The following is a 57,671-nucleotide window of genomic DNA, read 5'->3' on the forward strand; positions in this document are numbered from 1 at the left end:
CAGCATACGAACACCGTCCGTTCTATACAATAGTTACCTATATTATACAACATTAACGCGGTGTCGTCTTAAACAAAATCAACATAAAAAAGCTGTCGAGACTTTCTCGACAGCCTGACCGCAAAATAGATGCGGTCTTTTTAAATTTCTTGAATCGAACAATCTTACTTTTCTACAATTTTTTTGAATTCGATCATAAAGTCTTTAGGATCTGATTCTACAGTATAAGGGAATACACCTTGTTTCGTATGCAAATAAAGAACACCATGGCCCTGCCCGATACTTTTAAACGATATATCATATACCTCATTGAGAGAAAACTCCCGGTATGCTGATACAATTTTAGTTGTATACAAGTGTAAAACACGACGATGAATGACTGTTTCCTGTTTTAACGGAGTTACGATCCTTTCTGCTTTGTAATACGGCTGGACTGAAACAATATTGTGCACATGATCCCTCCACATTTATTATCAATCCAGACGGACAAAGACTCAAATCCTGCACTATGGGCTACTTTCATTTTGGTTGTTTTGAAGACATTTTTTGTTCCAATACCGGCGCCAGATCATCCTGAACACTGTTCTCCCATAAAGGGACTCCCGAACGGTAGGCAGCTCTTCCATTTAGATGTCCGGCTACGGGAGAAGTGATAAAGACAAACACAATGGCAAGCAGTAATTTGATGCTGACCACGTCTACATAAAACAAAAAATAAAGAAAGGCTCCTGTTAATACGCAAAGCACGCCAAGCGTTGCACTTTTGGTTGCAGCGTGAGAACGTAAATAAACATCTGGCAGCCGAATCAATCCAAACGCGCTCAATCCACAGAACAGAGCGCCGAATAAAACAAGGATCGCAATAAGCAACTCACCGATCAAGTTCATCACCCCCAGTATCTATGACGGCTTCTCTTTCTATATATCTCGCCAACGCCGTTGTTCCTATAAACGTCAGGATTCCTATAACCAGAACAATCTCAATAAAATCCTGTGTCCTCAGCTGCATGCAGATCACAGCAATCATAGCTAGCAGATTTATACCTATCGTGTCCAGCGCGGCTACCCTATCCGGACGGGTCGGTCCTTTAATCAAACGGTACAAGCAACCTAATATGGCCAAGGAGAGAATAGCCAGTGATGCAGTCAAAAGTGTCGAAACTATCACTGTGTCACCTCCATGATCGCTTTTTCAAATGTCCCTCTAATTTGCTCAGAAAGCAGTGTCGCGTCCTGTATGTCCATGGCATGAATATACAGCATTTGACCTTCTCCGGATACTTCCAGAGTGAGCGTTCCTGGTGTCAGACAAATGAGGCACGATAAAATAGTGATCTCCCAATCTGACTTTAGGGCGGTCTCATAGACAAAAATGCCTGGGCGGATCGTCAGCTTCGGGCGGAGAATATGATGGATCACCGCAAAGCTGGAAACGATCAGCTCCCGCATAAACAGAAGTAACAGCTTCAGGATGGCCCATATGCGCTTCAGGTAGAAAGGTTCTGGACGGAATTTATGCAAAACAAGCAATATGGCTATCCCTAGCAGAATGCCCATGGTGAACCGCGACCCTGACCAGTCGTTGTTAAGTAGCATCCACAGCAACGCAATCATCAGATTTAATAATATTTGAAAGACCATCTTCATCTACTCCTTTATTACAGCTTCGATGTATAGCGCGGGATGAGCCAGCACATCACCGGCTTGTGCAACATAGGAATAGACCCAATCCGCCCCGATGCCCATCAATATAACCAGGACGAGTAAACTGGCCGCCACAGTACTCACACTTTTTAGCCTTATCTTCGGCAGGTCGCCTTCGGGTTCATCCCCCCAAAATGCAAGCCTGAATACTTTGATCAGCGAATACAGCACAAGGAAACTCGAGCCTAGCCCAATCAAGGATAATGTCAGCATTCCGGCATCCAGTCCGCCCCGAGTGATCAACACTTTACCGGCAAACCCGCTAAGCGGTGGAATACCTACAAGTGCAAGGGCCAGTGTAAAGAACATCCAGCCGATTAAGGGATAGCGTTTGATGAGGCCCCCCATATCTTTTAATTGGTCCGTTCCCGCTGCAGTGATAATGATGCCCCCAAGAATAAACATTAATCCTTTCGCCAACATATCGTGCAGCAAATAGAATACCGCCCCATTCAATGCATCTGGTGTCGCTGCAGCCAGACCGAAGGCCACAAAACCTACACTGATAATGACGTTGTAATTAAAAATACGGGGAATATCATTATAAGCTACCGCTCCCAGTCCTCCCAGAATCATCGTAGCCGCCGCCATCCAGGCGATCCACGTATGCGTGAGTCCGGGATCATTCACAAAAATAAGAGTAAAGGTCCGAATGATTGCATACAGTCCCACTTTTGTCAGTAATGCACCGAACAAGGCCCTTATAGCAGACGGCGGCGCACTGTAAGAACCCGGCAGCCAGAAAAAGAGGAATAACCCCGCCTTCAATGCGAACACAATCAGGAACAGAACAGCGATCACATTGAGTACGCCGCCCTGCCCCGCTTCAGCAACCCGCTGAGACAAATGAGCCATATTCAGGGTGCCGACAGCCGCATACAGATAAGCAACTGCCGCCACAAAGAGTGTGGAAGACACAATGTTAATAAGCAAATATTTGGACGTTTCCCGAAGCTGGTGCTTCGTTCCCCCCAGTGAGATCAAGGCATAGGAGGAAATCAGCATAACCTCGAAGAAAACGAACAAATTGAACATATCTCCTGTAAGAAATGATCCATAGACACCTACAAGCAGGAAGTGAAAAAAAGTATAGTAATAAAAACGCTCCCGTTCTGCCCCAATACTGCGGAAGGAGTAGAGAAGAATACCCAAGCTTACCACTGAAGCAGTCAGCACAAGCAGAGCCGCAAACATGTCCCCCACGAACACAATGCCATACGGCGGCACCCATCCCCCCATTTGCAAAGTTTGTATACCCCCGCTATGAATGCGGTAAATCAGCACGAGAGCAATCATAATATTCAAAATGGCGCTAACTGTACTAATGAACCGCTGAAGCAGAATCTTCTCCTTCATAAAAATCAATATAACGGCGGTACACAAGGGAATTAAAATCGGTAGTGCCAAGAGATTGCTCATTGTTCTTCCCCCTTAACACTGTCGATTTCATCAGTGCCCAACGTCTGGTATGAGCGGTAAGCAAGCACGAAGAAAAAGGCAGTGACTCCAAAACTGATAACGATAGAGGTCAGAATTAACGCCTGCGGTAAAGGGTCCACATAAGTTTCCGCTTTACCTCCTAATACTGGAGCAGCTCCCGTCTTTAGTCCGGCCATCGTCAGTAGCAGCAGATGGACGCCATGTGTTAGCAAGGAAGTACCCAAAACAATACGCAGAAGGCCCTTAGATAGAATCAGGTACACTCCAATTGTAAATAAAATACCGACTGCTACAGCCATAATCAGTTCCATTTCACTCATCCCCCCCTATGGTAAAAATAATACTCATGGTCACACCTACTACAGCCAGGTATACCCCCAGATCAAAGAGGACTGCTGTAGCCAGCTCGGTATCACCCATAATAGGCAGATCAAAGTGACCAAAGGCATGGCTGAGAAAAGGGGCTCCAAAAACAAACGAGCCAGCCGCAGTCAGAATTGCAATGAGCAGCCCCACCGCCGTGATCATGTGGTAATTCACCGGAAGGACTTTACGAACCGTGTCCATTCCGAAGGAAATCGCCATCAAAATAAGCGCAGCTGAAGTCATCAGCGCTCCGATGAAGCCACCTCCCGGATTATTGTGTCCGGCAAAGAACAAATACATTGAGAAGGTGAGAATCACGATTATGATAACCTTGGACAGGGTTCGCAGGATCACATCATTACTCCGGAGCGGAAAGGCAATTCTTCCCCCCTTCTTATTTTTGTTGGCGGGTGAAATGCCAGGCTCCATTTTCAAGTTAATCAAGGCATAAATGCCGAGGGATGCAATAGCGAGAACCATAATTTCGAATAAAGTATCGAATCCCCGGAAGTCAACGAGAATGACATTGACTACGTTTTTCCCTCCGGCCAAGGAGTAGCTTTCTTTAAGGAAAAACTCCGAAATGGGAGCGAATGGACTGCTGCCCATGGCTGCCAGCGCAATGAGTGTCATCGTAATTCCTACACCTACAGCGATAATCAAATTCGGCAATCTAAAGCTCAGACGCTCCTTCTCCTTCTTTAACTTTGGAAGATACTTAAAGCACAGAAGGAACAGAATGACGGATACTGTCTCCACGATCATTTGCGTTAACGCAAGATCCGGTGCGCGGAAGATAACAAACAGCAGGGTCACCATGTACCCGACTGCACCAGTGAACAAAATCGCGTTGACCCGCGACTTAGCAAAGGGGACGGCAAACGCTGCTAGAAGCATTACAACAACAATCACAGCCTCATAAAAGGCCAACGGAGCATAATGGCTCATACCCAGCGATATCCCTTGCGTCCCAAGCATCACACTTCCCAAGGCAATGACGAAAAAGCCAAATATATAAAGCAAATAGTGTCTGTTGGATCCCGTCATATAGAAATTTGTGAAGCGGTTCGATCCACGCTCCAACACTTGAAGAGATCCATCATACATGAGATTAAGAAAATTGCTACCGTTCCATTCCCGATCCAGAATCCGCAGTCGGCTGTATCTTCTATAGAGAAGTGTCCCGGCAGCGATAACACCCAGTGTCATGAATATCTCAGGTGTCCAACCATGCCAGAAATGAATGGAGACACCAAAGGTTTCCACTGGCGACAATAGCTCGTTATAGATCGAGCCCATAGCCGGCTCAATCAGAGAATAAGACAAGAGATCAGGAAATAAGCCGAATACCACAGCGAGTGAAACCAGCAGGACTGGGGAAATCAACAGACCCAGCGGTGCTTCATGCGGTATTTTATCGAGCTTCTCCGACTGGAGCTTACCAGTAAAAGTATTAAAGACCAGAATCATACTGTAAACAAAGGTGAATACACTGGCAATCCATGCAATCACCGGAATTAGAATCATCCACGACTGTGTATTCAGAACATCCAACTCCCGAATATTCAACACAGCGGTAAAGAACATTTCTTTACTCAGAAAACCGCTGAATGGTGGTAACCCTGCCATGGAGAAAGCCCCCATCAACGCCACAGAAAAGGTGACTGGCATTAAGGACATTAAGCCGCCGAGCTTGCGCAGATCCCGAGTGTTCACCTCGTGGTCGACAATACCAACCACCATAAATAGAGAGCCTTTAAAGACGGCATGGTTGATCAGATGAAAGATGGCCGCCGCAGTAGCCGTCGTATAGAATAACGACTCCTCTGTACCGGAAAAAAAGGCAGCAGCCGATCCCAGCCCGAGCAAACACATAATCAGACCGAGCTGACTAATGGTGGAATAGGCAAGCAGAGCTTTAAGATCTGTTTGTTTAATCGCTTTAAACGATCCATAAAAAAGCGTGACCAGACCGGAAAGTGAGACCAACCAGAACCATTCGGACTGTCCAGCGAATACGGGGCTAAGACGCGCCACAAGGTATAACCCCGCCTTAACCATTGTAGCTGAATGCAGATAAGCACTGACAGGTGTCGGTGCCTCCATGGCATCGGGCAGCCAGATGTGAAAAGGAAATTGTGCGGACTTAGTAAATGCCCCCAGTAGAATCAGCAGCATCGCCGGAATAAACAACGGGGACTCGGTCAATAAGCCGACTTGGGCTATAATCTCTCGAATGCTGTACGTTCCACTCATTACGTAGAGCAGATTGAACCCCGCGAACATCGCCAGCCCGCCAAAGACAGTGATTAGCATCGACTTCAGCGCTCCATAACGAGATCTTTCCCGTCGGTGCCAAAAGGCGATCAGCAGGAATGACGTAATACTGGTTAACTCCCAGAATCCATATAGAACCATCAAATTGTCGGACAATACGACACCGAGCATTGCTCCCATAAACATGAGCAAATAGATGTAGAAATGGCGAATCGCTTCCGTCCGCTTATTAAGATAATAAATGGAATACAAGATCACCAGCGCACCCATTCCCGTAATCAGCAGAGCAAACAGCAGGCTGAGTCCATCCAGATGCAACGTAATATTAATCCCAAGCGAAGGCATCCAAGATATAGTTGACATCGTATCATTTCCAGCCTGAATGTCCGATATCCTTGTCAGGAAGTATAGGAAAAGAGCTGTGGGTACGGGCAAGACTGTCCAACCTGTATGAAAGCGCGAAATGCCCTTGGTCAACGGGATTAGGACAGCCAGCAGAAATGGAATCAAAATTGCAGCATGCAACACAGTCGAGCACTCCCCCTATATAAATTTATTTTTTTGTATATGAACTTCTAGGAATGCGGCTTTACCCATTCACTTTGCAGAATTCTCAAATACTGGGCTTCGCCATTTCTAACGATTTTGAATAGACCGCTGTTGAAATCAGTATCCAGCTCACGAAAAAATATCCCTTTTATCGTATCTTCTCCACCAGGCTCTTCGCTCAGTACATAACTTCCATCCTGCTTCACCAAATAAGCGGAAAATCCCTTCTCATGTGAGTGCTCTAAAAGCTCGGGGTAACGCTGTACAGCCACAATATGAAGATCAATAGGACCCAGCTGTTCAATCAAATCGTTGACAAAATTACCACGGGTAATCTCTTGCCATAGCGTTTGACTGGACTGGCCGATGATGATTTGGGTAACCTTTTTTTCCCGGGCTGTCTCCACAATCACCTCAGCTGTCTTTTTTCCATTGCATTTACGAATCAGAAACGCTCCTCCAGCATCTTTGGTCTACTTTTCCCATCCCGAGAGGTATTGTTCCTTGTTTTGGTTGTATTCATGATCTGTGGTTGCATCCACAGTAAGCACATATAAAGGAGCCCCGAGTAACCGGGACAACTCGCTGCCTCTTTGAATTAACCGCTGTCCGTGCGGACCATAATGGACACACACCATAATGCTCTCATTGTTCATCTCCGCCATCATTTTCTCTGCCTCCTGTTTCCAATTTACGAAAAAAACACAAAAAGAGCCTGCTGTTGGCAGGCTCCTCCGGGTAAACCAATATACAATTAGTCTTAATTATATAGTTTACCGGGGAGATTGTAAAGGTAAATCCTTTTAGGCGTATAGCACCTAGTATCAATGGAGAATATTCATACAAAGGAGTGGTTCACATGTTGATGCGCAAAGTGATGATCTGCACCAGTCTCTTTATCCTGTTGCTTGTCGTGGGCTGGAGACTTGAATATAATATTCATGCAAAAGCAGTGAAGAGCAACCAAAAGTTATCAGCAAATGAAAGTTACAAATTCCGATCCGCCAATTTTGCTGAACCTGTTCTAATAAGCATTCCCTTTCTCCCCCGGGAGTATGTACGGATAGTACGAAAGATTAGCGAATAGTTGTTAGCTTTTCCGATTAGCTTTAATATAAGCCCTTGACTATAGCCGTTTTACCAACCACGATTTAGGATGGGACACTAGTACAAAAAGCAGCAGATCAAGGAGACTATTCCCCGATCTGCTGCTTTTTTGGCGATTATTTCTGACAAGAATGGTGCTTGATCATGAGTACGAGGTTTGCTTACCAAGCATAGGCTTCTGGCGCAGGTTTGCCGGGTCCGGGGAAAATCTCATTCAGCTTGGCAAGCACATCTTCGCTCAATTTGACCTCAGGTACCCGTAGAGCATCCTCTAACTGTTCTAAGGTCCGTGGTCCAATAATTGGAGCCGTCACGGCCGGATGGGACAGTACCCAAGCCAGTGCAATCACGTCTTCCTTTTCACCCAGCTCGCGGGATAATGCTGCAAATTGCTCCAGCTTTGCACGATTCTGCTCCACCTTTTCCTTGGCGCGTGCGCTGCGAGAACCAGTACCTGCTAACGCATTCCTTCCCAACAGTCCGCCAGCCAGCGGGCTCCATGGAATCACACCCAGCCCCAGCTCCTGAGCTGCTGGTAATACTTCAAGCTCGGCGGAACGTTCGTTCAGGTTGTACAAATGCTGCTCGGATACAAGCCCCAGAAAACGCCGTGCCTTCGCTTCGGCCTGCGCCACCGCAATATGCCAGCCCGCAAAATTACTGGAACCGATATAATCGACTTGTCCCCGATCCACAACGGACTCAAATACGCCCCACAGTTCATCCCATGACACGTTTCGGTCAATGTGATGCATTTGATATAGCTCTACATGGTCGGTCTGCAGACGTTTCAGAGACGCATCCAAATGACGGCGAATTTTATAAGCAGACAAGCCTGATCCAGCGTTGGGTCCGTCATTTTCATTTTTCATGTCCCCATATACCTTCGTCGCCAACACGACCTTCTCGCGTCTTCCGCCGCCCTGCTGGAACCATCGTCCGATAATTTCCTCTGTCCAGCCTTTACGGTCATGGCCATATACATTAGCCGTATCAAAAAAGTTAATGCCCGCATCCAGCGCGGCATCCATAATTTTAAACGCGTCCTTTTCTTCGGTTTCCGGTCCGAAATTCATCGTGCCTAGACATAACCGACTAACCTTCAAGCCTGACTTTCCTAAGTATGAATACTCCATACTGCCTCCCGCCTTTGCTTAAGGATTTTAAAATTCCGCAAATTTACATGCCAAAAAAGACCATTCTCGCTTTATTCACCAGAAAAAACCGCATTGAAACACCCCCAAATGCAATTTAAAGGTTGGATAGCGCATGCAAAAAAGCCCCACGCACCGCCGAAGCATTAAGCGCGAGGCCATCTCCCCTTATACTACCCGCCGAATATTAAAAGAAGTGACTTTACGGTGGTTGCCAGCGGAGCGGAGGATTTGAATCTGGAGAAGCGGAGCGCTCGCCTTTGCCACGGGATTCTTACCTTGTCATGTCCTAATCCAATCCAAAGAATCCCGTGGCAACAGCGATCGTAAGATCAAATCCTTCGCGGAGCGGCTTACTTCAACCACCGTAACTCATTCTTTTTTAACCATCAAGGAATCAATTTCGTTTCTTTCGCTCGCTCGGCCATTTTTTTCGTATATTTGCTGAGTGGCTTCTTAAACACCAATCCAAACAGGAAGCAAACACCGATAAATACAAACAGCATCACCACATCTCGTGTTACCGTTGAAGGCAACATCCCTCCTACTGTCTCTCGTAACAGACTAACCGCATAGGTGAATGGTACGAACGGATTGAGCGCCTGAAAGAACGGTGTACTCGTCGCAATCGGGAATGTCCCTCCTGAACTGGAGAATTGAAGTACCAGCAGGATGACCGCCAGTCCCTTGCCGATATTGCCGAACACAGAAACTAGTGTATAGGTCATCGCCGTAAACACCAGACTGATCAGCATAGAGGACAGTACAAATGCTACTTTGGCATCCACATACGCCCCGAGCAGGAACAAGTCACCGAGAGACACGCTCAGCGCCTGAAAAATACCAATCGTGGAGAACGTCATAAGCCGTCCGAAATACACTTGGTAGCTTTTATATTGACCTTCCGGGTCATCCACATCTACCCTGAACATCGAGACCAGTAGCATCGCACCTACCCAAATCGACAATGTAGTGTAAAAAGGTGACATCGCAGAACCATAGTTGGGGATCGGGTATATCCGCTCCTGCTTCAACAATACCGGGCTGCCGAGAAAATCACTTTCCTTTTTCACATCCCCCTTGAGCAACGCAATAGCTCGTCCGAGTGCATTTTCGCCCTTAAGCTTGCGGATTGTGTCTGCGGCCTGACGTATGGAATCCTCGGCAGCTGGGAGATCCGTTCTCACAAAATTGGCTACCTGGTGCAATGCTTTTTCAGCCTCGGGAAATTTGTTTTCAATCAAGTCAGCCATTTTGACAAACTGTTGTTCCGCCTTGGGCAAATCATTACGCACAAAGTCTGCCGCCTGATGAATTTTACTTTTCACCGCAGGCAAATCGTTATTTACGAAGTCTGCCGCTTTGTTCACAGCATTTGTAAACTCGCCCATGCGTCCTTGAATCGTCGTAGCCGCTTCATGCAGCTTCTGACGGTATTGTGGCAAATCCTGCTGGAGACGTGTTAGCTCTTGCTGACCGAATTCTGCTGCAGCCTGTGCGTCATTTAATAGCTTTTCGATATTTGGTAGCTGCTCTTGAGCTGTAGTCAGCACATTGGCAGAATTACGGGCAACGGATTTGATTTGATTCAGCGCCTTTTGAATGGCGGGCGCATACTCCGTATCATAATTACTCAAAATGCTGTCAATTCCGCTACTGATTTCTCCTGCAAGGCGATCAGCGTCATCCAGCAGATTTTGCGCAGGCTTCTCTCCGCGCTGAATGGCATCCCCGATGCTAGTCACCGTGCTGTTCAAGCGACGGAAACGATCCTCCACCCCGCTCACACGGGAAATAAGTGAATCCAGAGGTTGACTTGGCAAATATCCGTTAACACGGGTCAACAACTGAGAAATATGATCCAGCACCCCCACGGCAGTCGTCAGCCTTCCGCTGACACGATTCACCGCAGCTTGTGCTGCTTTAGGATCAAAATCCACACCTCGAATGATGCCTGTAATTTGAGAAACTTCATTCGCAATTTGTTGTACCAGCTGTAAGTCCTCTTTAACTACTGTACCAATCGAATCAAGCGCACCCTCGTTTTTGTCCAGAAATTCAAGTAAACCGGTTGTAAAATCCTTACCTGTATCCGCTATTTGCTGTACTTCCGGCAGTGCTTTCTGGGCAGCATTAATGACCTTAAGGGCCGTTTGCGTGTCCTCCAAGGCAGTCGTTAGTGCGCTCTCTACCTTACTGAAATTTCGATCCAGTTCAACAATTCGATCTCCGGCCTTTTGAATATCGGGTAGTCTTTTTTGTATATCCAGAATAACTGCGGCTACCTTGTCCAGCTCCGGCAAGTTTTTGTCAATCTTGAGCACAAGGTCGCCAGCGCGGTTGATTTCAGGAATTTTTTCCTTCAATGCAATGATCTTTTGTCCCTGTGCCTTAATTTTCGGCAAATTCTGCTCCAGCTCAATCGCCTGTTTGCCTAACCTATCGATATCCGGCAGACGGTTGTTCAGCTCCAGCACCCGGTTCTCGATGTTGCGGATAGTCGGGAGCTCCTCCTCGAGCTTTACTCCGGCTTCCTTCAACTTCGTCAATACCGCCTTGCTGGCAGTTTCAATAAAGTTTTGGCTAATCTGGTTCGTCAGAGAGGTTGCCCCCGAAGATGTAATTTTCGGAGCTACTGCATTAATTTTTTCATTTACGGCGTAATCAATTTCCGGCTTTTGCGGATTTTCAGTCAGCACACTCGTAATTTTCTCTGAAAAATCTTTCGGAATGAGCAGACTGGCATAATAATCACCGCCCAGTACACCTTTTCGTGCCTCCGCTTCATTGACAAAAGTCCAGCCCAGCTTCTTGTTATTTTGAAGGTTATGCAAAACCTCGTCGCCGATATTAATCTTTTTACCGTTCACTTCAGCACCCTGATCTTGGCTGGTTACTGCAATTTTAATACCAGATGTATTGGCATACGGATCCCACATCGCTTTCAAATTCACCCATGCATAGACGGAAGGCAAAAGAATGATGCCAATGACTAATAAAGTCCCGGTCGATACTTTGAATACATTTCTCCAGTCTGTTAAGTAGATTTGCCATATCTTCCGCAACTTCATCACTCCTCGTATGTACATTAACCTGTCGTCCCGTGTTGTATGCACACGTATTGTAAACGATTCGAGCGAATGAAGCCAATGATGTGAAAAATTAAAGATTTATGACCTCTCCAGCGTTCTTTGGTAGCTATTTGAATCGCTTGAAAATTTGTTTGTTTGCCCATACAAAATGTAATGTCAAAAGCAGTTAGTAAATATGAAAAAACGTATGGTCTGATAGAGATCATACGCTTTTTATTAAAATCAACTTGCTTAATTTCGAACTCCATTTGCAGGCATAGCTTCCAGTGAATAAAATGCTCCTTTTTTATTGATTTTTCCCACAACGGTAACCGCGCCTTTTCGGGAGAACGTATACTCGTTATCCTTAATTTTTACGGTGTATCCTTTCAGGTTAATTCCAAAAAAGGATTGTACTTTCGACTTGGCGACTGCAAGCGCCTGGTTTTTGCTGAGCTTCGGCTTGGCAAATGCTTTGGCAAAGTCCTTATCTCCATCCCAGTCCATACCATACTCACTTTTTACGGACCACACTTTACCGGTTTTTACGCCAATCAGTACGTTGTTTAATTCATTATCGTCGCGGAAGTTCCAGACAGTATCCTTGCCTTCCTGCTGACGAAGCACATATTCAAACGGCTTGATTGTAGTCATACCAAGTGTTTTAAGCGAACGGTTCGCTTTGTTGGTCAGGGCAGCTTTAAAGTCTTTTAGCGAATACATAAAGCTGGCCGTTATTTGATTTCCATGATCAAGATCAATATAAATGCTTTGGTCATTTCCCCACAGCACCCAATAATTTCGGAGTTCTACTTCGTCAACCGGGGAATATACGCGCCAGATGGCATCCGTTTTAAAAACTTTATCGGTATCGAATGATTTCAGGAAAGATGCAACCTTGCTGCGCAGGTTATGATCCATAACTTTGTTAATGTCAGCAGCATGATAGATGATGCTGGTGGACTGCACGATTCCTTTTTTGGAATCATAATTTTGGATAAAATCAGCATTTGCTGTCCCGCGCAAAGTTCCGTTTATAGTCCATGAGCCAAAAGCATTGTCGACACTTGTAAACTCTATCGTTTGTTTCCCGGCTAATGTATTCAGTACATCCGTTAAACGTTTGGTGACAGTCTGATCCAGTTTAACAGAGGTTTGTACGTTTTGAACTGTGGCAGCAGCGGGCTGCTGTGCCAATGCCAATGGCGCCGATCCTAAAAGTATTGATATTGCCGCCGCAGTTACTGTGACAGAACTCCATTTTTTCATTCAGTCCATTCCTCCTGTTGTCTACAAAAAATTCTTTAATGATTAAAGCACACATATCCCTTAGACGTGTCACAAAAGTAAAAAGTTGCTACCTACTCTAATCGCTCTTCAAGCCTCATCCAGAAATCCCAAACCAAAAGAAGCCCCTCAAGCCTAAATTTAGGCTCAAGGAGCTTCTTATTCCTACGTTATCCATTTTTCAGCAGTCTAGCCGCCGAAAATGCTGCGCCATGACGCAATTTCCGCTTTTCCAACCGTTTGTGTAGCGAACGGTTATACAGAACCTGAATGACAAAATACGAGATAATGCCTAGCACTACACCGAAAATTGACATGCCGATCAGGATGTGCAAGCCTCCGTGCAGCAAGTCTCTGAATACAGACCAGTTGCCGTGAAACAGCTCCATAAAAGAATGCTCGTGAAGTCGACCGCCCCTGACATGTACTGGATAATGAGATGGATAAATCCAAGCCCCCAGTTGCTTGGCGAATGGCATCAGTACAATCGGCAAAAAGGTCAGCTTGCCTACAACATTACCCACTATGGCCGCAGGCAGCGAGCCGCCAGACAGACGAACAATCGGATAAAAGACAAGGTATACCAGAGAAGCTGTGGAAATCACAATCATCTCCAGCCCAAAGCCAATGGCGAAGCCCAAAGAGATCTTTTTTACGCCACCAGGTGCACGCAACAGCTTGATGAAATTCAGCCGAATCGCACGCCATATATTTTGAAACATATTATATTTCTTCTTCGATTTATGAGGTTTGAGCCTGTTCGGACTGAGCTTTATCAATAGGAGGACTCCTTCAACAGTACAATTCAAGTTCAGGAATGAGTATATACAACTCCCCATCCTTACTTATGTCTATACTGTCATTATAACCCTCGGCGTTCGAAAAGCAATGCTATTCCGCCTGTTTCGCCGTTTTAGGACAGAATTCGCTTGTTGACATCGTTTTGAAGAGGTACAATGTCCCAAATTTCAGCTGCGTATTGCTGAATCGTACAATCACTGGAAAACTTTCCGGAATGGGCCATATTCACAATAGCACGTCGCGTCCACTCCGACGGATTCCGGTACACCTGTTCAATATGAACCTGCGTATCCACATAAGCCGCGAAGTCCTTGAGCACAAAGTATTCATCATTATGATCAATCAGGGATTGATAAATGGCCTCAAATTCCCGTTCATGCCGCGTAAAAGGAGCATCGTTCACCAGTTGATCCAGCACTTCACGAAGTCTCTCATCACTGTTGGCTGTTTTGCGCGCCGAATACTGGCCATCCCGGTAATATGCCTCAATCTGATCCACCTTCAATCCAAAAATGAACATGTTGGCATCGCCTACCATTTCATGCATTTCAACATTGGCTCCATCCAATGTACCTACTGTGAGCGCGCCGTTCATCATAAATTTCATGTTCCCTGTGCCTGAGGCTTCCTTGCCTGCCGTGGAAATCTGCTCACTGACATCCGCCGCCGGAATAATCAGCTCCGCCAGCGAGACCGAATAATTTTCAAGGAAAACAACTTTCAGCTTGTCCTTGACATCCACATCTCGATTGATCGTGTCCGCCACGTTGTTAATGAGCTTAATCGTCTGTTTGGCCAAAAAATAGCCTGGGGCAGCTTTGGCCCCAAAAATAAACGTGCGCGGCATCATATCCAGAGCAGGATTACTTTTGAGCTGACGGTATAGATGCATCACATGCAAAATGTTGAGCAGCTGTCGCTTATAGCCATGCAACCGTTTGACCTGTACATCAAAGATGGAGGACGTATCCAGTCGCACGCCCTGTTTCGCAAAAACATGCTCAGCGAGCCTGACTTTATTATTTCGCTTAATCGCCTGTATCCGTTCTTTGAATGACTCGTCCCCACTGTAACGAAGCAGATCGATGAGCTCGCGTGGACGGGTCCTCCAGCGTGTGCCGATGGTCTCATCATACAAGCTTGCCAGCTCCGGGTTGGCGTGCATCAGCCAACGGCGGTGGGCAATCCCGTTTGTTTTATTGTTAAAACGGCCAGGGTACAGTTCATGAAACGACTTCATCTCTCGTTCCTTCAATATTTGCGTATGCAGCGCAGCCACCCCATTAACGCTGTAGCTGCCGACGATTGCCAGATGCGCCATACGGATTTGTTCACCGTGAATAATCGCCATTTCACCAATTTTGATGTCCTGCCCCGGGTAACGCTCCAGCAGCATAGCGCAATAACGTTTGTTAATTTCTTCAATGATTAAGGAAATACGAGGAAGCAGCTCCCGCACCATGTTGACGGGCCATTGTTCCAGCGCCTCACTTAATATCGTATGATTCGTATATGAAACGGTCCGCGTCGTAATATCCCATGCTTCGTCCCAGCCCAAGCCCTTCACGTCCATCAGGATACGCATCAGTTCCGGTATAACCAGCGTCGGATGTGTATCGTTAATGTGCAGTGCTATTTTATCGGGCAATTGGCTATAGGGTAAACGAAGCTTTTCGAACGTACGCAAAATACTTTGCAATCCGGCCGAGCACAGGAAATACTGCTGCTTCAAGCGAAGCAGCTTGCCCTCATAATTGGAGTCATCCGGATAGAGAAATGCCGAGATGGATTCCACCGAGCGATTGTAGTCGAGAAAGCGGTAATAACCGCCCTCGCCTCGAATCGGTCCTCGAACGGGATCAAGCGCCGATTCCGCACTCCAAATCCGCAGCGTATTCACCTGCGCATGACCATAGCCCACCAGCGGAATATCGTAAGGAACAGCCCAGACCGTTTCGGCATCCTGTGTCTCGAATACAAGACGTCCCTCCTGTTCACGGGTTTCCACACGTCCCCAAAAATGAACCTCGACCTTTTTGTCAGGACGGCGTTCCTCCCAGACATTCCCTTTCTGTAGCCAGTAATCCGGCAGTTCCACCTGATTTCCGTCTACAATACGCTGCTCAAACAGACCATATTTATAGCGGATGCCGCAGCCATGTCCTGCATAGCCAAGGGATGCCAGCGAGTCCATGAAGCAAGCCGCCAGACGGCCAAGACCGCCATTGCCCAGCCCCGCGTCCGCCTCCTGTTCTTCAATTTCCTCCAGATCCCAGCCCAGTTCTCCCAATGCCTGCCGAACCATATCCAATACGCCTAAATTCAGCAGATTACTGCCCAGTAGACGACCTATCAAAAATTCCAGTGAAAAATAATAAATCTGCTTCTCTTGTCCTTCTTTATAGGTTTGGTTCGTTTCTGCCCAATTCTTACCGACTTGTGCGCGAATCATGCCGCCCAAAACCTTATATACGTCTTCCGACTGAGCTTCCTGCATCGGTTTGCCCAGCCTTCCGACCAGTTGCTCTCGAAAAGCCTGCTTAAATGCTTCTTTATTGCTGAACAAAGTTGTACCTCCTGTTATTTCCGTTTTGATTGCTAAGTATATCTTTTAAATCACACTATTCTTGGCAATGACATAGGGCACTCTGATGTCTCCAATCAGAGTCCGATCTGGTGAAAGCTGCACATCCTTATCTAAAACCACATTCTCCACAACTGCCCCTTTACGGATGACACATTTTTGCATAATAATCGAGTTGCTTACCCGCGCGCCCTCCTCCACCCGTACTCCACGAAAAAGAATGCTGTTCTCGACCTTTCCTCCAATGGTGCAGCCATTGGCAACAAGTGAATGATCTATCTCAGCGCTGTGCGTATAACGCGTTGGGGCTTCATACTTGATTTTGGTATGCACCGGCTGATTCTGGAACAGTGCTTGATACTGCTGCTGATCCAGCAGCTTCATGCTATTTTTATAGTAACTCTCGATGGAATTAATGACCGCATGATAACCTTCATAGCGATACGCATAAATGCGCAGTCCGCTTGGATTTTTTTGGATTGCATCGCGAAAGAAGTGATTATCCTGATGGGCAATGCAATGCTTCACCTGATCCAGATACAAGCTTTTGTCCATTACGAACATTTCCAGATAAATATTATGATGATCCTGCTCCTGATGAATACCGGTCACTCGTCCGTCCTCGGCAATCTCCAACCGTACACAAGGAGCATGCTCAGATTCGAGCTGGTCAATGGGTTTATATACGAGGGTGACATCCGCATTCTTTTCCCGATGATAACGGTATACATCCTCAATATCAACCTTGTTGACATGCTGAGTTCCTGCGTGAACAATGGTTTGCCCCGATGAGCGATGGAAAAAGTCCAGATTGTTGTGTACATGCTGCAAATCCCCACGTGATGCATCCGTCGGATCATTCCAGTCCGGTGGCAAAATAAACAACCCACCCCGTCTGCGGTCTAAATCCCAAGGCCGACCTTCACCCAGATGATCCAGCAGCGAACGGTATTTGCGGCGGATAAACAGTGCAATATCATGCACCCCTGCATGCATCATATTGGATAAGGTAAAATCAATGAGCCGATATCGACTGGCAAAGGGAACTGCGGCCCCGCACCGAAAATAGGTCAATTCCTTCAACTGATCCAGTTCGTGATCCAGGTTGATAACTCCAATGAGTCGGCTCATAGCGGACACCGTCCTTATCCGGGTTAAATTCGTGCATGAAGCTGGCATTCCTGATCGAACAAAATAATCTCATTCGAGCTATCCTCACATCCAATGATCGTGTTGTCATCAATAATCATGTTTTCGTTCACGATAGCCCGATGAATACGAACATTGCGTCCAATTTTTACGTTCGGCATGATGACAGAATCGGTAATAACGCTCCCTTCACCTACTTCGACCCCATAAAATAGTACGGAATGCCTTACTTCTCCATCCACCATACAGCCTTCATTTACGATGCTGTTTTTCAGGATCGCCCGTTGGGTTATATACTGGGCCGGTTGATTGGGACTGCGGGTATAGATGCGCCAGAAAGGATCGTTCAGATCCAAAGGCGGGTCCTGAACCAGAAGATCCATGTTGGACTCCCACAAGCTCTGAATCGTACCTACATCCTTCCAGTACCCAGCAAACGGGTAAGCATACAGCGACCGGCCATGCTGAAGCAATAACGGAATAATGTCCTTGCCAAAATCATGTGAAGATTCAGAATCGCTTGCGCTTTCCAGTAAATAGCGACGCAACACCTCCCATTTGAACAAATAAATGCCCATGGAAGCCAATGTGCTTTTCGGCTGTTCCGGCTTCTCCTCAAAATCGTATATTCTCAGATCATCATCGGCGTTCAGTATCCCGAATCGTTTGGCTTCCTGAATCGTGACATCGATGGCAGAAATCGTGCAGTCTGCTCCCTTTTCCTTGTGGTAATCGAGCATGAGACTATAGTCCATTTTATAGATGTGATCCCCTGACAAAATAAGTACGTGCTCCGGGTCATACTGATCCAAAAAATGCAGGTTCCGGTAAATTGCATCCGCCGTGCCTCGGTACCAGTTGTTTCCATTTTCTTTCTCATGCGGAGGTAAAACGAAAACTCCTCCATTCAGGCGATCCAAATCCCAGTCGCTGCCTACGCCGATATAGGAATGAAGCACCAACGGCTCATATTGGGTTAATACGCCTACGGTGTCGATACCAGAATGAGTGCAATTGCTGAGGGGGAAATCAATAATGCGGTAAGTTCCTCCAAAAAATACAGCCGGTTTGGCCAGTGTACGGGTCAGTCCTTTGAGTCTTTTGCCTTGTCCGCCGGCGAGCAGCATGGCAACCACTTCCTTCTTTCTCATAACAAAGACCTCCCTGTCATGTGCGTCTGAAGCAATTGTGGCAGGATATTTAATAATATCCATTAAACGTGAAAAGACAGTCGTAATCGTTTCATTGCCGAAGGAACGGGTAAGATGTGATGGAAAGGGTAAAATCATAGTTATGCGGAACGAGTGCAAGCAATCACTAAATCGTAAAATCCCGTTCATCATTTCACATTTTGGATGCTTTTAAATCATTAGTGTATGACAACATGATCATAAGGAGGCGTTATTCATGAAGAATAAAAAATGGGTGGTAGCAGCATTGGGAATGGGTGTTACGTATCTGATGAAAAATAAAGGGGCACGCGATAAGGTATTGAATAAGGTACAGACTATTGTCAACCGTGCAAAAACATCTGCAAAATCGTAAAATTTTAAAGCAAGAAAAAAGCGAGCCTCTCTGAATAATTGTTCAGGGAGGCTTTGCTCTGACTCTTGTCTGCATCCACGAACAACATATCTGTTCGAAGCTGTAGCAGTAGACGGTCAGGCATTCTCCTTGTGTTCTTCTACTTCCATGATATGTTCAACGGTAAAGGTTCGATGCGTCCATTCGGAAGAACGGTAGGCTTCTAGAAGACCAGAGGTACGAATTTTCTCTTTGTCCACCTTCTTAAAGGTATGAGTAATCCCTACCTTGCCCTTGAAAGGAAAAAAGGAAAGACCTACAGTCTGATCCGATAACCACTCGGCCCGAACTCGCCCGCTTTCATGACGAACAGCCGGGAAGCTCAAACCGTCAGCAAACCATTCATAATCTGCTGTAGGCGTACCCGGCTCTCGGCTGCACAGAAACAGACTTAATTCGTCGCAAAACAACATTCTCCGTACATCCGTCCGCACTTGATGTTCGAAGGTTACGCCACATGCCAGCTCCTGTTTGAGCCTCTGCCGACGCTGTTCCTCTGCCTCCTGATAAGCATGCGCAATCTGCTTGTCCTGAGCGTTTTCATGCTCGGTCCGTCCGACTAGCTCCTTGTACATCAAGCTGCACAGCAACGCCGCATACGTATTTCCTTGCTCGACTTCATCAATCCCGAGACGATAGAATACAAAACGTGGACTGAGCGGAAAATCAATAAACGTATAAGGTGCAGACACATGATCATTCCAGAAAGGTGCAGCGTCTAACTTAATCCAACCCCGGTCATGCTCCCTTGCTGCATATACAAAATCCTGCTTATGCCGTCTATTCTTGAAGGCACTCTCTTCCCATTGTGAAGCCAGTTCACCTGAAATATGGGCATGGTCATGCTGCGTTGTCATTACATAAGCTTGGTCCGTTTCATAAATAACCATATGCTCTCCCCTTCCGTTCGGCGATTCGTGTGATTGTGTACAAACTCTCTGATCGAAGGCCATGGTTATGCTTACGTTTATTATATCAGGATAAGGATAAAAAGGCAGTGAAGTTTTCCATCCTTACTTCTCATTACCCCTTTGATTCTTTAATCGAAACTGCTGCGGGGTCATCCCCTCCAGCTCACGAAACACCTTGTTAAAATGCTTTGCATTGTCAAAGCCCACGGTAGCCGCAATTTCATAAATCTTGCCCCCTTGACATTCTAGCAGCCTTTTGGCTTCTGCAATGCGCAGCCTTTTTACATATTGAACAAAGCTAAGGCCTGTATAGGATTTGAACGCCTGACTAAAATACGTATAATTCAAGGATACTGAATTGGATACTACTGCCATATTCAAATCCTCGCTGTAATGAGCATGGATGTATTGGATAGCACGCGTCATGCTACCGCTTCTATCGGCGATGGCACTAGCACCATCTATTCTCCCAGCCAGTCTATCTTTCTCCACGCTGACAACACTATCATTTATGAGGTAGTTCCTCTGCTTCAATTCCTCATTCAAAACTGCCAGCACACCGAACAGCTCCTCCCTCACAATCGGCTTGAGCAAATACTCCCGTGCCCCGCAGCGAATCGCTTCGCGCGCATATTGGAACTCGTCATATCCACTGAGAATGATCACCAAAGGTCTGCGTCCCGGCTCCAGCTCGCGAATATGCTGCATCAGCATAGTCCCATCCATAACAGGCATACGGATATCCGTAATCACCAACTCGGGCAAAAACTGCTTCACATGTTGCCAGGCTTCCCTTCCGTCCTTGACCAGTACATATTCATAGAGACCGGAAAATTCCCGTTCGATCATGGCTTGAAGTCCCATTCGAATGTTCTTCTCGTCATCCGCAATCAACAGCTTGGTCATCATTGTCCGCCCCCCTCATCATGTGACGTCTAGGCAAAATCAGAGTCACTGTTGTCGATTGTCCGGGGGTGCTGTCCAGTCTTATGCCGTATCCGACGCCATACTGCATACTCAAACGGCGATGCACATTATACAAACCGATTCCCCCATTCATCCCGGTCTCGTGGGAATCCATATCCTTTTGCGCTAGACCTGCCATGATAGCGTGTCTTCTTTCTTCAGATATCCCCACTCCGTTATCCTGTATACACAGTTCAACGATATCCTGCTTGGGGCAGGCTTCAATCGTGATGCTGAATGGGCTTTGTAATGCACTCCAACCGTGCTTTATAGCATTTTCGACTACAGGCTGCAGCGACATTTTCAGCATTTCCAGTTCCATAAACGTCGACGATAGATGAATTTCCAGCCCAATTTGGTTGTCATGGCGAATGTTCATAATGGCCACATAATGCTGAATATGGCGGATTTCATCCCGCAACGCAACACATGGCCCGGACCATTGGAGATTATAGCGCATCATCGAGCCAAGGGAGGTAAGGGCATCCGACAGCGGATACTGTCGTTCCATCTCCGCCATCATTTTTAAATTTTCCAATGTATTATAGAGAAAATGGGAATCAATCTGATGCTTGAGCGCTTGTAGTTCAGCCTCCTGAGCAGCGGCCTGCTTGTGTACTGCCTCGGCAATGAGCCCGTTAATCCGACTCAGCAGACTATGAAAATATAGGGCAAGCTCCGCTACTTCTCCCCGCCCATATACCGGAATTCTAAGCTGAAAGTCTCCCTCCTGCTGTACTTTTTTCATGGATTCACGCAGTGTATGTAGCTGCTTGAGAATGATGGTGTGCAAGGTATAAGAAATGACGGACATAAACAAAATCAGCATACAAATAATGAGCAGCATCGCATTGCGTTTCTGACGGAGATCACCCAGCGGACCGTCCAGCGCCACCACATTTAGCAGATAGGCGTTTACCCCTTCTATATAACGATACAAACCGAGATAAGGCTTATTTCCATAGGTAAAATCAAAAGCACCACCCTGTCCCTGAACGCGGGACTGAAACAGATGGTGCACCTTGGACAGAGGGATCGGAATTGTATCAGGTTGAGAGGAAGCTGTAGCTATATCGGTAGAAGACATTGGCTTGTCACCGTTCCTTGAGTTGGAATCGCCGCCGTCCAGAATGAACATTTGCCATGCTCGATCACGTTGTGGGACACCAAATACTCTAGGTGAAAATAGCTCCAGCTTCATGTTTGTTTCTACCAAACCTGCGTGTCTTCCTCCGGTAGCCTGAATTTCACGCAGCAAAGCCATATACTCCACCGTTTCGCTTTCCTGTCGGGCTTGCCCTTGAAGTAAGCTTTTCGGCCCCTTGTACATTTCCCACCATATTTTCCCTTGTCGGAGTTGGGCCGTTTTCAGCCAGGAAGCCTTGGGCAATCGTGATTCATTGAAAATCATCGGCCATATTTCATGTGCATGGGGATTACTCGTATACAGCCGAATGTTCTCTACGTTGGGATTACTGTACAGCAAGTGCTGTAAATTTGGAAACACATTCAAGTTGAATTGGACCAGCTCATCGCTGCTTATTGCACGTTCCTCGGTCAGATAACGAAGTACGTTACGATCTGAAATCGCAAGCTGTGCAGTCCGCTCCATAATTTCCATATTGCCGTGAATATGGGCCAGCTCTGTATCCAACACATACTGATTTTGTACGGTAATGTCTTGCATGGTGTTCTCGTACAGTTGGTGGAAGGTATATAGCGAGAACAATACAACCGGGATTAAAATGACTCCGATATACGCGACAATGAGCTTGACTTGAAGGGAGCAACCGCCAAGCCGATCGGCCGTATCCGTCAGCCACCGCCATATACGGCGGCGCAGCAGGCTCTTCATCATCTGTGAACGTACACGGCCTGGCATGAAATCACATCCTTAGAGTTCAATAGATAAATTCATTGAATTGGATTATTTGGTGAACTGTTCAATTTTCTTGAGGTTTTCCTCATAGGCTTTTTGCTGATAGGCCATAACTTTGTCATATCCTGCTTTTCTGCGGTCTTCCAAAAAGCGTGCAAACAGCTGGTCGAATTCCTCATCCGAGGAAGCCAGCAGCAGCTTCGGCAATGCCTTGCCCCAAATTTTGTTTATCTGACCCGACGCAATACCCTCTGCCGAAGTTCCGGTCGGTTTAATGTTGTCATATTGGGAGAAGCCTTTCGTCTTGCCTTTCGTCCAATCCTCTGGCTGCTTGTACGGCTCCACGCTGGGCGGGGCCCACTGCAAATTCATATTCGTATCCATCAGCATCCAGAAGGTGAAGGATGCGCCATATTTTTTGTCAAAAGCAGCACGATCCTTGTTCAGCAGCTCCAGCACCTCCGGCTTGAAAGCTGGCTTACCGTTAACCGTGTCCCACAGCTTTCCCCGCTCCCCTAGATACAGGTCACGATTTCCTTCCTCGCTAATCAGATAGGTCAGAAATTCAATAGCCCGCTCCTTGTCTTTGACATCCTTCGAAATGAGCGTCACCGTCCAGCCAGAAATGCCCGGCCCGGCCAGCGTCGGCGGGTCCAGCTTACTGTTCGAAGGTCCATCCACCGCGATATAGACGGAGTTCGGGTCCTTCGCATATAACATCACCTGTTGTGTGGCAAAATCGGAGCGCTGATATAGCATGGCAAAATATCGGCCCTGTGCCACCTTTTCCTCCATTTGCGGACGTTTGTCGATAAATACGTCCTTGGCGATCAGGCCCTGCTCATTTGCTTGACGGAATGTTTTGAGCCAGCGAATATACTCTTCGTCCGAACGACGGTCGTACAGCTTTCCGTCCTTTTCATGAGGAATGGCTAGAAAATTGAGTAAATAGTCTTCAAAAGAGTAATTCCCGTTATCCGTAAATTCGTGGAATCCTATCGGGATAAGCGGCTGACCGTTCACATCTGGAAATTTCTCTTTCACTTTTTGAAGCGCTTTCAAAAATCCTTCCGGTGTTCTCATATCCGGCTTGCCAATCGCCTCGTACATATCCTTCCGCACCATAAACGTCTGGTTGGAAACAAAATTTTGGCCGTATTTTTGGTAATCCTGCGGTGAAGAGGAGGCGTTGGGGTATCCGTAAACATTTCCATCCGGTTGCTGATACCAGGACATTTTCGCCGGGTCAGCCACTTTAATCAGATACGGATCGTATTTCTCAGCCAGCTTGTTGAGCGGAAGCACCATCTTGCCCTCGATCATTTTTTTGACCGCATCTTCTCCCCAACCGAGCGTTACAAAATCAGGCAGCTTGCCAGAGGCAAGCATGGTATTGAGCTTTTCATTTTCATTCCCTGCGGGCACGATAAAATTGACGCTGACCCCGGTCTTTTGCGTAACATACTTCGAGGTCATATCCGTCCCCCACTTGTTCGGGAACCAGGAAAAGTTCAAATACCAGTCAAACGTAATCGGCTCCGTATCCGCCTTCCATCCCGGCGCATCTGCCGTAGCCTTTGTCTTCTCGTCCTTCAATTCCGTGACAGTGCCGCCTCCACCGGACGTACATGCCGCGAGCGAACCTAACAGCAGAACGGAAGCCAACAGCCCCTTCTGCCATTTGCGAATGTTCATCATAAATCTCCCCCTTGGATGATGTGCTATCCCTTGATTGAGCCGATCATCAAACCCTTGACAAAATATTTCTGCAGAAAAGGATACACAAGTACAATCGGCAGTGTCGTCACGACCATCGTCGCCAGCTTGATGGATTGCGAGGTGACGGACTGGGCAACAATTCCCGGTGCAGCAGCCATCATCTGATTAGAGCTGGATTGGGCAACAACCCGGTACAAATACGTCTGAATCGGCTGAAGGTCCGTATTATTAATATAGATCATTCCAGTAAAATAATCGTTCCACTGGTACACCCCATGAAACAACGCGATCGTCGCTACTACTGGCATGGATACCGGAAGCACAATCCGGCAAAAGATGCCGAAATCGTTCGCCCCGTCTATTTTCGCCGCCTCCTCCAATGCATCCGGCAGTTCCCGGAAAAAAGCCATAAAAATAATAAGATCAAAAAAACTGAACATCGCAGGAATGATGTACACCCAAAAGTTATCCAGCAGTCCGAGATCACGAATAAGCAAATACGTCGGAATCAATCCCCCACCAAAAAACAGGGTAATGGTGCCGATCAGCATATACAGCTTGCGTCCGATCAGCTCCCTACGGGAATATGCATATGCAATCATGGCGGTAAAAAACACATGTACAATCGTACCAATCACCGTCTTGGCAATAGTCACCCCCATAGCGGTCATAATACCGTTGTTCGCAAACACGGCCTGATAGCTGCCCAAACTGAATACCCTTGGCCACCAGTAAATGCCACCCCGCATAGCATCTGCTCCTTCGTTAAAGGAGTTCACCAGCACATACCACACCGGATACAACGTCACAAAACAAATGATCAGCATGAAGACGCTGTTCACGAAATCGAATATCGCTTCGCCTGTCGTTTTGCGTTGCAATAGCTGCATGCAGCCGTCCTCCTTCAAAATAGGGATGTATTATTGATCCGTTTGGTGACCGAATTGGCGATCAGCAGCAAAATGAGTGCAAGAACCGATTTTAGCAACCCCACTGCAGTGGAATACGAGAAACGCCCCTGCTGAATACCCACCTGATATACATAAATATCAACAACATTGCTTGCACTTTCATTCAGCGAGTTACGCAGGACGAGAATCTGGTCAAAGTTGGAGTTCAATATCCCGCTGACCGCCAAAATAAACAAAATGGATATCGTGCCCTTGATGGCGGGAAGCGTGACGTACCACATTTTCTGAAACCGCCCGGCTCCGTCAATGGTCGCCGCTTCGTACATGTCCGTAGATACGCCCGCCATCGCTGCCAAATAGATAATGGCTGACCATCCAAGCTCCTTCCAAATATCCGAGCTGACGACAATAGCCCAAAAGTAGCTCGGCTCCGCCAAATAACTAATCGGCTGGTCGATCCATCCCCAAGCCAACAACAGTTGATTGATCATTCCGGTATCTGCCAGCCACGTCGTTAAGATCCCGCCAAGAATGACCCATGATAAAAAGTGAGGAAGGTACGAAATGGTCTGAATGGATTTTTTGAACCGCGTAGATCGGATTTCATTCAGGAACAGAGCAAATAAAATGGGCAGCGGGAACCCGATGGCCAGCTTGAGCAGGCTAATGCCCAGTGTATTTTTGACAATGTACCAAAAGTTATAATCTTCCAAAAAGGCCCGAAAATGCTCTAACCCCGCCCAAGGTGCGCTTGATATGGTACCGATGATGTCAAAATGTTTGAAGGCAATCAGAATACCGTACATCGGAATGTAATGAAAAATGATCATCCAAACCACCCCAAGCAGCGCCATAGTCTGCAAATGTCTTTGTTGAACCCATATGCGCGCTAGTGATGCCCCTCTCCCCGATCGAATCGGCGGCTGTGGCTGCGGATTCTCTGTATTTTGAGATGAATCCGTTCGATGGTTTCGGGACAACTTCCATCCTGTACTCATGAAGAAGACCTCCTCTCTCCGTAATGTAAGCACTTACATTTTTATTTTAGAGACTTCTGCTTCTAATGAGTAGTACCGGATTTTTTGATTTTGGTGTCTAAAGTTCAGGTGGAGATATGACAATACGCGAAAATTTCTTCCATTCTCTGGCTCTTTTACATCTATTAATTTACGAAAAAGACTATCAGATGGTACGATAAGACTATATGTTATTCCAAACATTACCTATATACCTAGATCAGGAGGATTAAGAATGGAAGAATTAGTTCGTTCGATTCAAAAACAGGTTCGAATTAAAAAAATTGCCTGCTGGACGGCACTCATCATGTTTGGCCTGTGTACTTTAGTTGGCATTGCGGCTCAGGAATGGCTGTTGACGCTCCTAGCGCTCGGGATGACAGTCTTATCAGTCTATGGGTTAACACTGATGCGTGGTATGACGAAGTTTAGTAAAGAGTATCAACCGGGAAAAGGCTACGGTTATTATCGCCGTACGGTACAACAAAAGCTGCGTTATCTGACTTGGGGACAGTGGTTACTAGGCGGCTTTATCGTCTTGATGTTCTTTATATTTAATGTCCGACTTAGCTCTTTTCTCATAGCTATCCTGGGTATCCTGACCATTCAATTCAGTATCAAGAAACGAATTAAAAATCATCAGGAGCCCGATGCCACCGAATTGGATGAGTTTGTACGGATGGGGATTGTTTCTCCGCATGAGCAAACTATTGGAGTGTATAAAGATTTTGTACATCTTACCCAAACGTTTCGAGGTAACCAAATTGTTATCGTTACGGATAAACGCCTGATTTCTGTGTTTGTAGAGGAGCAGGGACGCGCGGTGAAAACGGAAATGCTACTCTCAGGTATAAACAAAATACGCGCAATCGGTACGGGTTTTCAGGGTCAAGGTTTATTGCTGTCTGTAAGCAACCGTGACCATAACGAGCTTCACATTCATATGGTCGGGAAAAGCATTTTCTTTTCTCCAGAGCAATTCATAGGTTCCTTGCTACGGGCACTGGATGCAGCGTTAAAAAGCAGATCATACAGTACGGAAGAACCATTCCCCGTTTACCAACAGACAAGAATTTCATTGCATCCATCAGAACAAGGTTTGCTGCATAAACCTACAACAGCTTAAATATTTTTGGGACATGTGCCACGTTATATATACGTTATGATCGGTCTTCATAATACGCCAAATAGCAAGTAAGCCCTGATCTTAATGAGCTTACTTGCTATTGGTTGTACTTCCACATCATATTTTCAAATCAACAGCCTACCTGCTAAAACAACTAATTTTCTACCTTACTTATGCCCTATTAATGATTGGCTCCATGATAGAACACCGAGATGAGGTCATGACTTGTAACAAACACTAGCAAGCTAAACAGACTGAGCGACAGAGGCCGTGAAATCAATTTTTTCATCCTTTAACACTCCTTTTAAAATAGTTATATATTGGTCTTGCTGTGTTGCTGTAGCTTGGGATCTGAAAATCTCAAATATAGCGGTACATTTCCTAAACTCATGCTCATGTTCCATACCCAGGGTATCAGACAGCATGAGAGATTGCAGGATATAGCCCAACGCAACCGTAAACTGTTGTTGCTTGATATAGTATATAGCCAGTTGATAGCAGAAGCGAAAATAATAAGATACATTCACAGGCTCTTCAAAATATTTGAAACCTTCAATTTGTTCGGCAAATGATTCAAGTACAGCCTCTAAGGGATAGTCGTGTCTGTACGCTCCCTCAACGATGGAAAGAAGCCCCGGTAACAGCTCTTCCGGATTGTCACGAAGAAATTGGACATATTCCTGCAACACTTCGGAACGGCCTGACAAAATATCAAGAGCATACAAATTGGCTCTGGCAGCATGGCGATAATATTCCACTTCTGCTTCCCCATATTGATCGAGACCATTAAACCAGCCCAATTCTGCATATTTTTCAATGCAATCTCGAGCGTCCTCATACTTGCCCTGTTTTTGGAAGGTCATGCCTTTCATAAGATGACTGTAGCCGTAGTAATAGACTAGCGGCCGTTTGGTATGTATGGGTTGTATAGGTTTCTTGCGCGCTTTGTAGAGCTGCAATTCCTGATACTTTTGGTTGACATGGCTATACAGCTGGTCGCATAAAGCAATCATATTGGCACCATCCGCAAATGAAAAAGACAGCTTAATCATGTTAACAAGTGTGTCTAGATCTGTGATGTCGGAGTGAACAAGATCATCCACTATTCCCGCCTCCTTGTCCGACTTTTTATATTCACCAAACAAAAGTATGATCTAAATTCTATCTAATAATAACTTAATTACGTATTTATTACGTAATTAAGTTATATCATAAATTCAAGCATGTGACAAGTGCATTATGATAATATATTCCAGTTTTTAAAATACCGATGAAAGTAGATCGTTCACTTGTTCATTTCCATGTGATGCAAAGGAAATGCCCGACCTGATCCATCCAGTGCAGACCGCGCCGTTTGTACAAAGCCGTAATGTAATGTCTGTAGAAAGCATACGCTTTCTCATTCTGCTCATTCACGTCCACTTTGAGGTGCGTACCTTTTATTTTTTTCAGATAACATGCCTATTTAGAAGCATACAAATACAAAAAAGGAAGCGGAATCCTTCCGCCTCCCTTAGGTTACAACCCTTTACAACGTAACACCGTTTTTAAAAATAGCGAGCTCCCTGAAATTGTTTTTCTCATTGTTCACCCAGGTTCCGCTGGCTACATCAACAATATAATCGACAAAGTTGCGGAGCGCATCTTCCATACTGACATCCTCCACCAGTGAACCGGCGTTATAGTCGATCCAATGAGGTTTAGCCTTATAGAGCGGCGAGTTAGTCGACACCTTCATCGTCGGAACGAAGGAGCCAAAAGGCGTGCCGCGTCCAGTTGTGAAAATGACGAGCTGGCAGCCCGCTGCGGCGAGAGCTGAAGAAGCAACCAGATCGTTCCCCGGCGCGCTGAGCAGGTTAAGTCCCTTGGTCTTGAGACGCTCCCCGTACTGAATGACATCGGTGACCGTGGAAGAACCGGATTTTTGCGTACAGCCCAGTGATTTATCCTCCAGTGTCGTGATGCCCCCTGCCTTATTGCCCGGTGACGGATTTTCGTATACTGGCTGCTTGTAATCCAGAAAATATTGCTTGAAATCGTTAATCAGATGCACGATCTTACCAAATACTTGCTCATTGGCAGCGCGCTCCATTAAAATCGTCTCCGCGCCAAACATTTCAGGCACCTCAGTCAATACCGTCGTTCCACCCTGCGCTGCCATATAATCCGACAGTCGTCCGAGCAGTGGATTGGCAGTAATACCCGATAGGCCATCGGATCCACCGCATTTCAAGCCGATGTTTAGCTCAGACAAAGGTACAGGTTCCCGTCGATCTTGTTGCACAGCCGCAAAAATTTCATGGAGCAACCTTACCCCTTCCTCCACTTCATCCGATACTTCCTGGGAAAGCAAAAACTTCACCCGCTCCGAATCATATTCCCCGATGGCTTCCTTAAATTCCTTCATTTCATTGTTCTCACAACCCAAACCAAGTACAAGCACGCCACCCGCATTCGCGTGTTTCACCGCATCGATCAAAATCGTGCGCGTATGTGCATGATCGTCGCCCAATTGAGAACAACCATAGTTATGCTTGAGCACAAGTGCATTTTCAAAAGGCGAAATATCTCCCGCTTCCTGCTTGAAACGGTTTAAAATGAGTTCAGCAATCCCGTTCACACAACCGACCGTTGGCACAATCCACAACTCATTGCGAATCCCCACACGACCGTCCTTTCTCCGAAAACCTTGAAACGTACGATTCTCCTGCTCATATAAATGAGGAGCTGGCTTAGGCTTGTAAGTGTACTCCTCCACGCCTGTCAGATTCGTCTTCGTATTATGCGTATGCACATGCTGACCTGCCTGTATGGGCTGAATAGCATGACCGATGGGATATCCGTATTTCAGGACATGCCCACCTTCAGGTATGTCCTGCAACGCGATTTTGTGCCCTCGCGCTACATCCTCGGCTAGCTCCACGCGTTGTTCTTCTTGTGCTCCCCATGCCAGCGTCTCTCCCTGCTTGTAATCACGCAAAGCGACAGCCACGTTATCTTGATCATGAATTTGAATGAATTCCAGCATTCCGGTCTCCTCCTTGCTTATGCTCTGGGCACGCTGTTCCCGGTTAGAGAATCGAGCGTCTCCTTCATTCCTCTGCTTGTAATTTCATACACGTGCTGTGCCGTTTGTTCAGCCAGCCCTTCGATCTGGTTCAGGTCTTGACCCCACCATGTCTGCCGGCCAAGTACCAGCGCAGTCAATTGCTTCGCCCCGGCGAGAGTACCGTCATATCGACTCCACAGTTCACCAAACGTACCCAACACTTCAGCTTCGTCTGCCAACACAATCGACTCGCCATTTCTGTCACCCCGGTAAAATACGAGCAAGGACGCCAGTGAAAATACGATTTTGACAGGCAGCGCCTTACGTTGTGCCACATACTGGAGCAAAGATGGCAAATTCCGTGTCTTGAACTTAGACACCGAATTCAACGCAATACTCATGACATAATGACTTACATATGGATTACGGAATCGTTCAATAACATCGTCGGCATATACATTCAAATCACCCTCTGGCGAGTCCAACGTCGGAATAATTTCTTCTCGAATCAGCGACTGGATAAAGTTTCCCATAATATCATGCTCGACCGCCTGCCCCACCGTGTCCAGGCCATATAAATAAGCTACAGGTGTAAGCGCCGTATGTGCTCCATTCAAAATGCGTACTTTCCGTGTACGGTATGGCGCCATATCGTCGACAATCAGTACATTCAATCCGGCCAAATGAGCAGGTAATTCTTCTTTAAGCCACTGTGGCCCTTCAATAACCCATAAATGATACTGTTCGCCCACAACAACCAAATCGTCCTTGTAACCCAATTCTGATTGAATTTCATGAATCCGGTCTTTGGGATAACCAGGTACAATCCGATCGACCAAACTGTTGCAGAACGTATTCGATTCCTCCAACCATGCAATAAACTCAGCCCCAAGCTTCCATTGGTCCGCATATTTCAGTACGATTTCCTTGAGAGCGTCTCCATTACGGTCGATGAGCTCGCACGGAATGATCACCAGTCCCTTGCTCGGATCGCCCCTGAAAAATTGAAAGCGCTTGTACAGAAAGGCGGCCAGTTTGCCTGGAAAGCTCTTTTGCGGACGATCTTCTAGCTGATCCTCTGGGGCATAAGCGATTCCCGCTTCCGTCGTGTTTGACACGACAAAACGCAGTTCCGGCTTTTGGGATAATGTTTCATACTCCAAAAAGTCCGAACCGTACGGATTAATCCCACGAGTGACGCACTCCACAACGGTATGCTCCTTCATGGCCTTCCCATCCTTAATCCCTTCAAGAATAACCGTATACAGGCCATCCTGCTCGTTAAGCTTCTCCACGAGGCCTCCTGGCTGCGGTTGTACAATCACAACTCCCGTATTCCATTCTGCCAGCTTATTCATTTTGTCAAATTGCCAGTCTACAAAAGCACGCAGGAAGTTCCCTTCCCCGAATTGCAGCACCCTCTCGGGATGTGGTTCATTAACGATAAAGCTTTTTCTGTTTAATTGGTCTAATTCATCTACTTGTTTCATCCGGAGTAACCTCCCACAATTACCATAATGATTTCATCGTTATTTTATCACAATGCACACGTTAACAAAATAGTTTTATCAACATTTTTAGTTTAAAAAAATAATAATGACAATAATATGAACACGTTAACATATGCGTTTATATAAAAATCTGCAAGTATATCGTCCTTTTTCTGTTGTTTCGCACCTGATCTAAGACGGTTAAGGCTAACTATCACCCTATCCCGAGACCTTGTTCTTATATACATTTCAGAAGAATAGACGCAAGAAAGCACGGGCAGGATAACACTACTTACTAGGCAGGAGGAACATCTATGAAGACAATCGCAGATGCTATTGTACAAGTTTTGGTCAATGCAGGGGTCAAGCGGATTTATGGCATTGTTGGAGATTCTCTAAATAATATGGTTGATTCCATTCGCAGCAACGGTCAAATCGAGTGGATTCATGTAAGGCATGAAGAAGTGGCTGCCTTTGCAGCTGGAGCAGATGCTGACCTTAGTGGCAGCATTGCTGTATGTGCTGGAAGCAGTGGTCCCGGAAATTTACATCTGATTAATGGTTTATATGATTGCCACCGCAATCGGGTGCCTGTACTGGCTATTGCCGCTCATATTCCAAGCGACGAAATCGGAAGTGAATATTTTCAAGCTACCCATCCTGAGCATCTTTTCGGAGAATGCAGTCACTTCTGTGAGGTTATTACGACACCGCGACAAATTCCCAGAACGGTGACCATGGCCATTCAACAGGCAATTTCACGTTCAGGTGTATCCGTCATTGTTCTTCCCGGAGATGTAGCAGCTTTGGAGGCGGAAAAGGTACCCGTCCCTGAACATGTCTACCATCCCACTGCACCTGTAATGCATCCGTCAGCTTCCGAGATTTCCCGACTGGCCGAATATTTGAATAAAGGCAAACGAATTACGTTACTATGCGGCGCCGGCTGTGCACAATCTCATGAATTGCTCATGCAGCTATGCGACAAGTTAAAATCCCCCATGGTATCCGCTCTGCGAGGCAAGGAATATCTGGAGTATGACAACCCTTATTATGCTGGATTGACGGGACTGATCGGGTATTCTTCCGGGTACCATGCGATGATGGATTGTGATGTCCTGCTGATGCTCGGAACAGACTTTCCTTACAGACAATTTTATCCTGAAGATGCGATTGTCCTACAGGTAGATATAGAGCCGGCCCATCTCGGCAGACGTACTCCGTTGACATATGGTTTATGCGGAGATGTAAAAGCCACGTTGGAAATGCTGCTTCCTCATTTAACGTCGAAGCATGATTCCAAGCATCTGGAAAAAACCGTCTCCCACTATGCCAAGGTACGTCAGGAGCTGGACGATCTGGCGGTTGGTAAACCAGGCCATACGCCAATTCATCCGCAATATCTCGCCAAGGTCATCAGTGCTGCCGCTCAGGAAAATGCTATTTTCACCTGTGATGTCGGTACTCCCACTGTATGGGCGGCACGTTATTTGCAGATGAACGGTCAGCGTCGGCTTCTCGGCTCGTTCAATCATGGTACGATGGCAAATGCACTGCCGCAGGCGATCGGAGCGCAGGCCACTGAGCCTGACCGACAAGTGATTGCCCTCTCAGGCGATGGCGGACTCACGATGCTGATGGGCGACCTGCTCACCCTGAAGCAGCATCAGTTGCCTGTCAAAGTCATTGTTTTCAATAATGGCGCTCTCGGTTTTGTCGAGCTGGAAATGAAAGCGGCCGGGTTCCTCGAAAACGGCACTGAACTCGTGAATCCTGATTTTGGTGCTGTAGCGCAAGCCATGGGACTTAAGGGCATCCGGGTCGAAGATCCGACAATGCTGGAGGATGCCATTCAGCAAGCATTGGCTCATGATGGCCCTGTTGTGGTAGATGTAGTGGTGAACCGTCAGGAGCTATCCATGCCACCTAAAATTAATCTTAAACAAGCAGAAGGATTTACACTGTGGATGATGAAAGCGATGCTGAACGGACGCGGTGACGAGATTGTAGAACTGGCTAAAACCAATCTCTTTCGTTAAATACAGACAAAGCAGAGCGCATTTCAACCAAAAAGGGGCAGGAACCATGCTAGATGCACTGTTCCTGCCCTTTTTGGCCTGTCTGTTTATAAAACAAAACTCAGCGTTGTCTAACAGCCGTCGATTTCCGCTTCATGAGCGCGGTCTCCATAAATATAAGCTCGCCCTCATTGGACGGTGACTGGATTCGTTCCAGAATGCAAGCGGCTCCGCGCTCGCTAATCTGCTCAATCGGTCTTTTGACCGTCGTTAACGGCGGAGTCGTATACATCGAGAAACCGATATCGTCAAAACCAATGACAGAGACATCTTCTGGTACCTTCAAGCCGTTTTCAAATACCGCATTCATCGCCCCAATAGCCATATCATCGTTAGAGCAAAATACCGCTGTCGGCGGCTCCTGCAAGGAAAGCAGTTGCTTCATTGCCTGGCTTCCGCTTTCAGTATCATAATGACCTTGCACGATATATTCATGTCGGATCGGCTTACCACTATCAATCAAGGCATTCATGAAACCCTCTCGTCGTTGCTGGGTAGACTTGAAGCCTTCTACCCCTTCGATGATCGCGATGCGTTCATGCCCGCTTTCAATGAGAAAGGAAACCGCTGCATAAGACCCTTCCTTATCATTAGAAATCACATTTACAATACCAGCCCCGGATACCTGCCGGTTCAGTACAACAAGCGGAATGCCTTGACCGAGCACATGATAAATAAAAGGGTTGTCCGCTTCGCTCTGGCTCATCAGAATGATGCCATCAAAACGCTTACGGTGAATAGCCGAAAAATCGGCGTAATCGTCAATTCCTCGCACAAACAGATTGTAATCCACACCGATGACATGATTAACTCCACGGATGGTATCCGCAAAAAAACTGGAGCTGGTGCCTTCTGAAATACTGGTGAAAAACAGGCCAATCGTATGCGAGCGCTGGAGCACTAGGCTTTTAGCATTAAAATTTGGAATGTAATTGAGTTGCTCTGCCAACTCCATAATTTTGCGTTTAGTATCTTCTTTAATCAGCGGGCTGTTATTGAGCGCCCGGGAGACGGTTGTATGGGAAACATTAGCCAATTTGGCAATGTCTTTAATGGTAGCTGCCATATACGTATCCTTTCCTTAGTGAGGCTCTAAAAAATTATATACCCACCATACCACAGGAGCCGCCCGGAAAAGAAGACTTTCACAAATTATACGCGGTTGTCCGCATGTCGACGCTGTAATTCTTGAACCATTTCTGCATGTTTGCTGTCAGTCAGCTTGTACATTTTACCGATGACCAGCATGGCCAAAACCAGGGCAACAGCCGGATAGAGACAAAGCAATGCCTTGATCCCAAGCAGCGTTCCAGAGGACTGAACCACATTCGGAACATACCCGACGAGCGCTAGTCCAATACCCGATAGAAAGCCAGACAAGGATTGAGCCAACTTGCGTGAAAAGTTAAATAGCGAGTAGGTAATCCCTTCCTTACGCTCCCCGGATGACCATTCTCCATAGTCAATGATATCGGACACAAAGGCCCAGGTAACCCCGTTAGGAATACTAATACCAATGAATGAAATACTGGCCAGGATTGTGAAAATATAAACATTTGAAGGCATAAAAAAGTTAATGGAGTCGGCAATGACACTAACCAGCATCCCCAGTATGGCTGTTTTTCGTTTACCGAAGCGCCGTACCAGCTTGGGCAGGAACAACACACCCAGCAACGACGAACCGATAATAATAAAATTCATATAAGCCATTAATTCTACATGCCCCAAATTATATTCGGCAAAATAGATCAGCAGTGCGGACTTGATATTATACGCGGATATGGTGAAAATCGTCATCAAAACGAGTACCAGCAAAGGCTTGTTATTCGTAAAAGTGTGTACGATAACGCCTATCGAAAGCTTCTCCTTTGGCTCGGACTGACTAATAATGCGTTCTTTCGTTCCTCGATAGCATACGATGAAAGCGATCACACCAATGAGTGACATGATCCCCATCACGACTGGATATCCAACATGATGGTTAGGAAACAGTAAAATAAGCGGCATTACAATGACACTGGTTACGAATAATGCGCCCAGTGATCCCGCCTGACGGAAAGATGACAATGAGGCACGCTGATGAGTATCCTGCGTAATGGCGGCACCCAACGAGCCGTATGGAATGTTTACAATAGAGTAGCCGATCCCCCAGATCATATAGGACGCATAGGCGTAAATGAGTTTGCCTGTGGGTGAAATATTCGGCGAAATAAAGGTTAGAACCGTAAGAATTGCAAGGATAACGCTTCCAACGATAAGAAAAGGTCTAAATTTTCCACGTGTACCGATATGTTTGCGATAATCAACAAAGGACCCGACAATGGGATCACAGACGGCGGCAAACAGCTTGCTGACCAAGAAAATGCCTGCGGCTGCTCCTGCTGAAACCCCTGCTACATCCGTAAAAAATTTCAGCAAATACAACTGCCCCAAATCAAACATGAATCCGTTTCCAAAGTCTCCCATACCATACGAAATCTTTTCTTTCAGGCTAATATGCTCACCTGTCTTGTTGTCAGTTTGGACGCTCTCCTGCACGATAGGCACTCCCATACCTACACACTCCTCTATACTTGTAATTATTTTTACATACCTAGTTGATAACTATTTTGTTTTCAATTGCTCTTACCGGGAGTTTGAAGCAAGCTCCTGGCAAGAGCTCCTTTTTTATGAAGTTAGTGAGTTTTCACCTTAGACAGTAGCGTCACTTACTATGAACAACCGTTGGGAAATTAAAATATTGCTCGGCGTTATTGTAGCAAATATTTTGTACCATTGCTCCGAGCAGTTCCAGATCCTCAGGCGCCTTGCCCTCCTGAACCCACGTCCCGATTAAGTCACAGAGTATACGGCGGAAATATTCATGGCGCGTGTAGGACAGGAAGCTGCGGGAATCCGTCAGCATACCAATAAAGCGGGACAGCACCCCGTAGTTAGCCAGCAGCTTCATCTGCTCCTGCATGCCTTCGATATGGTCGTTATACCACCATGCGGTACCAAACTGAATTTTCCCCACAGTTCCACCGGATTGGAAGCAACCCGCGAGACTTGCCAGTACTGGATAATCAACCGAATTCAACGAATACAAAATCGTTCTCGGTAATCCTCCTGCCAGCTCCTGTGCGTCCAGCAATGCCGCCAGTGGACGGGCGATGGAGCCATCATTCACGGCATCGTAGCCTGTATCCGGTCCCAAACGACGGAACATAGCAGTGTTATTATTACGCAGCGCGTGAATGTGGTACTGCATAGCCCAGCCATGCTCTGCATACTGTTTACCCAGGAATACCAGTACGTACGATTTATATTTCGCCTCCTCCAAAGGAGTTACATGGCCTTCCTCCAACGCCTTGCTGAATATGGCTGCCGCTTCCTCCCGTGTCGTTTCTTCATAGACTACAGTATCCAGCGCATGATCAGATACCCGGCCTCCGGCAGCATGGAAATGGCGCACCCGGCTCGCCAGCGCATTCAAAAATCCTTCAAGTCCAGAAACATCCAATCCGCTGACTTCACCCAATCGAGCTACCCAAGGCTGGAAGGTTTCACGGTTGATTTCCAAAGCTTTGTCAGGACGGAAGCTTGGCAGCACAGCCACTGGGAAATCGCTCAGCTTGCTGATTTGCTTGTGGTATTCGAGATGGTCCGTCGGATCATCCGTGGTGCACACCACAGTGACCTTCGAGTTCACAATCAGATCACGTGCGCCAAAGCCCTTTCCCTGCAGCTTTTGGTTTACCTTTTCCCAGATCACAGGTGCGTTCTGTTCATTCAGCAGTTCATGGACACCAAAAAAGCGTTGAAGCTCCAAATGTGTCCAATGGTACAGCGGGTTACCGATCAGTGTAGGTACGGTTTTGGCCCAAGCCAAAAACTTGTCATAATCTTCGCCATCTCCCGTAATCAGGCGTTCCTCAACCCCATTGGCCCGCATAAGTCTCCACTTGTAATGATCTCCGTACAACCAAGCTTCCGTAATATTCTTGAACGCTTTATTTTCATAAATTTCTTGTGGACTTAAGTGACAATGATAGTCAATAATCGGCATATCCTTGGCATACTGATGATACAGAATTTCAGCCGTTGGATTGCTCAACAAAAAGTTTTCGTCTAAAAACGCTTTAGTCATTACTCTCTCATCCCTTCTATAATCGTGTTTCCTAAAGAAAATGTTAACGTTAACAAAAATGATCGAACTCTACTTGTTTTTCAACAATAGCATTCTCCATTACATAGCAAGTATCGTGATTATGCAAGTTACTAAAGCTATAATACGATACCTGTACATCATATCACGCTGGATTACTTCACCTTAAATTTAATGTTTACGTTAACAACAATTATATTGTAACCGCTATCCTTTGTGGAGGAAAGTGATTTTTATCATGTCAGAGGACAAAAAAACAGCGTGTCACCATTTGAGGCTGATCTGTTTTGCATTTCGTCTATGGTCAGTACCAGCCAACATCAAAGGCAATTTCCAGACGACTCAATGCGATAGCCACCTTTTCCTTCACGTCCGCCAGGAACATTCCCACAATGACCGTATCAATGAATCCGCCAAATACATCTGCCATTGCAATAGCAACTCTTTCCAAATCTCTGCATTTTTTATTTTCCCCGATAAACCAAACTTTGAAAACGTTTTATATATTTTTGCTCTTTTTCAGAAAATTTCTTTCTTGAAAATACCAGTTATTGCATTATAATTGTAATATACATCCATTGTTTTACATTGAAAGTATTTCATTTATTTATTTCAAAGATGAAAAGAAGAGGTGGTAGCATTGAGTACCAAAGTTCAAGCTGTCCAAATAAAGACCGATACGAAAGGAGCAGACCTTGTTGTCGATTGTTTGATCAAACAAGGGGTGACGCACATTTTTGGCATTCCAGGTGCCAAGATTGATTCTGTTTTTGATGTTCTTCAAGATCGGGGTCCAGAATTGATCATATGCCGTCATGAACAAAATGCCGCCTTTATGGCTGCTGCAGTCGGTCGATTAACTGGGAAGCCAGGCGTATGTCTTGTCACCTCTGGTCCCGGTGCATCCAATTTGGCGACAGGACTTGTCACTGCTAATGCAGAGAGTGATCCCGTCGTCGCTCTTGCAGGTGCAGTCCCAAGATCCGAACGCCTGAAACGCACGCATCAATCCATGGATAATGCCGGTTTATTCGAGCCGATCACTAAATATAGTGTAGAAGTAGAACATCCTGATAATGTACCGGAAGCTATTACTAACGCATTTCGGATTGCGACCTCAGCCCAGCCTGGAGCCACGTTTGTCAGTCTGCCGCAGGACGTGTTGACTTCGTCATCCGAAGTAACAGCCATTGAGAAGCTTTCTCTTCCACAGCTTGGAATCGCACCAGCCGGGCTCATCAAACAAGTCGCAGGCCAAATCAGAAAAGCCAAACTGCCCGTACTTCTCCTCGGTATGAAAGCCAGTACGCCCGAAGCCACAGCAGCCATCCGTGAACTGATTCGAAATACGGATTTGCCTGTAGTCGAAACCTTTCAGGCCGCCGGAGCCATTTCCCGTGAGCTGGAAAGCCACTATTTTGGAAGAGTCGGTCTGTTCCATAATCAGCCGGGTGACATGCTTCTTGGAGCCGCAGATCTGGTACTGACGATTGGCTATGATCCTATTGAATACGATCCAAAAAACTGGAACGTTCCTGCAAACCGAACACTCATCCATCTGGATGATCATCAAGCAGATATTGATCATGATTACCAACCGGATTACGAGCTTATCGGGAATATAGCCCTGATTGTGAGTAGCCTTGCAGAAGAATTGCCTACCTTAAAGCTATCTAGAGCCTCCTGCGACCAATTAAATCGTCTTCGCCATGATCTGAACGAGCAAGCGGCTGTCCCTGCACGCAAGCATGACTATCTGACTCATCCATTACAATTCATTCGTACACTGCGCAGCCTGATTGACGATAACGTCACAGTCACCTGTGATGTCGGTTCACACTACATTTGGATGGCACGATATTTCCGTTCGTATGAGCCTCGTCGCCTTCTATTCAGTAACGGAATGCAGACGTTAGGCGTAGCACTGCCTTGGGGGATTGCTGCCACACTCGTTAACCCTGGTCAAAAAGTTGTTTCTATTTCCGGAGACGGAGGATTTCTTTTTTCATCCATGGAGCTCGAAACCGCCGTACGTCTTAACTCTCCGCTTGTGCACATCGTATGGAGAGATGGTTCCTATGACATGGTCGCTTTTCAACAACAGGTTAAATACGGCAGAACGTCCGGCGTAAAATTTGGAGATGTCGATGTTGTAAAATATGCTGAAAGCTTTGGGGCCACCGGATTACGTGTGCACTGTCCTGATGAACTGGAAAGCGTATTGCAGCAGGCACTTCATACCGATGGTCCTGTGGTCGTCGATATCCCGATTGATTATCAGGATAACATCCAGTTGGGGCGTAAACTTCTGCCTAACCAATTAAACTAGCCTTAACCATGGCTCACTCGTGACGACTTCGTGACAATTATAGAGTAAAGCGTTTTTTATGTCTTTTTTGAGTTATTCATGTTATTTACTGAAATTTTACGTTTATTATTGAAAAAGAAAGAAAATAAATGCATACAATTACAAAAGGAAGTGTATTACCATGACCGTTGCACAATTGGAAACCAAGCAAGAAACTGATCATGATATTTATCAAACGTCCACCATGCTTGCTTTATTAGATGGTCTTTATGACGGAGTCGTTGCCTTCGAGGAACTGCAAAAGCACGGGGATTTCGGGCTAGGTACCTTTGATCAACTCAATGGCGAAATGATCGCGTTCGATGGTGAATTTTATCATTTGCTTCCAAACGGTACGGCCCATCGCGTAAAACCGGAAGAGACTACTCCGTTTTCCACAGTCACCTTTTTTCGGGAAGATATCACATATACCATTGATCGGCCCATGGGCCGTGAGGAACTGGAAGCCTTGCTGCTAAAGCAGTTTCCAAGCCGCAATTTGTTCTATGCCTTCCGTATAGATGGCACTTTTCGTGAAGTAAAGACACGGACCGTGCCTCACCAAGTGAAACCATACAGACCTTTTATCGAAGCGACCAAGTCACAGCCTACCTTTACTTTTAATGAGGCTTCCGGCGTGATTACAGGTTTTTGGACACCTGCCTATGCTCAAGGCATTGGGGTAGCCGGATTTCATCTGCATTTTATTAACGATGAACGCACCGGAGGCGGTCATGTCTTTGATTTAATTGTCGACAAGTGTACCATCCGCATTTGTCAAAAATCCAATCTGCACCTGGTCCTACCCGATACACCGGATTACCTGAAAGCCAACCTTTCCAGAGAAAACCTGGAGAAAGAAATCGCCGTTACTGAAGGTGCGCAGTAATCACAGCGTATAATTCAACAAGATACTATAAACTTTCGTTTATGAATGAGATTATACCTCATATGGAAACCAAAGATCGCAGTTCGGAAGAGATGCTTCATGCATGCTCTCCGGCTGCGATCTTTTTTTGATATCCCCCTCAGGAGAGCCGCTATATATCCGCAGTTACGGTTTATTTAACCTTCAATGATCCTGTACTCAGTATTCCCGCTACACGTTGTGCGTCGAAAATACGAGAGAGCTCCTCCACTGCCGTCAAGTACAGTAGACCGTTGCCCTCCAGCTTAGGAGAATTGCCGAGTGGAATCGTGCGTTTGATGAGCTGTGCGTACAATTCCGGTTCGGTGAGATCACGCTCAAAGCTCGCATTCGCCAGCTGCTTAATCAGCGCCAATGCACCTGCTACATGCGGAGTAGCCATCGATGTTCCGCTAAAGGTCGCATATTTGCCGCCCGGAACGGTGGACAAAATATCTTCTCCCGGTGCAACCAAATCCACCTCATTATTTGAGTTGCTAAATTCTGAGGCGTGTCTGTCAAAGTTGATAGCACCTACGCTGATCACTTCATTATAGCAGCCAGGGTAGCCGAGCTCGTCCGTTCTGTCGTCACCGTCTCCCTCATTTCCAGCTGCACAGATGACCAAGATTTGGCTGGCTACAGCCTTTTTTACTGCTTCATGAAGCTCAGGCACATCCTCAGGACCGCCAAGCGACATCGAGATGATATCTGCCTTCTGCTCAATCGCATAATTGATACCTTGAATAATCCAGTCATATTGACCGGAGCCCTGCTTGTTTAGCACTTTGATGATGAGCAGATCCGCCTCTGGGGCGACACCCACGACACCATCCTCATTTTCCGCTGCCGCGATGGTTCCTGCCACATGTGTACCGTGACCGTTGTAATCCTTGAAAATTTCCGGATCACCTTCATCATCATCCGTGAAATTACGGCCGCCAATAATGCGCGCCTTCAAATCAGGATGGTCCGAATCACAGCCTGTGTCCAGCACTGCCACCTTCACTCCTCGGCCACGAGTCTGGTTCCATACCGCAGGAGCCTGAATCAGCTCTACACCCCGCGGTATTTCATTCACTTGTTGCTCCTGCTTGATCACTTGGTAAGGAATGATATGCACTTTACGTTCCATCCTATTCCCTCCTTCTGGATTCAATCGGAAACCATCCGTCTTTGAAACTTTGAAAACCTCTACTTCATTCGAGGTTACTATATTCTAGCAATTTTTGAAAAGTTTTAACATCCCCATTTTGCTTATTTTTGTAAAAAAACAGACATCCTCCAATTCGCTTGGAAAATGTCTGTTCTAGAATCCCTTTCGGCCTTACGCTGATTCCGCCTGAAGCTCAGCCTTAGATAACAGCGACTTGTGCTGCCATTTCCGACCTTTCCAGCGTAAATAGTGAAAAATGCCTCGGACCCACTCATCGCAGGCATGTGCAATCCACACACCAAGCACACCATATCCCAGATGAATGCCCAGCACATACGCTAACGGGATTTTAATCCCCCACATTGAAATAATGGCCATCATTAACGGGAACTGAACATCTCCCGCTGCTCGCAAGGAGTTAATGACAACGTGATTGAACACACGGCCCGGCTCCAGCATTATACAGAACAGCAAAATCGCTGCCCCTAATTGTATGATCGCCGGCTCATCTGTAAAGATCGCCATCACTTCATATCGGAAAAAGGATACTACCACGATCACCGCAATCGTAATGACCAAAGACCATTTCAGGCTCCGTAAAAGTTGATGATACGCCTTTTCCTTGTCTCCTGCTCCAATCAGGCGTGCAACAATAATTTCCGTCCCCTCACCTACGGCCATTCCAAATACCATAAAAAAGTATACAATCGTATTCGTATAAAAATGAGTTGCGATCGCCGTTGTCCCCATAAAGCTGACAAACCGGGTCACCATCATTTGACTAAGTTGATAAGATAACCATTCCAGCCCGGCAGGAATACCAATCTTCAGGATCGCCACCAGCTTACTCCATTGAAGCTGTACATAATAGCGGATGCGAATCGGCGCACTTACACGTTTGTACAACAGTGTAAAAATCCAGACACATGCTACAGCGCGGCTAATAACCGTTGAAATCGCTGCTCCCGCCACTCCCATCTGCGGCAGACCAAACCAGCCATAAATGAGCAGCGCATTCCCCACAATATGCAATATATTCATACCAATGCCCACGATCATCGTATCTTTGGTAAAACCATGCGAGCGAATAACCGGACCTGCGGTTAGCATGAGCGCTTCCAAAAACAGCGAACCCCCTGCTAGCATCATATAGATCTCCGCATTTTCCTTAATCGTCGGGGTAATATGGTAAAAGGATAGCAAAAAATCCCGACTCACAATAAACATCAAACTCAGCGCCAAACCAAATATCAGATTGAAGGTTAGTGCCGAAGCCGTAACACGGCTTGCGTCCACATGCTTTTGCGCACCCAATAGCTGAGCAATGATAACACCTACTCCAAGACCAAGCAGATTGAAGAGTATGATCGTAAATTCAATCAACTGTCTTGAAACACCTACAGCCGATACAACCTCGTCTGAAACATGGCTTAGCATGAACGTATCCACGCTACCCATCAAAATGTGAAACAACATTTCTATAAAGATCGGCCAAGTAATCGCAAAAACCGTCATCGTTTTAACGGCTTGTGCTTGCTTAGAGCCGCTTTCTTGCGACATTGACATACTTCTGTATTCCTCCCGTATGTAAACCCAATATTTGCTCACACATCATTCTTGATAACGCTTACTCATTCATAAAAAGTCATATGCTTCTTCTCATTTTTATAATATTTCAGGCGATCTTCCAATTGTCCTGTGTGGAACTCAAACTTATGTCCATCCGGATCTGTAAAATAGATCGACCTTTTGTCCTGTTCATTCCGTTCTCGCCCGGGCAAAATTGTGACATTGAAAGTTCTTAGCTTGTTAAGCATATTCTCAAAATCCTCTTCCGCTACCGAAAATGCAATATGCGTATAGGAATGATGAATTTCATTTCTTGGGATATCCTCTTCCACATTGAGAGCCAACCACATTCCCAGACAGTCCAGATAAGCCAGCTTACGCCCTTTGACGAGCAGCTTTCCATCTAGTACATATTGATAAAAATGTATCGACTTCTCCAGATCGGACACCGAAAAGCAAATATGATTCCACCCCTGTATGCTCATATTCCCTATTCCTTTCAGCGAACCCTGTTTAGCCAATAGGTCCACGCTTCTGTATATTTATCGAGATCTTTAGGATGATGGCGAATGCAGGTAGCCATACGAAAGTATAATCCCTGTAACACTTCCCTGTTCAGCTCATATTCCCCCGTCATCTCCGGCCCCAGCTTCTCTACCGCAGACAAAATGGGATCGACCGTCAGCCTATCCGGTGAAGAGCAAAAGGCATATATCAGATCATATAGAGGCTCCCCCACCACCGGATCAGGATCAATAATGCCTGTCAACGTCCCATTTTCGGCAAACACAAAATTATGTACTCCGAAGTCACCATGAAGCAAATATTTAATATTCTTTTGCGGCAATCCGGCCATAAGTGCATGAACGAAACGATGATCCTCTTGGGGTAAAACGTCTTGTATGATGTTTCCGGACTCCTTCGTTCTATGCAGCAGAAAATCTCTCCATTCCACAAACGGATGATCCGGATAACCATAATGGCGTTCCTCTCCAAGAGGTTTGTAGTGTGCAATGACCTCAATCGCCAGACTGAGCAGCAAGTCGCCTTTGTTCCTTTCACAATATTGCCTAGTGAGCCCTGGCTTGAACGTGTATACCAAATAACGATGCAAGGGGTCTACATAAACCAAACGCGATAGTTTCTCAATCTGTACATAGGTATGTAAAAATTCCGCCTCGGCTTTTACAATCGTGGGATCATTTTGCTTGATCACATATCGTGGACTGATTCCGTCCATGACAACAACCACTTCACTCGAAGTTCCGCCGGTAAGCGGTTTGAGATTTTGCATATGACTTTCAAGTACGCCTTCTGCATAAAGCTCATTCAGGATCAGTTGAATGTCCATTTAAAACCTCCCTCGATGTATCCGATCCATGATGCGGCTGGCGCTTTGAATTTTTCATTATAGCCAAAATAACCAAATCCGTTCGCCAGCCGCTCTTCCTTTAAAAATATATCTTTTCATGCTCCGCATAGATTTCAAGCGCCCGCTCCATCTTATGCACATAAGCCTCATCCTGACTGGAACACAGAAATGTAATGTGCCCCTCCTGTGATGGACGGGCTTTTAGCGAAGGTTCCAGCAAATCACGCTCAGACAGCACCTGTTTTAACCGTCTGACCGTTCCCTGACTCCCGTCGATTAGTTGAATATGAGAAGGCAGCAGTTCTCTCAGAATTTCCTTATAAAAAGGATAATGAGTACATCCCAATACGACCGTACCATATATGTCGAGATTGAATGAAGACAACTTACGGTTAAAATATTCGAACATTTCTGCCCGGTCAAAATTCAACTGCTCGCAATAATGTACTAGCTCCGGCAAAGGTAGTGAATCCACGCTCCCATGGTCGTCAACTCTGGATACCAGCGCTGCATAACCGGATTGTTTTAACGTCAATGGTGTGGCTAACACCAGTACTCTTTTACCATTGGCCCGGTTCATCTCGACCGCTGGCTTCACTGCCGGCTCCATGCCAATAATCGGAATAGGATATTCGTTCCTTAGCTCCGCAACCGCGATACTTGTAGCCGTATTGCAGGCAATCACCAATGCCTTAACATCCTCTTTTAGGATCGTTTGTACCGAAGCCTTGACATAACTGAGCACCTCTTCAGGTGTTTTCGTCCCATAAGGAACATGAAGCGTATCCGCCATGTATACATAATTTTCGTTTGGCAAACGTCTTAGTGCCTCGGACAATACTGTAATTCCACCCAATCCTGAATCAAAAAAACCTATCTTCAAGCTACTCACCTTTTTTCGTTCAACTGTTGTGGTCATATCTTGCTGGCAAGATGTTAATTTCATTCTTCGCCTATTCAAATCATTCTCTTCATTAGACTCACATTTAAATTTTACCGCAAAACTGATATTTTGCAAAAGAAACACGCAAATTTTACAGTGTAAAAAATAAAGCAGCTTTTCAAAATAAATTTAATATAGAAGTGTTGACAGATATTATCTTTATATTGTAATATTACGAGGTAACTTACTAACTTAACTTACTTATTCAACTTACTTAGGGGGAAATAAATCATGTCTAAAGTATTATTTGTCAAAGCTAATGATCGTACAGCTGAAGAATCTGCAACTGTTAAATTGTATAACGCCTTCGTGGAAAGCTACAAGTCTTCCCACCCATCTGATGAAATCACTGAGCTGGACCTGTTCTCCGTCGAGCTTCCTTATTTGAACGCCAACATGATCAACGGCACGTTCAAATCCGCTAGAGGCATGGAGCTCAACGCAGAAGAAGCTCGCCTGGCCAACATTGCTAATGGCTACCTGGATCAATTCCTGGCAGCAGACAAAGTCGTATTTGCTTTCCCGCTCTGGAACATGACGATTCCTGCTGTACTGCACACATACATTGACTACCTGAACCAAGCTGGTAAAACATTCAAATACACTGCTGAAGGTCCTGTTGGTCTCGTAACTGAAACTAAAGTAGCCCTGTTGAATGCAAGAGGCGGCGTTTATTCCGAAGGACCAGCTGCTGCTGCTGAAATGTCTTTGAACTACATGAGCAACATCTTATCCTTCTTCGGAGTGAAAGACATCGTGAAAGTTGTACTGGAAGGACATAACCAATCTCCAGATCAAGCACAAGAAATCGTTGCTTCTGCCGTACAACGTGCAGTAGACACAGCAAAATCGTTCTAATCATATATATGAAGAGAAGAGGATATCCGCACCCTATATGGGATGGATATCCTCTTTTTTTGTTGCAAAGTATAAAAAAACACGTGCTTCCCTGATCTGTAATCAAGTGAAAGCACGTGTCTGTGATGAGCTTATTCCTATTTTAAGGAATGAACTGCTGCACGATTTTTACAATTTTACCGTCACGAAGCGTAACATGGTATGGAAATTGGCTGAGGTCCAAAACATCCTTTTTAGCAAAATCTTTCTCAAACTGTGCCAGAGGAATCGATTCGTTCCATTGTACGTCTGTATCTTCTATGTTACCCGTGTGGTCATAAATCTGCACCTCTACCGAAGCATCTGGTGCAACCTGATACACGTCATTTTGCACGGAATTGTTTACGATGTAGTAGCCATCCGGAGCTCCATCCAATCCTGTATTTCCTTCATGCTCCAAAAATGCTTTGTCAGCTGCCGCGCCTTCATACCATTCAATCGGGTCTGCCGACAAATAAATTTGTCCGTTACGAATCTCCATTTGATTTATATATACGGTATCCTGATTTTCAGCAGGTGCTACGGGTGTGTAGCCTTGCGCTGTTGCCCCTGTCGTCGTAATCAGCATCATCATTAAAGCCAATACGGTCCATTTCGAAGCTAGTTTCATCATGTCTGATCTCTCCTTACCGTTTGGGTATGTATACGGTGTCTGTAAGCTTCATTACCCTTATGTACTTATCATAAACGTTGTACGGTTAAAAAGTGTATCAGATACATAAAAAAGAAGTTACGATTTTTTAAGACTTGGTCTTAAAACTTGATGACAAGTCCTGCTTACTCCTCATCATTTTATCAAACCGACCTGGCGTGCCTGCTCCTCGGTGAGAATAAACTCTTCATTTTGCCATACCTCGTCCTCTTTGGTTACAGCAAACATTCCCATAATCTCTGTCCAGATTCCTTTATCGACGGCTTCCTTTTGCGTAATGATAATTTTCATATCGTTTCCTCCTCGTGTAATTGCTACCTGTCTGTGAAAAACAATGCTGTCGATATATATGTGGCCCACTACGCCAACAGATGGTTTCTCCGATCGCTGTTGGAACCTGATTTTTTGAATTATATTTAAATGGTTAAAATCAGGTTCCAAAAGCGAACGCTACCGCTTCTCCGAAATCCATCTGCCCGCTTCGTTACTCAGTTCATCTCTACCATCCTTGTGAAGTTAGAGGCTTGATCTCTATACTGAGCCTTAAATTAAACTTCCATTTAAGAAATCTTCTAATCCTTATATTGAATTTGCAATGCTTGTCCTAGACTTGCATTAGGGATCATTGTTCTGCTTATAACATATGTACCCTTTTCCTACCGATATTATTCGTATCTTATTTGTAACCTTAAAATTTTATATTATTTTCGTAGGTAATGACTTCTTTAAAAATAAAGAGGTCATAAAAAGAAAAACGCCCGCAGGTTTAAAACCTACGGTCGTAATTCTCAAGATTTTTTTTATATTTGATTAATCTAAGTAACCTTAAAAGTTGCCAAAAGCACCAAAGCAGCGGAGAGGACGGAATCGTTCTGAAGAAGCGTTAGCGTTCGCCTTTGTTCCCGGATTTTCTACCCTTGAAAAAATAATAAAGAAATCCGGGGGCAACAGCGATCGGAAGAATGATCCGTCCTCGTAGCGGCCTTTAACCGCATCACTGTCACTTAATCACTCCGCATTATATAGATGTAACACCCTTTTACACGGTAAAGTAGAAAGGTTGTACGCATACTGGCTTGGACACGGTTACTTGTTGCCCAGTGTAAGTCAAGCGACCGCTTGCCTTGTCCACTTTGAACGTAACAATGTTGTTGGTATCGCGGTTGGCCACGAGCATATGGTCACCATTTGGAGTCAAAGCAAAATGGCGCGGATGCTCGCCTTCAGCAGATACATGCTCGACCAGACTCAGCTTGCCTGTCGCAGCGTCTACAGCGTATACCACGATGCTGTCATGCCCACGGTTGGAACCGTACAGATAAGCACCATCCTGTGAAATCGCAATTTCAGCAGTTGTATTTTCGCCTGTAAAGTCAGACGGCAATGTCGGTACGCTCTCAAGCTCAGTGAGCTTGCCAGCCTCTGCATCGAATGCAAAAGAAGTAATGGAAGAATCCACTTCATTAATAACAAAAGCAAATTTGCCGTTCGGGTGGAACGTCAAATGACGTGGACCTGCACCTGCATGGGTTTTCGTTTCACCATGAAGCACCAATTGTCCTTTGCTGCCATCAATGGTGTAAACACGGATCAGATCCAGACCGAGATCTTGTACGAACAGGAAGCGACCGTCCGGACTAAAGAAACTGGAATGTGGATGTGGACGATCCTGACGTTCAGGATGCGCTCCTTTGCCCTCGTGCTGTTTAACATCCAGCAACTCACCGATACGTCCGTCCTCAGTCAGAGACACCAGCCCCACCATACCTCCGTGGTAGCTGACTACAATAAGGTAACGATCAGATGGATCACGCTGAATGTGGCAAGTTGTTGCCCCAACGTTTTCCGCGCGATTCAGCAATGTAAATGTTCCTTTGACCGGGTCAATTTCAAAAGCAGCGGCTTCGCCTACCTTCGCTCCTGAAGCAGAAGTCGTCTCTCCAATGGAGTACAGCTTCTGGTTTTTGACGTCTACATTCAAGAATGTAGGATTTTTCAAGCCGGAGAACTCATCCTGTAATGTAAGTGCTCCTGTCTGTTCATTAAAAGTGTACGAATAAACTCCGTTACCTTCCAATTCGGCGTAAGAGCCTGCGAATACGAGCAATTTTTGTTGTGCTGCCATGGTTGTGTCCTCCTTGAATTAAAAAAATGATGGGCAATTGGAATGATTGCTCCTGTTACAAATATCGCTTTAAGAGGCGCGCTCCACCATGGGCTCTGTAGACAAAGCCACATTTCCCGCTACGGCACGCGAGATCATGCATGAGGTTTCTGCCTGCTCTGTCAGTCGCAATGCTTGTTCGATCTGCGATTCTGTCGCATCGGCGGCCAATTGAACCCGCGGACGATGCACAATTCGGCGATATGTAAAAATATTGTTCGTTACATCGACAATCCCTTCGGATTCCAGCGCCAGTGATGCCACCGGGAGACTGGCACGCTCCATCATCGCCGCCAAGGTAATCAAATAGCAGGTAGCAGCAGCACCGAGCAGCATTTCATCCGGATTGGTGCCCACACCGGGGCCCCCCATTTCAGCCGGGATCGAAATCGCAGTCCGCAACTGCCCAGCCTCAATACGACCGTGGCTGTTGCGCCCCCCGTTCCAGTCTGCCTTGAGCAGAAAGGTATGCTCCATTTCAGGTCACTCCTCTCTCTTGTATTATGAATCTTTACACAGGTGAATGTAAAGGTTAGTCAATCTCCTGATTTTTGGTTTCCGTACCCAGCAACCACACAGCCACTGCTCCGATCAGGATAGCTACGAAGAAAATTGCAAAGATGGATGGTAATGCTACACCCTGTCCTACGAGTATACCGACCGCAAAAGGCCCGATAACGCCTCCAATACGACCAAACGCAGCCGCCATACCCACACCGGTAGAGCGTACGGCTGTCGGATACAATTCCGGGGTATAGGCGTACATGGCTCCCCATGCACCGAGATTAAAAAAGGACAAGCAGATACCAGCAGCCAGCAGCATTCCTGCCGTTTCCGAGGTGCCAAACCAAATGGCTGACACTGCCGTCAGCAGCAAGTAAATGACCAGCACGAATTTGCGGCCCAGCTTTTCAATCAAATAAGCGGCGGTAAAGTAACCTGGTAGTTGCGCAAGCGTCATGATCAGGACATACTCAAAGCTTTTAACCAGTTCAAACCCCTTCATAAACATAATGCTCGGTAACCACAAGAACATGCCGTAGTATGAAAATACAACCGTAAACCATAAAATCCACAGCATTAGCGTAGACTTGCGATTGGGTCCCGACCAAATAGAAGCCAATCGTGCACGCAACGGAAGTTTAACGCTTTGCTGCTTGTATCGCGGAGAATCCTCAATAGCTCTGCGCAAATAAAGAGCGTACAGCGCAGGTACTGCGCCGAGAATAAAAGCCATCTGCCAACCATACTTCGGAATAACAAAATAGGCAATAAGAGCTGAAAGAATCCAGCCTGCCGCCCAGAAGCTTTCCAGCAACACAACTGCTCTCCCGCGTTCTTTCACAGGCACTGATTCTGATACCAGCGTCGAAGCAACAGGCAATTCCCCACCCAAACCTGCACCTGCAATAAACCGCAGCACGAGCAGCATACCGAGACCTGTTGCCAAAGCTGATAAACCACTGGCAATAGAAAAGATCAACAGTGTCCACACTAATATGGCGCGTCTGCCGTAGCGATCCGCCAAAATTCCCGCCAAAGCGGCCCCGAATACCATTCCTATCGAATTCATCGCAGTCAGCAGACCAATCTGCTCTGATCCCAGATGCCAATCCTTAGCCAACGCTGCGACTATAAATGAAAGCAGCCCCACATCCATAGCATCAAACAGCCAACTGAGCCCTGCGCTAAACAGCAATTTTCTTTTTTTGGCTGGTGGTAATGAAGTTAATTCACTCATGATTCGCTCTCCCTTAAAAATGCATCGTATGTAGACGTATATTCAGGTGTCTTGTCACCTGTAGCCTAGCATCTATTGTACCTCAAGCTTCCTTAATCCGCGAGCTTTTTAACGCAGAAAAAAGCGGAAGATTGCCTACGGCAATTCTCCCGCCTTCTGGAACTTGACACTTACCGGTTTTGGACCAGACCGATGATCGTCACCATGAGCACCAGCAGCTGGATGAGTGTATCATTACTCATTCCAATCGCCTCCATCCCATATGAGATACTCCTTCGGCCGTTTCCCCTCTCCCCGGATCATGACGCTTGTTCCCCAATACATACCTATGCAGGTGGCGGGAGGCTTATGATCAATAATGGATAAAAATCTCCATATGTTTAAGGTTTAATCCAGGACCACTGCAAATCCATTTCCTGAATGCATTCACGGTTATCATGTTCATCATTGGCCACCAGCGGGGTCACCGGATAAATGCTCATGTCGCCTTGCTCATACGTGCGCAGCATCGGCAGCAGCTCATCTACGTTCTGGACAGACGGATTCAGCCATGCATCTATATGGTCAGCTTCCAGAATAGCCGGCATACGGCTGTCAAATTCACGTATATCCGCATTGGCCTGAACCGTCATCATCGTACAGGTGCGTAACGGCTCCTTTCGACTATCCTGCCATACTTCATATAGCCCCGCGACCGCAAACATTCTCTGTGCCGGCAGTACCACTCGTACAGCACACATGCGTTTACCCAATTTTCTCCAATAATAAAATCCATTGCAAGGAATGATACAGCGCCGGGTTTCCGCCATCTTGCGATAACTCGGATTTACCCGAACCGTATTCAAGTCTGCATTGACACAATCCTTGCCCCAGTAGGGGATAAATCCCCAGCGAAATTCATCAAGCACCCGTTCTCCATCCTGATGCAGCACAATTGGGACATGCTGGGTGGGACTCATGTTATAGCGTGTTTTATAATAATACATCACCCGTTGTATACCAAAATGATCCCTTACCTCATCCAAATCAGCCGATAACGAAAACCTTTTGCACATATGCAATTCATCCTTCCGCTTTTTTCACCTATTGTGCGGATATACAAGGAAAAATATGCATAAAGCAAAAAAACCATAGCAAAACATATAGCAATATCCCCGCAGTTGTGAAGCTACGGGGATAGATACTAGCTTATATCGTTATTACTTCTTTTCTACCGCGTGACCGCCAAATTCATTGCGCAACGCAGCAACTACTTTCCCGTTGAACGTATCCGCATCAAGAGAACGGTAGCGCATCAGCAGGGACAAAGCAATGACTGGAGTTGCCGCCTGAATGTCCAGTGCTTCCTCAACCGTCCATTTTCCTTCGCCAGAAGAGTGCATAACCCCACGGATTTCATCCAGATTCGCATCTTTGGAAAATGCACGTTCAGTCAAGCCCATCAGCCAAGAGCGAATAACGGAACCATTGTTCCAAACACGAGCTACTTGCTCATAATCAAAGTCAAAGCTGCTTTTTTCCAGCACTTCAAATCCTTCACCAATGGAGGCCATCATGCCGTATTCCACACCGTTGTGAACCATTTTGAGAAAATGTCCGCTACCGGATTTACCTGCATATAGATAACCATTTTCTACTGCTGTATCGCGGAAAACAGGCTCAACAATCGCCCATGCTTCAGGATCGCCACCGATCATGTAACAAGCGCCATTGCGTGCACCTTCCATCCCGCCGGAAGTTCCTGCATCCATGAAGCTGATACCATATTCTTTCAGACGGGCATGACGAGCAATGGACTCTTTGTAATGAGAATTGCCACCTTCAATAATGATGTCCCCTTTGGACAACATCGGTTGAAGCTGATCCAGCACAGAATCAACAATTTGGTGAGGAACCATAATCCACAGCACTCTAGGGGATTGAGTAGCCTGCACAAGCTCTTCTAATGTAGAAGCACCTGTAGCTCCATAATCCTTCATTTCTTGGATTGCGGCTGCATTGACGTCATAAGCGACAACTTCATGCTTATGATCGATCAAGTTTTTTCCGAGATTCAAGCCCATTTTTCCTAAACCAATTAATCCTACTTGCATTGTAAAGGCCTCCTGCCGTAGCAAAAATATATTTTGTGTACACTTTCTTGTTGATGTTAAGAACGAACGACTGCTTTTTCAGAGCTTTCGGACTTTTGGTCCAGCCACCATGTAAAGCCTTGTTCCTCCAACAATTTGTCCGAAGCTTCTGGACCATAGGAGCCAGCCGCATAGGTGTGAAGTGGAACTTCACCCCGAGCAAAAGCTTCCAGTACAGGTTGAACCCATACCCATGAAAGCTCAACTTCGTTCCAATGCGCAAAAAAGGTGGAATCGCCGCGCAGCGCATCAAAGATGAGGCGTTCATAGGCCTCTGGTACATCTTTGGCCTCGGAATTATAATTCATCAGAACTGTCTCCAGTTGACCATTGTTCAGCGGGTCTCTACTATTCAGACGCAGCGTTACCTTTTCATCCGGGTTTACATGAATGATAAGCAAGTTCGGGTCGGATGGCTGCCCTTGAGCGGCATAAGGATCTGTGCTGTCCTTTTTGAATTCTACGACAATACGAGTGGATTTTTCTTTCATGCGTTTGCCGGTACGAATATAGAACGGCACACCAGACCATTGCTCATTGTCAATCCATAGGCGAGCTGAAATGAAAGTATCATTTTGCGAATCAGGCCCGATATCCGGCTCTTCTTTATAGGAAGGGACTGCTTTTCCGTTGATCTCACCGTTGGTATATTGTCCTCTAACCACGTTGGAAGCAATGTCGGAAGGATCCAGCGCACGAAGCGCGTCCATAACCTTACTTTTTTCGTCACGCACCTGATCAGCCGTGACATGTCCCGGCTTGTTCATAGCGGTCATCATCAACACCTGCAGCATGTGATTTTGTACCATGTCACGAATAGCGCCGGAATGATCGTAGTATCCTGCTCGCTCCTCGACCCCTACGGTCTCGGAAGCGGTAATTTGTACATTGGCGATGTACTGATTGTTCCATACCCCTTGAAGCAATGGATTAGCAAATTTTAAGGCTTCCAGGTTTTGCACCATTGGCTTACCTAAGTAATGGTCAATACGATAAATCTCATCCTCAGCAAATGTTCTGCTCAAGCGATCATTCAGCTCACGTGCTGATTCCAGATCATGTCCAAACGGTTTTTCGATAATGAGCCGTTTCCAACCCTTAGTTTCGGCTAAACCACTTTCCCGAATATTGAGGGCAATCACATCAAAAAATTCCGGTGCCACCGATAAGTAAAACATGCGGTTCCCCGGAATTCCCAAGTCATTTTCACGTTGCTCAGCAAGCTGTAGCAGCTTTTTATAATCTTCCGGGTGATTGACGTTCAATGCGCTGTAACGGAAAGCACTTAGGAATTGATCCATCTGTGCACGGTCATCATTCACGTGTCTGGAAAAATCCTTAATGGATTGCTCTACATTACTTTGAAACTGCTCGTCAGCCACTTCACGACGCCCCATCCCAATTACAGAGAAGGAAGCCGGAATTTTACCTTCTACAAACAAATTATACAAGGCAGGGTAAATTTTGCGTTTAGCCAAATCCCCTGTCGCTCCAAATAAGATAAATGTCATTGAATCCATGAAATATTCCTTCTTCCCATTATAAAAGATGAGGTTATTAAAAGTTACCTGAGGAATTAACGTAACCCATAATACACCCAAAATAAGGGGCAAGTCAATCAAATTTTAGCGAAATCGTGAACATTCGATATATCCTGTAATGATAACGTTTTCTGTGGTATGATTGACGAAAGGAAAGAGAAAAAACTGTTAAAAATGTCACGGTTGATACAAAGCGATATAGTTACTATTGGTATACAGAGTTACTTTTAGTATACTGTTTAAAACAACAATGAAATTGAGGGGATTCAGATGAGCGACGACAGGCAGCCTAAGCTTTTGTGCGGTAAGGTGGAACAGTCCTTTCAGATCATCAGCAAAAAATGGACCGCTCTCATCATTCATACTTTGATGGAACATCCCAAACGATTTAGTGAAATTCACGTCTCCATACCTGATCTTAGCAAGCGCATGCTGAACGAACGCATAAAGGAACTAGAGCTTTCCGGCCTGATCCTTCGCAATGTCATCACAGAGCGGCCTGTGCGTACCGAGTATTCGCTGACACGCAAGGGTAAAGAGCTAGGTGATGCATTGAATGGTGTGGAGAGCTGGGCCGAGAGATGGCTTTAACCGCTAACAGGAGATCGTCACACACGGTCTCCTGTTATTGTGTTACCCCATGTGGATCATAATACAAGCTATAATACAAAAATAGTGGGACGACCACACAACAGCTCATGATTTCAGAATGAGCCGAGAAAGGATGAGACCGATGGCATTTGGTATTACCCGGCAGGAGCTTATGACCTGGAAAAGAGAGGTCAGTCGTGGTGAAATTGCTTTTCTGACGCATTACTGGCTGGATGATCGCTTTCCAGGCATTACAACCGTCACCAAGGTAGGCTGTTCTGATTTGGACAAGCTGCGCTTATGGTGCAAAAATAACGGATTGGACCCCCAATATATTCATCAGCGTCAGCCCTATCCTCATTTTGATCTTATCGGCAACAAACAAACGGAAATTTTACGTAAGTACGGCATGAGCGATCAATTGAAACGCTTCGAGCTTCATCTTCAAACGAGTACACGCTCACCGTTCTAAACCGCAGCTCTCAGAGCTGCGGTACTTTTGTTTCTTTACCAGATAATACCTTGTGTATCCAGATCGCTGACATAGCTCCTTCCCCCATTGCGACAGTCGCTTGCTCGGCATGGGCTCCTAAATCTCCGGCTACCCATACATTTTCCACATTTGTCATTTTGCTGCGGGGGTGAGTCTCAATATGCTTGTTATGCAACAAATGTACGCCCAGTTGCTCTGCCAGCTCTGAATGAACATGATTGCTACCAAAAGCTAAAAAGCCCCGCTCCGCCCGAACCACATGTCCATCAGCCAGCCGCACTCCTTCAAAACATCCCGGATTTCCCGTTATAATCTCAGAAATGGCTGCTTCCTTATAGTCAATCCCTTTTTCCCGCAGCTTCACGATCAGCTCGTCCGGCACCTCTGAACGTTCATGATTGACATAAACAAGATGATCGGTACGTGCTGACAAGATCAGGGCCATGTAAGCTCCTGCTTTGCCCGCCCCCATGACGACTGTGCTGCGATCCTGAACCTCATAACCGTCACAGTCCGGGCAAACATACACACTATTGCCTAAGCAGGCTTGTAGCCCTTCCAGCTTCGGAAAACGGTCAGTTAGCCCTGTGGCCAACAAGAGCGTCTTTGACGAATACACGGATCCTGCCTCTACTTGAATGTCAAAAAGCTCATCTCTTTTGGTGGCTTTTACCGCCTTCCCTTCAACAAATTCAGAACCTAGTTTCGTGGCTTCATTACGTCCAAGCCGTCGCAGCTCTTCACCAGAAATTCCGTCAGGAAAGCCCAAAATATTATGATACTGGTGGCACAGCGTAGATC

Annotated in this window: 51 protein-coding genes and 1 pseudogene (1 of these 52 running past the window's edge); 8 read left to right on the forward strand and 44 right to left on the reverse strand. The window is 46.1% G+C overall.

Going from position 1 to position 57,671, the window contains the following annotated elements; all coding sequences use genetic code 11:
- Positions 1–164: 164 nt before the first annotated feature.
- The 16 genes from AC6EJC_RS22880 to AC6EJC_RS22955 form a co-directional block, all read right to left on the reverse strand.
- Positions 165–452: a hypothetical protein gene (locus AC6EJC_RS22880; protein ID WP_223822054.1), complete on the reverse strand. Its 288-nt coding sequence runs from the start codon at positions 450–452 to the stop codon at positions 165–167.
- Between the two features lie 67 nt (positions 453–519).
- Positions 520–888, reverse strand: a complete 369-nt coding sequence (mnhG, locus tag AC6EJC_RS22885) for a monovalent cation/H(+) antiporter subunit G (protein WP_444955937.1) — start codon at positions 886–888, stop codon at positions 520–522.
- Positions 872–1,165, reverse strand: a complete 294-nt coding sequence (locus tag AC6EJC_RS22890; protein WP_444955993.1) for a Na(+)/H(+) antiporter subunit F1 — start codon at positions 1,163–1,165, stop codon at positions 872–874. The genes mnhG and AC6EJC_RS22890 overlap by 17 nt, the downstream gene beginning before the upstream one ends.
- A complete protein-coding gene (locus AC6EJC_RS22895) occupies positions 1,165–1,641 on the reverse strand; it encodes a Na+/H+ antiporter subunit E (RefSeq protein ID WP_444955938.1) in 477 nt (158 codons plus the stop codon). Before AC6EJC_RS22895 ends, AC6EJC_RS22890 begins: the two co-directional genes overlap by 1 nt.
- Positions 1,642–1,647: 6 nt before the next feature.
- Positions 1,648–3,123 (reverse strand): Na+/H+ antiporter subunit D, encoded by a 1,476-nt coding sequence (locus AC6EJC_RS22900; RefSeq protein ID WP_444955939.1) that lies wholly within the window; start codon positions 3,121–3,123, stop codon positions 1,648–1,650.
- Entirely contained in the window at positions 3,120–3,455 is a 336-nt protein-coding gene (locus tag AC6EJC_RS22905) for a Na(+)/H(+) antiporter subunit C (RefSeq protein WP_061830354.1), read from the reverse strand. The genes AC6EJC_RS22900 and AC6EJC_RS22905 overlap by 4 nt, the downstream gene beginning before the upstream one ends.
- Position 3,456: 1 nt before the next feature.
- Entirely contained in the window at positions 3,457–6,315 is a 2,859-nt protein-coding gene (locus AC6EJC_RS22910; protein ID WP_444955940.1) for a Na+/H+ antiporter subunit A, read from the reverse strand.
- A 47-nt stretch (positions 6,316–6,362) separates the two neighbouring features.
- Positions 6,363–6,749, reverse strand: a complete 387-nt coding sequence (locus AC6EJC_RS22915; protein ID WP_444955941.1) for an adenine nucleotide alpha hydrolase family protein — start codon at positions 6,747–6,749, stop codon at positions 6,363–6,365.
- 60 nt (positions 6,750–6,809) lie between these two features.
- Positions 6,810–7,004, reverse strand: coding sequence for an adenine nucleotide alpha hydrolase family protein (locus tag AC6EJC_RS22920; protein ID WP_444955942.1), 195 nt, complete (start codon positions 7,002–7,004; stop codon positions 6,810–6,812).
- A 600-nt stretch (positions 7,005–7,604) separates the two neighbouring features.
- A complete protein-coding gene (locus tag AC6EJC_RS22925; RefSeq protein ID WP_444955943.1) occupies positions 7,605–8,579 on the reverse strand; it encodes an aldo/keto reductase in 975 nt (324 codons plus the stop codon).
- Positions 8,580–8,986: 407 nt separating this feature from the next.
- Positions 8,987–11,662: a YhgE/Pip domain-containing protein gene (locus tag AC6EJC_RS22930; RefSeq protein WP_444955944.1), complete on the reverse strand. Its 2,676-nt coding sequence runs from the start codon at positions 11,660–11,662 to the stop codon at positions 8,987–8,989.
- 258 nt (positions 11,663–11,920) lie between these two features.
- A complete protein-coding gene (locus tag AC6EJC_RS22935; protein ID WP_444955945.1) occupies positions 11,921–12,937 on the reverse strand; it encodes a hypothetical protein in 1,017 nt (338 codons plus the stop codon).
- 188 nt (positions 12,938–13,125) lie between these two features.
- A complete protein-coding gene (locus tag AC6EJC_RS22940; protein ID WP_444955946.1) occupies positions 13,126–13,677 on the reverse strand; it encodes a DUF2062 domain-containing protein in 552 nt (183 codons plus the stop codon).
- A gap of 191 nt (positions 13,678–13,868) precedes the next feature.
- Positions 13,869–16,322 (reverse strand): glycogen/starch/alpha-glucan phosphorylase, encoded by a 2,454-nt coding sequence (locus tag AC6EJC_RS22945; RefSeq protein ID WP_444955947.1) that lies wholly within the window; start codon positions 16,320–16,322, stop codon positions 13,869–13,871.
- A 45-nt stretch (positions 16,323–16,367) separates the two neighbouring features.
- Positions 16,368–17,471, reverse strand: a complete 1,104-nt coding sequence (glgD, locus tag AC6EJC_RS22950; protein WP_444955948.1) for a glucose-1-phosphate adenylyltransferase subunit GlgD — start codon at positions 17,469–17,471, stop codon at positions 16,368–16,370.
- Positions 17,472–17,494: 23 nt separating this feature from the next.
- Positions 17,495–18,640 carry a glucose-1-phosphate adenylyltransferase gene (locus AC6EJC_RS22955; RefSeq protein WP_444955949.1) on the reverse strand — a complete coding sequence of 382 codons (1,146 nt, stop codon included), beginning with the start codon at positions 18,638–18,640 and terminating at the stop codon, positions 17,495–17,497.
- Between the two features lie 256 nt (positions 18,641–18,896).
- Here AC6EJC_RS22955 and AC6EJC_RS22960 point away from each other — a divergent pair, with 256 nt between their 5' ends.
- Positions 18,897–19,034, forward strand: a complete 138-nt coding sequence (locus AC6EJC_RS22960; protein ID WP_023988334.1) for a hypothetical protein — start codon at positions 18,897–18,899, stop codon at positions 19,032–19,034.
- A gap of 116 nt (positions 19,035–19,150) precedes the next feature.
- On the opposite strand, the gene AC6EJC_RS22965 is transcribed toward AC6EJC_RS22960, so the two are convergent.
- The 6 genes from AC6EJC_RS22965 to AC6EJC_RS22990 form a co-directional block, all read right to left on the reverse strand.
- Positions 19,151–19,963, reverse strand: a complete 813-nt coding sequence (locus AC6EJC_RS22965) for a DUF3891 family protein (RefSeq protein ID WP_444955950.1) — start codon at positions 19,961–19,963, stop codon at positions 19,151–19,153.
- Between the two features lie 123 nt (positions 19,964–20,086).
- Positions 20,087–20,893: a response regulator transcription factor gene (locus tag AC6EJC_RS22970; RefSeq protein WP_444955951.1), complete on the reverse strand. Its 807-nt coding sequence runs from the start codon at positions 20,891–20,893 to the stop codon at positions 20,087–20,089.
- Positions 20,865–22,832 (reverse strand): sensor histidine kinase, encoded by a 1,968-nt coding sequence (locus AC6EJC_RS22975; RefSeq protein ID WP_444955952.1) that lies wholly within the window; start codon positions 22,830–22,832, stop codon positions 20,865–20,867. The genes AC6EJC_RS22970 and AC6EJC_RS22975 overlap by 29 nt, the downstream gene beginning before the upstream one ends.
- 45 nt (positions 22,833–22,877) lie before the next feature.
- Positions 22,878–24,524 carry a type 2 periplasmic-binding domain-containing protein gene (locus tag AC6EJC_RS22980; RefSeq protein WP_444955994.1) on the reverse strand — a complete coding sequence of 549 codons (1,647 nt, stop codon included), beginning with the start codon at positions 24,522–24,524 and terminating at the stop codon, positions 22,878–22,880.
- 26 nt (positions 24,525–24,550) lie between these two features.
- Positions 24,551–25,438 carry a carbohydrate ABC transporter permease gene (locus AC6EJC_RS22985; protein ID WP_444955953.1) on the reverse strand — a complete coding sequence of 296 codons (888 nt, stop codon included), beginning with the start codon at positions 25,436–25,438 and terminating at the stop codon, positions 24,551–24,553.
- A 14-nt stretch (positions 25,439–25,452) separates the two neighbouring features.
- On the reverse strand, positions 25,453–26,457 hold the full coding sequence (locus AC6EJC_RS22990; RefSeq protein ID WP_444955954.1) for an ABC transporter permease: 1,005 nt from the start codon (positions 26,455–26,457) through the stop codon (positions 25,453–25,455).
- A gap of 253 nt (positions 26,458–26,710) precedes the next feature.
- Here AC6EJC_RS22990 and AC6EJC_RS22995 point away from each other — a divergent pair, with 253 nt between their 5' ends.
- Positions 26,711–27,601 carry a hypothetical protein gene (locus AC6EJC_RS22995; protein ID WP_444955955.1) on the forward strand — a complete coding sequence of 297 codons (891 nt, stop codon included), beginning with the start codon at positions 26,711–26,713 and terminating at the stop codon, positions 27,599–27,601.
- A gap of 245 nt (positions 27,602–27,846) precedes the next feature.
- Here the strand turns inward: AC6EJC_RS22995 and AC6EJC_RS23000 are convergent, their stop codons facing one another.
- From AC6EJC_RS23000 to AC6EJC_RS23015, 4 genes and pseudogenes are all read right to left on the reverse strand, one after another.
- Positions 27,847–28,704: a DNA-binding protein gene (locus tag AC6EJC_RS23000; RefSeq protein ID WP_444955956.1), complete on the reverse strand. Its 858-nt coding sequence runs from the start codon at positions 28,702–28,704 to the stop codon at positions 27,847–27,849.
- Between the two features lie 182 nt (positions 28,705–28,886).
- Positions 28,887–29,056: pseudogene (locus AC6EJC_RS23005) on the reverse strand (GNAT family N-acetyltransferase); the annotation flags it as partial.
- A gap of 73 nt (positions 29,057–29,129) precedes the next feature.
- Positions 29,130–30,629 (reverse strand): UxaA family hydrolase, encoded by a 1,500-nt coding sequence (locus AC6EJC_RS23010; protein ID WP_444955957.1) that lies wholly within the window; start codon positions 30,627–30,629, stop codon positions 29,130–29,132.
- A gap of 17 nt (positions 30,630–30,646) precedes the next feature.
- Positions 30,647–32,140, reverse strand: a complete 1,494-nt coding sequence (locus tag AC6EJC_RS23015) for a tagaturonate reductase (RefSeq protein WP_444955958.1) — start codon at positions 32,138–32,140, stop codon at positions 30,647–30,649.
- A 314-nt stretch (positions 32,141–32,454) separates the two neighbouring features.
- Between AC6EJC_RS23015 and poxB the strand changes: the two genes are divergently transcribed.
- Entirely contained in the window at positions 32,455–34,179 is a 1,725-nt protein-coding gene (poxB, locus tag AC6EJC_RS23020; RefSeq protein ID WP_444955959.1) for a ubiquinone-dependent pyruvate dehydrogenase, read from the forward strand.
- Between the two features lie 100 nt (positions 34,180–34,279).
- On the opposite strand, the gene AC6EJC_RS23025 is transcribed toward poxB, so the two are convergent.
- From AC6EJC_RS23025 to AC6EJC_RS23040, 4 genes are all read right to left on the reverse strand, one after another.
- Complete coding sequence (locus AC6EJC_RS23025) at positions 34,280–35,284, reverse strand: LacI family DNA-binding transcriptional regulator (protein WP_444955960.1); 1,005 nt, start codon at positions 35,282–35,284, stop codon at positions 34,280–34,282.
- A gap of 86 nt (positions 35,285–35,370) precedes the next feature.
- Positions 35,371–36,771, reverse strand: coding sequence for an MFS transporter (locus tag AC6EJC_RS23030; protein WP_444955961.1), 1,401 nt, complete (start codon positions 36,769–36,771; stop codon positions 35,371–35,373).
- Between the two features lie 151 nt (positions 36,772–36,922).
- Positions 36,923–38,347, reverse strand: a complete 1,425-nt coding sequence (gene uxaC / locus AC6EJC_RS23035; protein WP_444955962.1) for a glucuronate isomerase — start codon at positions 38,345–38,347, stop codon at positions 36,923–36,925.
- A gap of 322 nt (positions 38,348–38,669) precedes the next feature.
- Positions 38,670–38,795, reverse strand: a complete 126-nt coding sequence (locus AC6EJC_RS23040) for a hypothetical protein (RefSeq protein WP_444955963.1) — start codon at positions 38,793–38,795, stop codon at positions 38,670–38,672.
- A 210-nt stretch (positions 38,796–39,005) separates the two neighbouring features.
- Between AC6EJC_RS23040 and alsS the strand changes: the two genes are divergently transcribed.
- Positions 39,006–40,694: an acetolactate synthase AlsS gene (gene alsS, locus AC6EJC_RS23045; protein WP_444955964.1), complete on the forward strand. Its 1,689-nt coding sequence runs from the start codon at positions 39,006–39,008 to the stop codon at positions 40,692–40,694.
- A 160-nt stretch (positions 40,695–40,854) separates the two neighbouring features.
- Entirely contained in the window at positions 40,855–41,601 is a 747-nt protein-coding gene (gene budA / locus AC6EJC_RS23050; RefSeq protein WP_444955965.1) for an acetolactate decarboxylase, read from the forward strand.
- Positions 41,602–41,773: 172 nt separating this feature from the next.
- Here the strand turns inward: budA and AC6EJC_RS23055 are convergent, their stop codons facing one another.
- The 5 genes from AC6EJC_RS23055 to murI form a co-directional block, all read right to left on the reverse strand.
- Positions 41,774–42,754, reverse strand: coding sequence for a S8 family peptidase (locus AC6EJC_RS23055; RefSeq protein ID WP_444955966.1), 981 nt, complete (start codon positions 42,752–42,754; stop codon positions 41,774–41,776).
- Positions 42,755–42,946: 192 nt separating this feature from the next.
- A complete protein-coding gene (locus AC6EJC_RS23060) occupies positions 42,947–44,341 on the reverse strand; it encodes an MATE family efflux transporter (protein ID WP_444955967.1) in 1,395 nt (464 codons plus the stop codon).
- A 65-nt stretch (positions 44,342–44,406) separates the two neighbouring features.
- A complete protein-coding gene (fosB, locus tag AC6EJC_RS23065; RefSeq protein ID WP_444955968.1) occupies positions 44,407–44,829 on the reverse strand; it encodes a metallothiol transferase FosB in 423 nt (140 codons plus the stop codon).
- A gap of 14 nt (positions 44,830–44,843) precedes the next feature.
- A complete protein-coding gene (locus AC6EJC_RS23070; RefSeq protein WP_444955969.1) occupies positions 44,844–45,695 on the reverse strand; it encodes an aminoglycoside phosphotransferase family protein in 852 nt (283 codons plus the stop codon).
- Between the two features lie 100 nt (positions 45,696–45,795).
- Entirely contained in the window at positions 45,796–46,599 is an 804-nt protein-coding gene (murI, locus tag AC6EJC_RS23075; protein ID WP_444955970.1) for a glutamate racemase, read from the reverse strand.
- A gap of 291 nt (positions 46,600–46,890) precedes the next feature.
- Here murI and AC6EJC_RS23080 point away from each other — a divergent pair, with 291 nt between their 5' ends.
- Complete coding sequence (locus tag AC6EJC_RS23080; protein ID WP_444955971.1) at positions 46,891–47,517, forward strand: FMN-dependent NADH-azoreductase; 627 nt, start codon at positions 46,891–46,893, stop codon at positions 47,515–47,517.
- A 142-nt stretch (positions 47,518–47,659) separates the two neighbouring features.
- On the opposite strand, the gene AC6EJC_RS23085 is transcribed toward AC6EJC_RS23080, so the two are convergent.
- The 8 genes from AC6EJC_RS23085 to zwf form a co-directional block, all read right to left on the reverse strand.
- The gene (locus tag AC6EJC_RS23085) at positions 47,660–48,169 is read right to left on the reverse strand and encodes a hypothetical protein (RefSeq protein ID WP_444955972.1); all 510 of its coding nucleotides are present in this window, start codon (positions 48,167–48,169) and stop codon (positions 47,660–47,662) included.
- A gap of 174 nt (positions 48,170–48,343) precedes the next feature.
- Positions 48,344–48,499, reverse strand: coding sequence for a hypothetical protein (locus tag AC6EJC_RS23090; RefSeq protein WP_444955973.1), 156 nt, complete (start codon positions 48,497–48,499; stop codon positions 48,344–48,346).
- A 748-nt stretch (positions 48,500–49,247) separates the two neighbouring features.
- Positions 49,248–50,333, reverse strand: coding sequence for a lactonase family protein (locus AC6EJC_RS23095; protein ID WP_444955974.1), 1,086 nt, complete (start codon positions 50,331–50,333; stop codon positions 49,248–49,250).
- A 69-nt stretch (positions 50,334–50,402) separates the two neighbouring features.
- A complete protein-coding gene (locus tag AC6EJC_RS23100) occupies positions 50,403–50,849 on the reverse strand; it encodes an OsmC family protein (protein WP_444955975.1) in 447 nt (148 codons plus the stop codon).
- A 55-nt stretch (positions 50,850–50,904) separates the two neighbouring features.
- A complete protein-coding gene (locus AC6EJC_RS23105) occupies positions 50,905–52,113 on the reverse strand; it encodes an MFS transporter (protein WP_444955976.1) in 1,209 nt (402 codons plus the stop codon).
- 380 nt (positions 52,114–52,493) lie between these two features.
- Positions 52,494–53,168, reverse strand: coding sequence for an SOS response-associated peptidase (locus AC6EJC_RS23110; RefSeq protein ID WP_444955977.1), 675 nt, complete (start codon positions 53,166–53,168; stop codon positions 52,494–52,496).
- 144 nt (positions 53,169–53,312) lie between these two features.
- Entirely contained in the window at positions 53,313–54,206 is an 894-nt protein-coding gene (gene gnd, locus AC6EJC_RS23115; RefSeq protein ID WP_444955978.1) for a phosphogluconate dehydrogenase (NAD(+)-dependent, decarboxylating), read from the reverse strand.
- 56 nt (positions 54,207–54,262) lie between these two features.
- Entirely contained in the window at positions 54,263–55,765 is a 1,503-nt protein-coding gene (gene zwf / locus AC6EJC_RS23120; protein ID WP_444955979.1) for a glucose-6-phosphate dehydrogenase, read from the reverse strand.
- A gap of 291 nt (positions 55,766–56,056) precedes the next feature.
- Here zwf and AC6EJC_RS23125 point away from each other — a divergent pair, with 291 nt between their 5' ends.
- Together AC6EJC_RS23125 and AC6EJC_RS23130 are read left to right on the forward strand one after the other, a co-directional pair.
- Positions 56,057–56,377, forward strand: coding sequence for a winged helix-turn-helix transcriptional regulator (locus tag AC6EJC_RS23125; protein WP_007430161.1), 321 nt, complete (start codon positions 56,057–56,059; stop codon positions 56,375–56,377).
- 142 nt (positions 56,378–56,519) lie between these two features.
- On the forward strand, positions 56,520–56,849 hold the full coding sequence (locus AC6EJC_RS23130; protein ID WP_444955980.1) for a hypothetical protein: 330 nt from the start codon (positions 56,520–56,522) through the stop codon (positions 56,847–56,849).
- A gap of 10 nt (positions 56,850–56,859) precedes the next feature.
- On the opposite strand, the gene AC6EJC_RS23135 is transcribed toward AC6EJC_RS23130, so the two are convergent.
- A protein-coding gene (locus AC6EJC_RS23135) for an NAD(P)/FAD-dependent oxidoreductase (RefSeq protein ID WP_444955981.1) crosses the window boundary here: on the reverse strand, positions 56,860–57,671 show its 3' portion. 112 nt of this gene lie beyond the right edge of the window; only the last 812 of its 924 coding nucleotides appear in the window; the start codon falls outside the window, past its right edge — the gene reads right to left on this strand; the stop codon is at positions 56,860–56,862.

The sequence above is a fragment of the Paenibacillus sp. TY11 genome (assembly GCF_059772165.1).

Excerpts from the sequence above, each read along its gene's own strand:
- AC6EJC_RS23105 (WP_444955976.1), bottom strand. The coding sequence starts at position 52,113 with ATGAGTGAATTAACTTCATTACCACCAGCCAAAAAAAGAAAATTGCTG.
- AC6EJC_RS23055 (WP_444955966.1), bottom strand. The coding sequence starts at position 42,754 with ATGGAACGTAAAGTGCATATCATTCCTTACCAAGTGATCAAGCAGGAG.
- AC6EJC_RS23030 (WP_444955961.1), bottom strand. The coding sequence starts at position 36,771 with ATGGGAGTGCCTATCGTGCAGGAGAGCGTCCAAACTGACAACAAGACA.
- AC6EJC_RS22895 (WP_444955938.1), bottom strand. The coding sequence starts at position 1,641 with ATGGTCTTTCAAATATTATTAAATCTGATGATTGCGTTGCTGTGGATG.
- AC6EJC_RS23110 (WP_444955977.1), bottom strand. The coding sequence starts at position 53,168 with ATGTGCAAAAGGTTTTCGTTATCGGCTGATTTGGATGAGGTAAGGGAT.
- mnhG (WP_444955937.1), bottom strand. The coding sequence starts at position 888 with ATGAACTTGATCGGTGAGTTGCTTATTGCGATCCTTGTTTTATTCGGC.
- AC6EJC_RS22975 (WP_444955952.1), bottom strand. The coding sequence starts at position 22,832 with ATGCCAGGCCGTGTACGTTCACAGATGATGAAGAGCCTGCTGCGCCGC.
- AC6EJC_RS23070 (WP_444955969.1), bottom strand. The coding sequence starts at position 45,695 with ATGGACATTCAACTGATCCTGAATGAGCTTTATGCAGAAGGCGTACTT.
- AC6EJC_RS22905 (WP_061830354.1), bottom strand. The coding sequence starts at position 3,455 with ATGGAACTGATTATGGCTGTAGCAGTCGGTATTTTATTTACAATTGGA.
- AC6EJC_RS23010 (WP_444955957.1), bottom strand. The coding sequence starts at position 30,629 with ATGCTGGAATTCATTCAAATTCATGATCAAGATAACGTGGCTGTCGCT.
- AC6EJC_RS22980 (WP_444955994.1), bottom strand. The coding sequence starts at position 24,524 with ATGAACATTCGCAAATGGCAGAAGGGGCTGTTGGCTTCCGTTCTGCTG.
- poxB (WP_444955959.1), top strand. The coding sequence starts at position 32,455 with ATGAAGACAATCGCAGATGCTATTGTACAAGTTTTGGTCAATGCAGGG.
- AC6EJC_RS23015 (WP_444955958.1), bottom strand. The coding sequence starts at position 32,140 with ATGAAACAAGTAGATGAATTAGACCAATTAAACAGAAAAAGCTTTATC.
- AC6EJC_RS22920 (WP_444955942.1), bottom strand. The coding sequence starts at position 7,004 with ATGATGGCGGAGATGAACAATGAGAGCATTATGGTGTGTGTCCATTAT.
- AC6EJC_RS22995 (WP_444955955.1), top strand. The coding sequence starts at position 26,711 with ATGGAAGAATTAGTTCGTTCGATTCAAAAACAGGTTCGAATTAAAAAA.
- AC6EJC_RS22965 (WP_444955950.1), bottom strand. The coding sequence starts at position 19,963 with ATGGTTATTTATGAAACGGACCAAGCTTATGTAATGACAACGCAGCAT.
- AC6EJC_RS23060 (WP_444955967.1), bottom strand. The coding sequence starts at position 44,341 with ATGTCAATGTCGCAAGAAAGCGGCTCTAAGCAAGCACAAGCCGTTAAA.
- zwf (WP_444955979.1), bottom strand. The coding sequence starts at position 55,765 with ATGGATTCAATGACATTTATCTTATTTGGAGCGACAGGGGATTTGGCT.
- AC6EJC_RS23085 (WP_444955972.1), bottom strand. The coding sequence starts at position 48,169 with ATGATGAAACTAGCTTCGAAATGGACCGTATTGGCTTTAATGATGATG.
- AC6EJC_RS22935 (WP_444955945.1), bottom strand. The coding sequence starts at position 12,937 with ATGAAAAAATGGAGTTCTGTCACAGTAACTGCGGCGGCAATATCAATA.
- AC6EJC_RS22900 (WP_444955939.1), bottom strand. The coding sequence starts at position 3,123 with ATGAGCAATCTCTTGGCACTACCGATTTTAATTCCCTTGTGTACCGCC.
- AC6EJC_RS22985 (WP_444955953.1), bottom strand. The coding sequence starts at position 25,438 with ATGCAGCTATTGCAACGCAAAACGACAGGCGAAGCGATATTCGATTTC.
- AC6EJC_RS23100 (WP_444955975.1), bottom strand. The coding sequence starts at position 50,849 with ATGGAGCATACCTTTCTGCTCAAGGCAGACTGGAACGGGGGGCGCAAC.
- fosB (WP_444955968.1), bottom strand. The coding sequence starts at position 44,829 with ATGAGCATACAGGGGTGGAATCATATTTGCTTTTCGGTGTCCGATCTG.
- AC6EJC_RS23040 (WP_444955963.1), bottom strand. The coding sequence starts at position 38,795 with ATGGCAGATGTATTTGGCGGATTCATTGATACGGTCATTGTGGGAATG.
- gnd (WP_444955978.1), bottom strand. The coding sequence starts at position 54,206 with ATGCAAGTAGGATTAATTGGTTTAGGAAAAATGGGCTTGAATCTCGGA.
- AC6EJC_RS23080 (WP_444955971.1), top strand. The coding sequence starts at position 46,891 with ATGTCTAAAGTATTATTTGTCAAAGCTAATGATCGTACAGCTGAAGAA.
- AC6EJC_RS22940 (WP_444955946.1), bottom strand. The coding sequence starts at position 13,677 with ATGTTTCAAAATATATGGCGTGCGATTCGGCTGAATTTCATCAAGCTG.
- AC6EJC_RS22960 (WP_023988334.1), top strand. The coding sequence starts at position 18,897 with ATGAAGAATAAAAAATGGGTGGTAGCAGCATTGGGAATGGGTGTTACG.
- AC6EJC_RS22925 (WP_444955943.1), bottom strand. The coding sequence starts at position 8,579 with ATGGAGTATTCATACTTAGGAAAGTCAGGCTTGAAGGTTAGTCGGTTA.
- AC6EJC_RS23090 (WP_444955973.1), bottom strand. The coding sequence starts at position 48,499 with ATGAAAATTATCATTACGCAAAAGGAAGCCGTCGATAAAGGAATCTGG.
- AC6EJC_RS23095 (WP_444955974.1), bottom strand. The coding sequence starts at position 50,333 with ATGGCAGCACAACAAAAATTGCTCGTATTCGCAGGCTCTTACGCCGAA.
- AC6EJC_RS22955 (WP_444955949.1), bottom strand. The coding sequence starts at position 18,640 with ATGAGAAAGAAGGAAGTGGTTGCCATGCTGCTCGCCGGCGGACAAGGC.
- AC6EJC_RS23025 (WP_444955960.1), bottom strand. The coding sequence starts at position 35,284 with ATGGCAGCTACCATTAAAGACATTGCCAAATTGGCTAATGTTTCCCAT.
- glgD (WP_444955948.1), bottom strand. The coding sequence starts at position 17,471 with ATGAGCCGACTCATTGGAGTTATCAACCTGGATCACGAACTGGATCAG.
- AC6EJC_RS22970 (WP_444955951.1), bottom strand. The coding sequence starts at position 20,893 with ATGATGACCAAGCTGTTGATTGCGGATGACGAGAAGAACATTCGAATG.
- AC6EJC_RS23130 (WP_444955980.1), top strand. The coding sequence starts at position 56,520 with ATGGCATTTGGTATTACCCGGCAGGAGCTTATGACCTGGAAAAGAGAG.
- uxaC (WP_444955962.1), bottom strand. The coding sequence starts at position 38,347 with ATGACTAAAGCGTTTTTAGACGAAAACTTTTTGTTGAGCAATCCAACG.
- AC6EJC_RS22990 (WP_444955954.1), bottom strand. The coding sequence starts at position 26,457 with ATGAGTACAGGATGGAAGTTGTCCCGAAACCATCGAACGGATTCATCT.
- AC6EJC_RS23125 (WP_007430161.1), top strand. The coding sequence starts at position 56,057 with ATGAGCGACGACAGGCAGCCTAAGCTTTTGTGCGGTAAGGTGGAACAG.
- budA (WP_444955965.1), top strand. The coding sequence starts at position 40,855 with ATGACCGTTGCACAATTGGAAACCAAGCAAGAAACTGATCATGATATT.